The 57,177-nt window shown below is 68.3% G+C and carries 47 protein-coding genes (1 of these 47 cut by a window edge); 22 read left to right on the forward strand and 25 right to left on the reverse strand.

Features of this window, described 5'->3' with window-relative positions:
• Positions 1-326 precede the first annotated feature (326 nt).
• Positions 327-719 carry a hypothetical protein gene (locus tag ACZ7KI_RS17955; protein WP_470274230.1) on the reverse strand — a complete coding sequence of 131 codons (393 nt, stop codon included), beginning with the start codon at positions 717-719 and terminating at the stop codon, positions 327-329.
• Between the two features lie 198 nt (positions 720-917).
• Here ACZ7KI_RS17955 and ACZ7KI_RS17960 point away from each other — a divergent pair, with 198 nt between their 5' ends.
• Positions 918-1,859 (forward strand): glycoside hydrolase family 43 protein, encoded by a 942-nt coding sequence (locus ACZ7KI_RS17960; RefSeq protein WP_470274231.1) that lies wholly within the window; start codon positions 918-920, stop codon positions 1,857-1,859.
• 142 nt (positions 1,860-2,001) lie between these two features.
• A complete protein-coding gene (locus tag ACZ7KI_RS17965) occupies positions 2,002-3,060 on the forward strand; it encodes a fatty acid desaturase family protein (protein ID WP_470274232.1) in 1,059 nt (352 codons plus the stop codon).
• 3 nt (positions 3,061-3,063) lie between these two features.
• Here the strand turns inward: ACZ7KI_RS17965 and ACZ7KI_RS17970 are convergent, their stop codons facing one another.
• Genes ACZ7KI_RS17970 through ACZ7KI_RS17985 form a run of 4 tightly spaced genes read right to left on the reverse strand, consistent with a single transcriptional unit; the run spans position 3,064 to position 7,101 of the window.
• A complete protein-coding gene (locus tag ACZ7KI_RS17970; protein ID WP_470274233.1) occupies positions 3,064-4,362 on the reverse strand; it encodes an MFS transporter in 1,299 nt (432 codons plus the stop codon).
• A gap of 5 nt (positions 4,363-4,367) precedes the next feature.
• The gene (gene dgoD / locus ACZ7KI_RS17975) at positions 4,368-5,516 is read right to left on the reverse strand and encodes a galactonate dehydratase (protein ID WP_470274234.1); all 1,149 of its coding nucleotides are present in this window, start codon (positions 5,514-5,516) and stop codon (positions 4,368-4,370) included.
• An 8-nt stretch (positions 5,517-5,524) separates the two neighbouring features.
• Positions 5,525-6,121 (reverse strand): 2-dehydro-3-deoxy-6-phosphogalactonate aldolase, encoded by a 597-nt coding sequence (locus ACZ7KI_RS17980; RefSeq protein ID WP_470274235.1) that lies wholly within the window; start codon positions 6,119-6,121, stop codon positions 5,525-5,527.
• Entirely contained in the window at positions 6,118-7,101 is a 984-nt protein-coding gene (locus ACZ7KI_RS17985) for a 2-dehydro-3-deoxygalactonokinase (protein ID WP_470274236.1), read from the reverse strand. Before ACZ7KI_RS17985 ends, ACZ7KI_RS17980 begins: the two co-directional genes overlap by 4 nt.
• A gap of 65 nt (positions 7,102-7,166) precedes the next feature.
• Here ACZ7KI_RS17985 and ACZ7KI_RS17990 point away from each other — a divergent pair, with 65 nt between their 5' ends.
• From ACZ7KI_RS17990 to ACZ7KI_RS18000, 3 genes are all read left to right on the forward strand, one after another.
• A complete protein-coding gene (locus ACZ7KI_RS17990; RefSeq protein ID WP_470274237.1) occupies positions 7,167-7,928 on the forward strand; it encodes an IclR family transcriptional regulator in 762 nt (253 codons plus the stop codon).
• A gap of 69 nt (positions 7,929-7,997) precedes the next feature.
• Positions 7,998-8,633 (forward strand): GntR family transcriptional regulator, encoded by a 636-nt coding sequence (locus tag ACZ7KI_RS17995; protein ID WP_470274238.1) that lies wholly within the window; start codon positions 7,998-8,000, stop codon positions 8,631-8,633.
• On the forward strand, positions 8,630-9,091 hold the full coding sequence (locus tag ACZ7KI_RS18000) for an OsmC family protein (protein ID WP_470274239.1): 462 nt from the start codon (positions 8,630-8,632) through the stop codon (positions 9,089-9,091). Before ACZ7KI_RS17995 ends, ACZ7KI_RS18000 begins: the two co-directional genes overlap by 4 nt.
• Positions 9,092-9,144: 53 nt before the next feature.
• Here the strand turns inward: ACZ7KI_RS18000 and ACZ7KI_RS18005 are convergent, their stop codons facing one another.
• Entirely contained in the window at positions 9,145-9,633 is a 489-nt protein-coding gene (locus tag ACZ7KI_RS18005) for a hypothetical protein (protein WP_470274240.1), read from the reverse strand.
• A 319-nt stretch (positions 9,634-9,952) separates the two neighbouring features.
• Between ACZ7KI_RS18005 and ACZ7KI_RS18010 the strand changes: the two genes are divergently transcribed.
• From ACZ7KI_RS18010 to ligA, 3 genes are all read left to right on the forward strand, one after another.
• The gene (locus tag ACZ7KI_RS18010; protein WP_470274241.1) at positions 9,953-10,195 is read left to right on the forward strand and encodes a hypothetical protein; all 243 of its coding nucleotides are present in this window, start codon (positions 9,953-9,955) and stop codon (positions 10,193-10,195) included.
• A 435-nt stretch (positions 10,196-10,630) separates the two neighbouring features.
• A complete protein-coding gene (locus ACZ7KI_RS18015) occupies positions 10,631-11,728 on the forward strand; it encodes a calcium:cation antiporter (RefSeq protein ID WP_470274242.1) in 1,098 nt (365 codons plus the stop codon).
• A gap of 52 nt (positions 11,729-11,780) precedes the next feature.
• Positions 11,781-13,772, forward strand: coding sequence for an NAD-dependent DNA ligase LigA (gene ligA, locus ACZ7KI_RS18020; RefSeq protein WP_470274243.1), 1,992 nt, complete (start codon positions 11,781-11,783; stop codon positions 13,770-13,772).
• On the opposite strand, the gene ACZ7KI_RS18025 is transcribed toward ligA, so the two are convergent.
• The 4 genes from ACZ7KI_RS18025 to ACZ7KI_RS18040 are packed head-to-tail and all read right to left on the reverse strand — an operon-like array spanning position 13,769 to position 18,666.
• On the reverse strand, positions 13,769-14,908 hold the full coding sequence (locus ACZ7KI_RS18025; RefSeq protein WP_470274244.1) for a family 2 encapsulin nanocompartment cargo protein terpene cyclase: 1,140 nt from the start codon (positions 14,906-14,908) through the stop codon (positions 13,769-13,771). The two genes, ligA and ACZ7KI_RS18025, sit on opposite strands and share 4 nt — an antisense overlap.
• A gap of 34 nt (positions 14,909-14,942) precedes the next feature.
• Entirely contained in the window at positions 14,943-15,806 is an 864-nt protein-coding gene (locus ACZ7KI_RS18030) for a geranyl diphosphate 2-C-methyltransferase (protein ID WP_470274245.1), read from the reverse strand.
• Positions 15,807-15,859: 53 nt separating this feature from the next.
• Positions 15,860-17,248 carry a family 2B encapsulin nanocompartment shell protein gene (locus ACZ7KI_RS18035; RefSeq protein WP_470274246.1) on the reverse strand — a complete coding sequence of 463 codons (1,389 nt, stop codon included), beginning with the start codon at positions 17,246-17,248 and terminating at the stop codon, positions 15,860-15,862.
• Entirely contained in the window at positions 17,245-18,666 is a 1,422-nt protein-coding gene (locus tag ACZ7KI_RS18040; RefSeq protein WP_470274247.1) for a family 2B encapsulin nanocompartment shell protein, read from the reverse strand. The genes ACZ7KI_RS18035 and ACZ7KI_RS18040 overlap by 4 nt, the downstream gene beginning before the upstream one ends.
• A gap of 498 nt (positions 18,667-19,164) precedes the next feature.
• Between ACZ7KI_RS18040 and cmtR the strand changes: the two genes are divergently transcribed.
• The 3 genes from cmtR to ACZ7KI_RS18055 are packed head-to-tail and all read left to right on the forward strand — an operon-like array spanning position 19,165 to position 20,793.
• Positions 19,165-19,506: a Cd(II)/Pb(II)-sensing metalloregulatory transcriptional regulator CmtR gene (cmtR, locus tag ACZ7KI_RS18045; protein ID WP_465466105.1), complete on the forward strand. Its 342-nt coding sequence runs from the start codon at positions 19,165-19,167 to the stop codon at positions 19,504-19,506.
• The gene (locus ACZ7KI_RS18050; protein WP_470274248.1) at positions 19,503-20,171 is read left to right on the forward strand and encodes a cation efflux transmembrane domain-containing protein; all 669 of its coding nucleotides are present in this window, start codon (positions 19,503-19,505) and stop codon (positions 20,169-20,171) included. Before cmtR ends, ACZ7KI_RS18050 begins: the two co-directional genes overlap by 4 nt.
• A gap of 10 nt (positions 20,172-20,181) precedes the next feature.
• On the forward strand, positions 20,182-20,793 hold the full coding sequence (locus ACZ7KI_RS18055) for a class I SAM-dependent methyltransferase (RefSeq protein ID WP_470274249.1): 612 nt from the start codon (positions 20,182-20,184) through the stop codon (positions 20,791-20,793).
• 271 nt (positions 20,794-21,064) lie between these two features.
• Here the strand turns inward: ACZ7KI_RS18055 and ACZ7KI_RS18060 are convergent, their stop codons facing one another.
• A complete protein-coding gene (locus ACZ7KI_RS18060) occupies positions 21,065-22,081 on the reverse strand; it encodes an endo-1,4-beta-xylanase (RefSeq protein WP_470274250.1) in 1,017 nt (338 codons plus the stop codon).
• A gap of 38 nt (positions 22,082-22,119) precedes the next feature.
• On the opposite strand from ACZ7KI_RS18060, the gene ACZ7KI_RS18065 reads away from it, so the two are divergent.
• A complete protein-coding gene (locus tag ACZ7KI_RS18065; protein ID WP_470274251.1) occupies positions 22,120-23,169 on the forward strand; it encodes a LacI family DNA-binding transcriptional regulator in 1,050 nt (349 codons plus the stop codon).
• Here the strand turns inward: ACZ7KI_RS18065 and ACZ7KI_RS18070 are convergent.
• Genes ACZ7KI_RS18070 through ACZ7KI_RS18085 form a run of 4 tightly spaced genes read right to left on the reverse strand, consistent with a single transcriptional unit; the run spans position 23,130 to position 29,248 of the window.
• Positions 23,130-26,147: a glycosyl hydrolase 115 family protein gene (locus ACZ7KI_RS18070; protein WP_470274252.1), complete on the reverse strand. Its 3,018-nt coding sequence runs from the start codon at positions 26,145-26,147 to the stop codon at positions 23,130-23,132. The two genes, ACZ7KI_RS18065 and ACZ7KI_RS18070, sit on opposite strands and share 40 nt — an antisense overlap.
• A 28-nt stretch (positions 26,148-26,175) precedes the next feature.
• Positions 26,176-26,994 (reverse strand): carbohydrate ABC transporter permease, encoded by an 819-nt coding sequence (locus ACZ7KI_RS18075; protein WP_470274253.1) that lies wholly within the window; start codon positions 26,992-26,994, stop codon positions 26,176-26,178.
• Positions 26,994-27,959: a carbohydrate ABC transporter permease gene (locus tag ACZ7KI_RS18080; protein ID WP_470274254.1), complete on the reverse strand. Its 966-nt coding sequence runs from the start codon at positions 27,957-27,959 to the stop codon at positions 26,994-26,996. Before ACZ7KI_RS18080 ends, ACZ7KI_RS18075 begins: the two co-directional genes overlap by 1 nt.
• Entirely contained in the window at positions 27,956-29,248 is a 1,293-nt protein-coding gene (locus ACZ7KI_RS18085; RefSeq protein ID WP_470274255.1) for an ABC transporter substrate-binding protein, read from the reverse strand. Before ACZ7KI_RS18085 ends, ACZ7KI_RS18080 begins: the two co-directional genes overlap by 4 nt.
• A gap of 133 nt (positions 29,249-29,381) precedes the next feature.
• On the opposite strand from ACZ7KI_RS18085, the gene ACZ7KI_RS18090 reads away from it, so the two are divergent.
• The 3 genes from ACZ7KI_RS18090 to ACZ7KI_RS18100 are packed head-to-tail and all read left to right on the forward strand — an operon-like array spanning position 29,382 to position 33,960.
• The gene (locus ACZ7KI_RS18090; protein WP_470274256.1) at positions 29,382-30,416 is read left to right on the forward strand and encodes a LacI family DNA-binding transcriptional regulator; all 1,035 of its coding nucleotides are present in this window, start codon (positions 29,382-29,384) and stop codon (positions 30,414-30,416) included.
• Positions 30,413-32,707 (forward strand): beta-xylosidase/alpha-l-arabinosidase, encoded by a 2,295-nt coding sequence (locus tag ACZ7KI_RS18095; RefSeq protein WP_470274257.1) that lies wholly within the window; start codon positions 30,413-30,415, stop codon positions 32,705-32,707. Before ACZ7KI_RS18090 ends, ACZ7KI_RS18095 begins: the two co-directional genes overlap by 4 nt.
• Positions 32,704-33,960, forward strand: coding sequence for an SGNH/GDSL hydrolase family protein (locus ACZ7KI_RS18100; protein ID WP_470274258.1), 1,257 nt, complete (start codon positions 32,704-32,706; stop codon positions 33,958-33,960). The genes ACZ7KI_RS18095 and ACZ7KI_RS18100 overlap by 4 nt, the downstream gene beginning before the upstream one ends.
• On the opposite strand, the gene rraA is transcribed toward ACZ7KI_RS18100, so the two are convergent.
• Positions 33,950-34,435 (reverse strand): ribonuclease E activity regulator RraA, encoded by a 486-nt coding sequence (rraA, locus tag ACZ7KI_RS18105; protein WP_470274259.1) that lies wholly within the window; start codon positions 34,433-34,435, stop codon positions 33,950-33,952. The two genes, ACZ7KI_RS18100 and rraA, sit on opposite strands and share 11 nt — an antisense overlap.
• A 47-nt stretch (positions 34,436-34,482) precedes the next feature.
• Positions 34,483-35,082, reverse strand: coding sequence for a TetR/AcrR family transcriptional regulator (locus ACZ7KI_RS18110; protein ID WP_470274260.1), 600 nt, complete (start codon positions 35,080-35,082; stop codon positions 34,483-34,485).
• Between the two features lie 61 nt (positions 35,083-35,143).
• On the opposite strand from ACZ7KI_RS18110, the gene ACZ7KI_RS18115 reads away from it, so the two are divergent.
• The gene (locus ACZ7KI_RS18115; RefSeq protein ID WP_470274261.1) at positions 35,144-35,392 is read left to right on the forward strand and encodes a hypothetical protein; all 249 of its coding nucleotides are present in this window, start codon (positions 35,144-35,146) and stop codon (positions 35,390-35,392) included.
• Between the two features lies 1 nt (position 35,393).
• Here ACZ7KI_RS18115 and ACZ7KI_RS18120 read toward each other — a convergent pair whose 3' ends face one another.
• Genes ACZ7KI_RS18120 through ACZ7KI_RS18130 form a run of 3 tightly spaced genes read right to left on the reverse strand, consistent with a single transcriptional unit; the run spans position 35,394 to position 37,504 of the window.
• A complete protein-coding gene (locus tag ACZ7KI_RS18120) occupies positions 35,394-35,930 on the reverse strand; it encodes a hypothetical protein (RefSeq protein WP_470274262.1) in 537 nt (178 codons plus the stop codon).
• 54 nt (positions 35,931-35,984) lie between these two features.
• On the reverse strand, positions 35,985-36,605 hold the full coding sequence (locus ACZ7KI_RS18125) for an NAD(P)-dependent oxidoreductase (RefSeq protein ID WP_470274263.1): 621 nt from the start codon (positions 36,603-36,605) through the stop codon (positions 35,985-35,987).
• Positions 36,602-37,504: an EamA family transporter gene (locus ACZ7KI_RS18130; RefSeq protein ID WP_470274264.1), complete on the reverse strand. Its 903-nt coding sequence runs from the start codon at positions 37,502-37,504 to the stop codon at positions 36,602-36,604. The genes ACZ7KI_RS18125 and ACZ7KI_RS18130 overlap by 4 nt, the downstream gene beginning before the upstream one ends.
• 79 nt (positions 37,505-37,583) lie before the next feature.
• Here ACZ7KI_RS18130 and ACZ7KI_RS18135 point away from each other — a divergent pair, with 79 nt between their 5' ends.
• On the forward strand, positions 37,584-38,468 hold the full coding sequence (locus ACZ7KI_RS18135; protein ID WP_470274265.1) for a LysR family transcriptional regulator: 885 nt from the start codon (positions 37,584-37,586) through the stop codon (positions 38,466-38,468).
• A 165-nt stretch (positions 38,469-38,633) separates the two neighbouring features.
• Here the strand turns inward: ACZ7KI_RS18135 and ACZ7KI_RS18140 are convergent, their stop codons facing one another.
• Together ACZ7KI_RS18140 and ACZ7KI_RS18145 are read right to left on the reverse strand one after the other, a co-directional pair.
• The gene (locus tag ACZ7KI_RS18140) at positions 38,634-39,488 is read right to left on the reverse strand and encodes an NAD(P)-dependent oxidoreductase (RefSeq protein ID WP_470274266.1); all 855 of its coding nucleotides are present in this window, start codon (positions 39,486-39,488) and stop codon (positions 38,634-38,636) included.
• A gap of 10 nt (positions 39,489-39,498) precedes the next feature.
• Positions 39,499-40,374 (reverse strand): NAD(P)-dependent oxidoreductase, encoded by an 876-nt coding sequence (locus ACZ7KI_RS18145; protein WP_470274267.1) that lies wholly within the window; start codon positions 40,372-40,374, stop codon positions 39,499-39,501.
• A 93-nt stretch (positions 40,375-40,467) separates the two neighbouring features.
• On the opposite strand from ACZ7KI_RS18145, the gene ACZ7KI_RS18150 reads away from it, so the two are divergent.
• The 4 genes from ACZ7KI_RS18150 to ACZ7KI_RS18165 all read left to right on the forward strand — a co-directional run bounded on the left by ACZ7KI_RS18150 (position 40,468) and on the right by ACZ7KI_RS18165 (position 47,725).
• On the forward strand, positions 40,468-43,656 hold the full coding sequence (locus tag ACZ7KI_RS18150; RefSeq protein ID WP_470274268.1) for an AfsR/SARP family transcriptional regulator: 3,189 nt from the start codon (positions 40,468-40,470) through the stop codon (positions 43,654-43,656).
• A 148-nt stretch (positions 43,657-43,804) separates the two neighbouring features.
• Positions 43,805-46,378 (forward strand): ABC transporter permease, encoded by a 2,574-nt coding sequence (locus ACZ7KI_RS18155; protein ID WP_470274292.1) that lies wholly within the window; start codon positions 43,805-43,807, stop codon positions 46,376-46,378.
• Entirely contained in the window at positions 46,371-47,063 is a 693-nt protein-coding gene (locus ACZ7KI_RS18160; protein ID WP_470274269.1) for an ABC transporter ATP-binding protein, read from the forward strand. The genes ACZ7KI_RS18155 and ACZ7KI_RS18160 overlap by 8 nt, the downstream gene beginning before the upstream one ends.
• Positions 47,060-47,725, forward strand: a complete 666-nt coding sequence (locus ACZ7KI_RS18165; RefSeq protein ID WP_465506852.1) for an ABC transporter ATP-binding protein — start codon at positions 47,060-47,062, stop codon at positions 47,723-47,725. The genes ACZ7KI_RS18160 and ACZ7KI_RS18165 overlap by 4 nt, the downstream gene beginning before the upstream one ends.
• Before the next feature lie 28 nt (positions 47,726-47,753).
• Here the strand turns inward: ACZ7KI_RS18165 and ACZ7KI_RS18170 are convergent, their stop codons facing one another.
• Positions 47,754-49,397 carry a tannase/feruloyl esterase family alpha/beta hydrolase gene (locus ACZ7KI_RS18170; protein ID WP_470274270.1) on the reverse strand — a complete coding sequence of 548 codons (1,644 nt, stop codon included), beginning with the start codon at positions 49,395-49,397 and terminating at the stop codon, positions 47,754-47,756.
• Between the two features lie 228 nt (positions 49,398-49,625).
• On the opposite strand from ACZ7KI_RS18170, the gene ACZ7KI_RS18175 reads away from it, so the two are divergent.
• Positions 49,626-53,918, forward strand: a complete 4,293-nt coding sequence (locus tag ACZ7KI_RS18175) for a GH92 family glycosyl hydrolase (protein WP_470274271.1) — start codon at positions 49,626-49,628, stop codon at positions 53,916-53,918.
• A 636-nt stretch (positions 53,919-54,554) separates the two neighbouring features.
• Here the strand turns inward: ACZ7KI_RS18175 and ACZ7KI_RS18180 are convergent.
• The gene (locus tag ACZ7KI_RS18180; RefSeq protein WP_470274293.1) at positions 54,555-56,120 is read right to left on the reverse strand and encodes a pentapeptide repeat-containing protein; all 1,566 of its coding nucleotides are present in this window, start codon (positions 56,118-56,120) and stop codon (positions 54,555-54,557) included.
• 146 nt (positions 56,121-56,266) lie between these two features.
• A protein-coding gene (locus ACZ7KI_RS18185; protein ID WP_470274272.1) for an MFS transporter crosses the window boundary here: on the reverse strand, positions 56,267-57,177 show its 3' portion. Its footprint extends 496 nt past the window's final position; only the last 911 of its 1,407 coding nucleotides appear in the window; its start codon lies beyond the right edge, outside the window — the gene reads right to left on this strand; its stop codon occupies positions 56,267-56,269.

The following is a 57,177-nucleotide window of genomic DNA, read 5'->3' on the forward strand; positions in this document are numbered from 1 at the left end:
AAAAAAACAGCGAGGACAACGAGGAGGGGGGGAGAGGATATCGGGGGGGGGGGGGGGGTTGTGGGGGGGGAAAAAAAAAAAAAAACCCCCCACGACCCCCACGCAGACCCGTACATATCGACATCAATCGGACACTCGGCCGCCAGGAAGTGTCCCCTGTGGACGCTCAGAACCCGATCGGTGCGCGCCTACCTGCCGCGGTCACCCGCACGAAGATCGACGAGTGCCGAAATCACCACTTGCAACCCACCCGGCCGGCGATTATGCGACTTTGCCGGGGGCCCTGACTCTCAAGGTAGGGAAGGAGGCCTTCGCGGAATCGCATCTCAAGTTCCAGGGACATCCCGCAACCAACCCTCCGCCCTTCGCCAGATGACCCCCAGATCGGCATCGGCAGTGCTCCAGGTGGTGGCGAGTGTGGTGCCGAGGTCGCGATACTTCCGCATGATCGCCACATGGGCGGGCAGCCCGACGAAACCACGCAGGCCATCGCGATCGCGCCACACCGAGACCGATCCCAGTCGCCGTCGCAGCGGTTCGGCCCACAGCCACTGGCCGATCGCCCCGGGCAGCCGAGGCCACTCGCGACCGAGCAGGTAACCGGCCCGATAGGCGCCTGGCGTGCTTCCAAAGCTGTCGAGCGTCAACGCGGTGACGCTGACCAGCACGTCTCCGGAATGATCCGCGGCCTGACCGATGATCCACTTGCTTTTGATCATGCTCGCTCCTCGCCTCAGCCCCAGATGACTGCACCTCGCTTATGATACGCGCATGCTTATAGTTAGGAGTGCGTGCCGCCTACCCCGTTGGCGCGCGGATGAATCCAACGGGACCGGGTGAACGACCAAGTGCATGCTTCCCGGTGACACCGCCCCGGTGAGGCTGCCGACCACGTCATCGTGTCGAGAAAATCGGGCATGAAGATCAAGTACCGCCTGCTGGCGCTCGCCGCGGTCATCGCCACGACCCTCACGACCGCTCCCCCGGCCTCCGCCATCGGCAGTCCTCGGCTCCTTCTCGGACAGGACTTTCCGGATCCCGACATCGTCAAGACCGACTCCGGCTACTTGGCCTTCTCCACGAGCACCGGCGCGGTGAAAGTGCCGTACGCGAGCGCTCCCGGGCCGGAAGGTCCTTGGCGGGTGGCCGGTGACGCTCTGGCAGCGGTTCCGAAGTGGGCCAAACCGGACGGCGGGTTCTGGGCTCCCGATGTCACCCGGCTTTCCGACGGCACGTTCCTGCTCTACTTCTCGGCGGCGGTGGCCACTGGAGGGGAAATGTGCATTGGGGTCGCGACGGCGGCGAAAGCCGAAGGGCCGTACACGCCCGCCGGGGAAAGTCCGCTGATCTGCGTACCCGGCGACGGCGGTGACATCGACCCCCAGACCTTTGTGGACTCCGACGGTTCGCGGTACCTGCTCTACAAAAGTGACGGCGCGGCGGTCGGCCCTCCCGCGGCGATCTGGTCGCAGAAGCTGCTCGCCGACGGACGGACCCCGACCGGCCCGCGTATCGAACTCCTCCGGGCGGATCTCAGCTCCGAAAAGGCGGTCGTCGAGGCACCGGCGGTGGTGAAGACCGCGAGCCGGTACCTGTTGTTCTACTCGGCCGACACCTTCCAGAGCTCCGGCTACCACACCGGATATGCCTCGGCACCCACATTGAACGGACCGTTCGTGAAAGCCGACGCACAGTTCCTGTCCACCGATCTGCTCGGCGGCAAGGTCGACGCACCAGGTGGGGCGGACGTCGTCGACGGTCATATCTACTTCCACGGCTGGCTCGGCGGCGGCCGCACGGCGCGTGGACTGTTCCAGCTGCCCATCGCGTTTCCGAACGATCTTCCCCAGCTCGGCTGAGCGCGCGTCCGTCTGGTGGGCCACGAACCACCCACGTGGCCGAACACCGCGCCGACCGGCCCGCCCTACGCTGAGGAGGCGTGCCCTGGACCGCGGCCGAACCAGCGAAGGTGAATCCGGCCGTGCCACAGGAGATCGATCGATGACCACCACCAAGGAACTCGACCCCACCCGGATCGACCAGATCGGCGAGGACCTGGACACGCTTCGCCGTCGCGTCGTCGACGACCTCGGCGCGGCCGACGCCGACTACATCCGTACCGTCGTCGCGGTACAACGGCTCTGCGAGTTGTCAGGGCGGACGCTGCTGTTCGCCGGCTGGTTCCCGCCTGCCTGGATCGCCGGCGTCGGCGCGCTGGCGCTGTCGAAGATCCTCGACAACATGGAGATCGGCCACAACGTCCTGCACGGGCAGTACGACTGGATGAAGGATCCCACCCTCAATTCGCGGACCTTCGAATGGGACATGGTCTGCCCGAGCGGGCAGTGGCGCCGCTCGCACAACTTCATGCACCACACCTACACCAACATCCTCGACAAGGACCGCGACGTCGGCTACGGCATCCTGCGGATCACCGAGGACCAGAAATGGCATCCCTACTACCTCGGCAATCCCCTCTACGCGGCCGCGCAGGCGCTGTTCTTCGAGTACGGCATCATGCTGCACGACCTCGAGGCGGACAGGATCGTGCAAGGACGCCGGAGCTGGTCGGACGTCCGGCCGCTGCTCGGTCCGATGCTCCGCAAACTCGCCCGGCAGACGGGAAAGGACTACCTGGTCTTCCCGTTGCTCACCGGCCCCTTGGCGCCGCTCACCCTGACCGCGAACGCCACCGCCAACCTGACGCGGAACCTCTGGGCGTTCGCGATCATCTTCTGCGGGCATTTCCCCGACGGCGCCGAGGTCTTCACCGAAGAGGAGAGCGAGAACGAGAGCCGCGGGCAGTGGTACCTGCGCCAGATGCTCGGTTCGGCGAACATCTCCGGCAGCCCGCTGTTCCATCTGCTGTCCGGCAATCTCAGCCACCAGATCGAGCACCACCTGTTCCCGGACATCCCCTCCCGCCGCTATCCGCAGATCGCCGCCGAGGTGCGGGAAATCTGCGAGAAGCACGGCCTGCCCTACAACACCGGCTCCCTTTCGCGGCAGCTCGGCTCAGTCGTCCGGAAGATCTTCCGGCTGGCTCTGCCGGGCAGGTGAAGGTCATCGTTCGGCGACGCGTTCCACCTTTCCGACCAGGAAGACGTAGGACAGGATCCCGGCGATCGTGATCACGGTCATGTAGGCGAAACCGGGCGCGAAACTGTCGTCGGTGACGATCAGCCCGATCACGATCGGCGTCGCGATCGACGACAGATTCCCGATGAAGTTGAACATCCCGCCGGTGAGCCCGAGCAGCCGCTGCGGAGCCAGCGCCGACACCAGCGACCAGGTGATCGACGCGAGTCCGTTCCCGAAGAATGCCACCGACAGGATCACGATGACCATCGCGGTCGAATCGGTGAAACTCGCGGTCACCATCACCGTGCTCAGCAGCAGTCCGGCGATGATCGGCCCCTTGCGCGCCACACCGAGCGAAGCACCGCGCCGCACCAGGAAGTCCGACAGGACACCGGAAGTCAGCACCCCCGCCAGCGCGGCGATGAACGGCAGGGACGCCAGGAAGCCGGACTTGATGTAGTCCATCTCCCGGTACTCCACGAGATAGGTCGGGAACCAGGTGAGGAAGAACCAGAGCGTCGAAGTCAGGCAGAACTGGCCGAAATAGATGCCCCACAGCTTACGTCGGCTCAGCACGGTCACGAGATCCGACTTCGAGATCCGTGTCCGCTCCCGGGGCAGGTCCACCAGTCCGCCGCCGGACCGGATCAGCTCGACCTCGGCGTCGTTGGCCCGCGAATCCCGCGGCTCCCGGTACCCGGCGTACCAGAGCACCGCCCACAGGATCCCGACCAGCCCGGTCGCGACGAACACCCAGTGCCACGAGAGCATCGTCTGCAGCCACGACAGCACCGGGGTGAGCAGCGCGAGACCGATGAACTGGCCCGAGGTGTAGAAGCCGATCGCGGTGGCCCGCTCGCGTTCCGGAAACCAGACGGTCGCGATCTTGCTGTTGATGGGATAGGCGGGTGCTTCGAAGGCGCCCACCATGAGCCGCAGCACGATCAGCGCCACGAAACCACCGATGATCCCCATGAAGAACGTCGCGAGCGACCACAGGACGAGGCAGACCGGGTACAGCAGCCGCGGCGGCATCCGGTCGACCAGCCAGCCGCCGGGCAGCTGCAGCGCGGCATAGGTCCAGCCGAAGGCCGACAGGAGCAGACCCTGCTCGGCCTTGGTCAGCTCGAGTTCACCGGCGATCGCGGGCATCGCGATCGACAGGTTCGACCGATCGAGATAGTTGATCACCACGGTGACGAACAGCATCAGCGCCACCAGCACCCGGAACCGGGACGGACGAGTGGCGAGAGCGGGACCGGCGGGCGAGGTCCGGGTCATGGCGCTCACCACTCCGCGAACGAGCCGTCGGCGTGCCGCCACACCGGGTTTCGCCAGCGATGTCCCTCGGCGGCTCGTTCGGCGACGTACTCCTCGTTGATCTCGATGCCGAGTCCCGGTCCGCGAGGGATGGCGACCTGGCCGTCGTCGTAGGTGAACACCGCCGGATCCGCCAGGTAGTCGAGCAGATCGTTGCCGGTGTTGTAGTGGATGCCGAGGCTCTGTTCCTGGATCGTCGCGTTGTAGCACCCCGCGTCGATCTGCAGGCAGGCCGCCAGCGCGATCGGCCCGAGCGGGCAGTGCAGGGCAAGCCCGACGTCGTAGGCCTCGGCCATATGCGCGATCTTGCGTGCCTCGGTGATCCCGCCGCAGTGCGACGGGTCTGGCTGGATGATGTCCACCGCCCCGGACGCGAGCACCGCTTTGAAGTCCCATCGGGAGTACAGCCGCTCGCCGAGCGCGATCGGGATCGGCGAGGAGCGCAGGACGTCGGCGAATCCGTCGACGTGCTCGGACAGCACGGGCTCCTCGACGAACATCAACCGGTACGGCTCCAGTTCACGCAGCAGGACCTTCGCCATCGGCTTGTGCACGCGGCCGTGGAAGTCCACCCCGATCCCGACGTTCGGGCCGACGGCCTGGCGTACGGCGTCCACATTGGCCACACACCGGTCGACCTTGTCCCAGGTGTCCAGATAGGACAGTTCCTCGGTGCCGTTCATCTTGACCGCGGTGAAACCCCTGTCCACCACCTCGCGCGCGGCGCGGGCCGTCTCCGCGGGACGGTCGCCGCCGATCCACGAGTAGACCTTGATCCGGTCGCGCACCCTGCCGCCGAGCAGTTCGTGCACCGGCACGCCGAGCGCCTTGCCCTTGATGTCCCACAGTGCCTGGTCGATACCCGCCAGCGCGCTCATGTGGATGCCGCCGCCCCGGTAGAACCCGCCGCGGTAGAGCACCGTCCACAGATCCTCGATCTGGGTGGGATCCCGGCCGATGAGGTAGTCGGAAAGCTCGGCCACCGTGGCGGCCACCGAGGCGGCGCGGCCCTCCAGGACCGGTTCTCCCCAGCCGGTGACGCCTTCGTCGGTTTCGATCTTCAGGAACGACCAGCGAGGCGGTACCTGAAATGTCGTCATTGACGTGATCTTCATGGTTTTCCCTACTCCTGATGCCAAATCCGGGAGAGTGCGGCCGCGCGGACACCGACTTCCCCGGCGGTGTCCCCCGGCCGGTAGAGGCAGGTGCCCAGTCCGGCCCCTGCCGCCCCGGCCGCGGCCCAGGCCGCCAGGTTGGTCTCGTCGATCCCGCCGACCGGCAGGAGCCCGACGTCGGGCGGCAGTACCGCGCGCCAGGCCTTCATCCCCCCGATGCCGACCGCGTCGGAGGGGAAGAGTTTCAGGTTCCGCGCTCCCGCGGCGAGCGCCGCGAAGGCCTCGGTCGGCGTCGCCACGCCCGGGTACGGCGTCAGACCGGCGTCGACGGCGGCGCAGATCACCGCCGGATCGCAGTTCGGGGCGACGATCAGCCGAGCGCCGGCGTCCCTTGCGCGGACGACGTCGTCGGTGGAGAGCACGGTGCCCGCGCCGATCGAGCACCGGTCGCCGAGCGCGTCGGCGAGCAGCCGCACGCTCGCGAACGGCTCGGGCGAGTTCAACGGCACCTCGATGGCGGGGAACCCCGCGTCGGCGAGCGCGCGGCCGATGCCGACGACTTCGCCCGGGGTGACGCCGCGCAGGATCGCGATCAAGCCGGTCACGGTTTCACTGTCCTTTCGAGACGGTCTTGGTTTTTGCCGGACACCAGCCCGGCGGCCGAAGCGATCCGCCACAGTCCCCGGGCGGTGCACTCCTCGGTCAGCACCGTGGCGTCCACGCCCCTGTCGGCGAGCGCGAGCGCGTAGCGGCGGCACAGCTCGCCGGCCCCGCACAACACCAGATGCGGATCCGAATCCGGGAGCAGATGGGAGACCTCGTCGGCGATGAGCACCCCCGACAGGTAGTCGGCCACCGAAGCGGGCTCCAGGATGCCGTCGAGGACGAGGGGGCGGGCGCCGAACGCCTCGGTGGCGAGACCTCGTGACCGCCGCCCCGCGGCCAATCCGCGAGCGAACGCCGCGTCGTCGCGAACGGGCTCGGCCGCCGTGCGGGCGAGAATGCCGTGGGCGGTCAGCAGGCCGTAGAGCTCCCCCGTCATCGCGGTGGCGAACCCCGTCACGGTGCCGCCGTCGACGCGGACCCATTTGCTGTGGGTCCCCGGCAGCACCACGGTGACCGGCCCGCCGGTTTCGCCGAGCAGGTCCAGCACCCCGACGAGCTGGGTCTCCTCCCCGCGGATCACGTCACCCGGCGTTTCACCCGAAGCGATCCGCAGGCCGGGGACGAGATGGACCATCCCGTCGCGATGAGCGACCGGCACGAGCTCGGTGAAGTCCAGAAGGGTGGGCACGGTGCGATAACCGGTGTCGGCCCAGCCCTGCGCGCTGCCCACCATGCCGCAGGCGATGACCGGCACCCCGGGGAACGCGCCGAGCCAGTCGCCGCAGACGTCCCGGAACGCCGCTTCGTAGGCGGCCGCCCTGGCACGCGGATCGTCGAGCTCGACGTCGGCGGTCGTGACGATCAGCCCGCGCGCCGAGCGGCGGGCGTCCAGGATCTCCCCGTCGGCGCCGAGAAGCCAAGCCCGCTGACCGGTGGTTCCCCAGTCGAGGGCGACCAGGCCGGGCTCCGTCTCCGTCATGGGACGACACTGTGCGGTCCGATTCCCGATAATGCGAACGGCGTCCCTATATGTAGGATCGCGCCGTGGCCGAAACAGCACCGCCCGGAACCCAGACCCTCGCCCGCGGCCTCGCGGTGATCCGCGCCGTCGCCGAGGGCGCGACCGATCTGCGTTCCCTCGTCGACCGCACCGGACTCGGGCGCAGTACCGCGCACCGGCTGGTCCAGCTGCTGGTCAGCGAGGGCTACCTGCGTGGCGGGCGCGACGGCTACACCCTCGGCCCCACGCTGATCGAACTGGGCTTCCAGGCGTTGCACGGCAATCCGTTGCCGGTGGTGGCCAGGCCGGTGCTGGAGGAGCTGTCCGCCCAGCTGCGCGACACGGTGCACCTCGCGGTCCGGGACGGGGATTCCGTGCTGTACCTGGACAAACTGCCGGGCTCACGGGGTGCGGAGATGCGCTCGCGGATCGGGCACCGGATGCCGCTGACCCGCACCGGCGTCGGCATGGCACTGCTGCTGGACTCGGCGCCGGAATGGCGGACGCGATACGAGGCGGAGGCGCCCGCGGAACCCGACCAGGTCCGACCCAAGGACCTCGAAGCGTTCCTCGAACGCATGCGGGAGTACGCCGAGGCCGGGGTGGCGCTCGATCTCGAAGACAACGAACCGGGGATCCGCTGCGTGGCGGCGCCGATCCGGGACGCGACCGGCGAGATCGCGGGCGCCGTCAGCGTGTCCGCGACCCGGCCGTACATGCCCACCGCCCGGATGCGGGGCCTGACCGGGGTGGTCGGCCGAGCCGCACAACAGGTTTCGGCGGGATTGGGCTACCGCGGACACTGAGTTTCCCCGGAACGCGAATCGCAGGGTGCCCCCTTCCGCTCGGCGTCTCCTTTGTATACATTGCATGCAATGGATGTCTATCAGGAGGTCCGCGGTCTGATCGTGCTTGGCACGTATCCCGCCGGCCGGCCGGTCACCGAACTGGAGCTGTGCGAACGGCTCGGCGTCAGCCGCACGCCGGTGCGGGAAGCGTTGCGACGGCTGGAGAGTGACGGCCTGGTACGTCCGGCGAGGCGCGGCGTGACCGTGGTCGAGCTGGACACCAAAGCACTGCGGGACGTCTACCTCATGCGCGCCTCCCTGGAGGCGTTGACCGCCGAGCTGGCCGCACGACGACAGCGGGACGGCGAGCTGTCACCGGCGAGCCTCACCCGGCTCGCCGAACACGCCGATCTGGCCGATCAGGCCACGCGGCGAGGGGATCTCGTCGCGGGTGTCCGGCACAACCGGGAGTTCCACCGGTACGTCGCCACGCTCGCGGACAACCAGGCGGTACTGGAGGTGCTGGACCGGATCTGGGACCAGATCACCGTCTCCACGAGGGCCTCGTTGTCCGTGCCCGCCCGGCCGATCCTGGTGGACGGCGAGCACCGGCGGTTGATCGAAGCCATCACCGGCGGCGATCCGGCGGAGGCCGCCGCCCACGCGCGCGAGCACGTACTGGCCACGATGTCCGTCCTCACCGAACAAGGAGAAGAAACGTGAACAGGCAGCACGACTATCGGGTCACGGTGCGCTGGAGCGGCGACACAGGAGCCGGCTACCGAGGCTACGGCCGGGACCATGACGTGCTCGTCGACGGCAAGCCGCCGCTGAAGGGCAGCGCCGACCCCGCCTTCCGCGGCACCCCCGAGCGGTGGAACCCGGAGGAGTTGCTGGTCGCCTCCCTGTCGGAGTGCCACATGCTCACCTTCCTGTCGCTGTGCGCGCGGGAGGGAGTCGTGGTCACCGGCTACGTGGACGCCGCCAGCGGTGTCATGCGGGAAGAGCCGGGCGACAGCGGCCGGTTCACCGAGGTCGTGCTGCGGCCGGAGGTGACCGTCGCCGACCCGGCCGCGATCGAGCGGGTCGAGGCACTGCACAAGCAGGCGCATGACAAATGCTTCATCGCCAACTCGGTGAACTTCCCCGTCCGGCACGAGCCGGTCACCGCCGGTTCGTGACCGCGGCGCGGTAGCGGGTGCCGGGCGAAATCCCACCCGGCACCCGCACCTCGTCAAGACCGGCCAGGTGCGAGCAGCGGTCCTTCGTACCGCAACGTATCGCCCTCGCCGTACACCCGGACCGTCAGCTCGGGTGGCTCCCACGGCGCGAAGACCTCGTCGACCGTCCGGGGTGCCGGCCCCAGATCCACCTCGACGGCGAAGGTGTGGGCCACGATTTCGGCCGGGACGACGACGCCGTCCGCGTCGGCCACCTCCAGTCTGCGCACCCCGGCGTCGACCGCCCCGAGCACACCAGGCCGCGAACTCCACACCGCGAAGCCTCGCTCGGTGGTGTCGTTGCCGTATCCACCGCTCATGATGTTGAACAGGGTGCGCTCCCCCTCCCGGAAAACGCACTCCGCCTCGGGACCCGAGTCGTGGTAAGCCAGCAACCGCCCGTTCCCCGTGCTCGTCCCGATCCGTGCGCCGGTATGCCACCCTTCGTGCGACACCGCCTCCACCGAACCCGCTGCCTCCGCCGCCCGGTAAAGCTCGGTCAAGACCGTCAACTCCGCGGTCCACCTCGCGGTTTCTTCATCCCTTGGTGGGGTCACTACGCGTGTACTCTCCTCTCGGCACTGTCCACAATGGTCACTATCGAGGCTGACACAGGTCGATGTCGATCACATCGGGGTTTTCCCGGAGATCGCCCGGTGCCGCTACACGATTCCGTGCAAACGTCGGCGCCTGGGTCCGACCGAACCAGCCCGTTGGGCCGAGCGGTGCAATCTCCCGGGTTCTCCGTCATGAGGTTCGTCATGGCGAGTCGCACCGTCGCCGGGGTAACCGGCGACACATCGACTCGGAGAGGTCAGGCTGATGACCGCGCAATGCACGGACGAGATCGGCGAAATCGGTGTCTGGCTGATGGGCGAGTTCGGCGGTCGCCTGCCCGCCGCGGTGATCAGCCGGGTGCTCAACGCGAGCAGGCGTGACCTCGAAGGGCGGATCGACCCCGAGGAGCTGGGCGAAATGTTCCACAGCCTCTGCCGCTTCCGGCTGCAGCGGATCGTGGCGTCCGACCGGTGGATCACGGTCAAGGTCCCCGGCAAAGTCGCATAACCACTGGTCGACCCCACCTCTATGGCGGGACAAGGGGAAGGTTTCGTGGCAGACCCGGCGGGAGCGGGCTCACACAAGGGGCCTCGCCGGGCCCTAGGCTGTCCACAAGGGACACCTTTCGAAACGCGCGGAAACGTGCATAGCGTCATCAATCGGACACTTAATCGCCCGGCGATGTCCTTTGTGGACACTGAAGCCCCGCCGGTGTCCGGAATCAGGCCTGCCCACCTCGACTTTGCCGGGCTCCTGGCATCTAGGCGCAAGGAAGGGGACCATCACCTACTCGCCACGAGCAAAGAGCTCCGGAACCGCCGGAGGTCCCGGCATCAGGAAGATGCCACCCACGCCACGAGTAGGTGGGCGAGCCAGAACCGGCATTACCACTCACGAGTCCGCTGGACGGCGATGTCACGCAGGGTGTGCGAAGGTGACGTCATGGCCACCACCAGCAGCCGATTCCCCGTGTCCTGGACCACCGTCACGCCGGTCCTCGCCATAGTGGTGCTGGCGCTGAGCTGGGGCCGCGATCTGGGCGCGGTTCCGGTGGCCATCGTCGCGATCGCCCTCGGCGCGACCGTGCTGGCCGCGGTCCACCACGCCGAAGTGGTCGCGCATCGCGTCGGGGAACCTTTCGGTTCGCTGGTGCTGGCGATCGCGGTCACGGTCATCGAGGTCGCGCTGATCGTCGCGATGATGTCCTCCGGTGGCCCCGAGGCCGGGACGCTGGCCCGCGACACGGTGTTCGCCGCGGTGATGATCACCACGAACGGCATCGTGGGCATCTCGCTCATGGTCGGCGCCCGCCGCTACGGCGAAACGCACTTCAACCCCGAAGGCAGCGGCAGCGCCCTCGCCACCGTCGCCACGCTCGCGTCGGTCACCCTCGTGCTGCCGACGTTCACCTTCAGCACGCCCGGCCCGGCCTTCAGCGGTACGCAGCTCACCTTCGCCGCGATCGCCTCCCTGCTGCTCTACGGCCTCTTCGTGCTCACTCAGACGGTGCGCCACCGCGACTTCTTCCTGCCGGTGGACACCGACGGCTCCATCAAGGAGGAAGAGCACGCCGAGCCGCCGACCAACAAGGCCGCGCTGGCCAGCCTCGGGCTTCTCCTCGTCGCGCTGGTCGCCGTGGTCGGACTGGCGAAGGTCGAATCGCCCGCGATCGAGGCGGGGGTCCGCGCGGCCGGTTTCCCGCAGTCGTTCGTCGGTGTCGTGATCGCCCTGCTGGTGCTCCTGCCCGAGACACTCGCCGCGACGCGGGCCGCGCGGCGCGACCGGATGCAGACCAGCCTCAACCTCGCATACGGGTCGGCGATCGCGAGCATCGGGCTCACCATCCCGACCATCGCGCTGGCGTCGATCTGGCTGGACGGACCGCTCCTGCTGGGCCTGGGTGCGACCCATATCGTGCTGCTCGCGCTGACGATCGCGGTCAGCGTGCTCACCGTGGTCCCCGGGCGCGCCACCCGCCTGCAGGGTGGCGTGCACCTGGTGCTGCTGGCCTCGTTCCTCGTGCTTGCCATCAACCCGTGACACGTCCTCTTCGGACGCTCTTCTGTCGGAGGTCACGGGTAATCTCTGCCCCGTGAACGCTCGGGACCGCATCCAGGAACTCGCCGATCAGATCGTCGTCCTTCGCGACGCCTACTACCGGGGCTCGCCGAAGGTGGCCGACGCCGACTACGACGCGATCGAGGACGAATTGCGGGGGCTCATCGAGGCCAACCCCGAGCTGACCCCGGATCCGAACCCACTCGACCAGGTCGGCGCGCCCGCCGTGCTGCACGCGCCCATCCGGCACTCGCGTCCGATGCTGTCGCTGGAGAAGGCGACCAAACCCGAGCAGGTCGCCGCGTTCTTCGCCCGCTTCCCCGGCCAGTCCGTGGTGGTCATGCCGAAACTGGACGGACTGTCGTTGGCCTTGGTCTACGAGAACGGACGGCTCGCGCGAGCGGTGACCCGTGGTGACGGGACCACCGGCGACGACGTGACCAAGCTGGTGCGGGCGCTGACCGACGGCGTCCCGGACAAGGTCGACGCGCCTGGGCGGGTCGAAGTCCGTGGCGAGGCGGTCATGTTGCGCTCCACCTTCGCCGCCTACAACAAGGCGCATCCGGACAAGCCGCTGATCAACCCGCGCAACGCCGCCGCGGGCACATTGCGTGCCAAGGACCCGGCCACCGTCGCCGAACGACGGCTGCGGTTCTTCGCCTTCGATCTGACCACCGAACCCGACAGTGCGGAAACCGATCTGGACGGCGCGCTGCGGACACTCGGGTTCACCGCCGCCGACATGCGCCGCTGCGACGACGCCGAGGCGGCGCAAGCCGTCATCACGACCATCGAGCAGCAGCGCAACGAGCTCGACTACGACCTCGACGGTGCCGTGCTGCGCCTGGCGGATCGCGACGCCTACGCCGCCGCCGGAACCCGGTCGAGCTCACCCCGTGGCGCGATGGCCTTCAAATTCGCCGCCGAGGAGAAGACGACCATGCTCACCGATGTCGTCTGGGATGTCGGCAAGACCGGCAAAATCGCTCCCGTGGCGTGGCTGGAGCCGGTGTTCGTCGGCGGGGGCACCGTCACCCGCGCGACGTTGGCCAATCAGGAGGTCATCCGCGCCCGCGGGATCAAGATCGGCGACACCGTGCTGGTTCGCCGCGCCGGCGACGTCATCCCGTTCGTCGCGGGTGTCCTGGACGCCGCCAAGCGCACCGGCGAGGAGCGCGAGATTGTGCCGCCGTCGGTGTGCCCTTCCTGCGCAGAGCCGTTGACCGAACAAGGCAACAGCCGGGAATTGTTCTGCACCAACCTCGCCTGCCCAGCCCAGACCGTGCGGCGGCTGATCCACTGGTCCTCGCGGGCCGCGGCCGATATCGACGCGATCGGCGGAGTCTGGATCGAGCGGCTCGCGGAGGCCGGCATCCTCGAACACCCGTCGGACTTCTACCGGCTCACGAAAGAGCGGCTCCTGGAGTTCGACCGCATCGGCGAAATCTCCGCCACCCGCATGATCGAGTCGATCGACGCGAGCCGGGCCGTCGGCCTGCGCCGGGCGCTGATCGGGCTGGCGATCCCGATGGCCTCCGAGGGTACGGCCGCACGGCTGTGCCGTGCCGGTTTCGGTTCGTTGGAAGCGGTCGTCGAGGCAGGCGAGGAAGGGCTCGTGGCCGTCGAGGACATCGGGCCCAAGGTGGCCGCCTCGCTGATCGAGCACCTCACCCGGCTGCGTCCCGAACTCGAACGGCTGCGGGAAGTCGGTGTCTCGCTGGACGTACGCGAAGAGGACCTTCCGCCGGTCGTCGTGGCCGGTGCGCCGTTGGAGGGCAAGACCGTCGTGGTCACCGGGTCGATCAGCGACCCCCGCTCCGGCGAAAAGGTGCCGCGCCCGACCTTTCAGCGGTTGTGCGAGAAGGCGGGCGCGACCACCGCGTCGTCGGTTTCGGCGAATACGGACATGCTCATCACCGGCGCCGACGTCGGGGCGAGCAAGATCACCAAGGCCGAGAAGCTCGAAGTCGAGGTCGTGGACCAGGGTGTGATCTGGCAGCAGCTGATCGCGGCAGGCGTCGTCTAGCTGCGTTTGGTCCGGTACCGAGGGCTCGTCGAGTGCCATTCGAACCCGCCGCCCATCCACCCCCGCAGCCCACGCAGAAACCGTTGCAATTCAACGGAAGGAACCCCGCTCAACCGCTCGTGCGCCGCCTGGAAGTCGCGGACGACGTCGTTGTGCAGCTCGACGGTGATCGCGGTGGCCTCCTCGATCGAGCATTTCCGGTCTCCGGCGATCAACAGGACCGCGTTGCAGGGCGGCGACTCGTCCTCCAGATCCTTGGCGACCGAGTGCACGTCGTTGACGAGCACGGACGCCGTGCCCGCCTGGATCGCCGCCTCGCGGACCCGCGGGTCGTAGTAGAGGTTCGACGTCAGTTCGTAGCCGCCGAGGACGTCGATCAGCGTCATCGACGTGTAGAAGCTGTCGTGCTGCCGCGCCGCGAGGTACTCCCACGCCGGCGGGTATTTCCCACTGTGGCGCCATGCCGCGTAGGCGGTCCAGCTCACGAACATCGCGAAGGTCGAATAGCAGACGCGCTGAACCTGGGCGGCCGTCCCGGCTCGCCGCAGGAAGTCCGTCCCCGAGTTCAGTGCCACCAGAACCCGGTCGTTCCGCAGCGTTTCGTCGAGGTCGCGGCTGAATTCGCCCAGCGACGGCACCGGGTCCATGGCGGCCATCGCCAGCGCGAGCTTCGGCGGCAGTTCCGCCGGAACCGCGCCGAGCGAGGTGTCGTCGGCGTACAGATCGTCCGCCGCCCACCAGGCCGCGTTGAGCCGCGCGGAGATCAGCAGCCGGTCGGGATCCTCGCAGTCCGGGTGGGCGAGCATGACCAGCCTGCCGAAGCCCGCCTTCCCGATCTGCTCACACTCCTCCTCGTCGAATCCGCACTCCCCCGCCCACGCGACCAGCCGCCGGTCGACCTCCTCGGCGAGCGGATCGTTGATCCGTTCGGTGACGGGGCAGTAGAGCGGCGGCGCCGACCCGTCACCCCACGGCCGGTACGCGTACCCGGGGTCGAGCTCGGTTTCGGGCCCCGGCGGCAGCGGGGTCTCCGCCGCCGCCGGGGCAGGTGCGAGCCGAGCGGCCAGGCGCGCGGCGGACGTTCCCAGTCCACTCGGCCCGGCCAGAAGCGTGGCCAGAGCGCCATGTTCCGTCATCGCGGTCACTCCGATGGTCTCGGTGGTTGCGGGATCAGACGCGGTCCGCGGCGATGAGCAGGTAGTGGAAACTCCCTTCGCGGTAGGCGTCGAGGAACGGTCCCTCGATCCCGGTCGCCACCGACGACTTCGCCCGCAGCTCCCAGTACGGGATCGTGTCCGCGGTCAGGTCCACCACCGAGATCGGTACCAGGTCGTTCGCCGTCATCGCCTTGAAGTACTGGCTGCGCGGATGGATGTTGCAGGTGTAGTGCTGGTCGATCTGCGCGACGGCCTTGGACCGCCCACCGGTCACGTCGTTGTAGCACCCGGTGATGGTGACGTAGCGCCCGCCGAACTCCAGCTGCCGCGCGTGTTCGGCGAAGAGGTCGTGGAGGTCCACGTACATGGTGCTTTCGTTGTTCCAGATCGCCTTGCGCGAGCCGGTTTCGAAGCCGGTGTCGAGCATGTTGCGGAAGTGGTAGCGCACCTTGTCGGCGACCCCGCGGATCTCCGCCTGGTGATTGGCGAACTCGACCTGCTTCTCCGAGATCGAGATCCCGTCGACGTGGCAGCCGAACCGCACGTTGGCCATGATGCTGGACCCGCCGCGGCCGCAGCCGGCGTCGAGGAGCCGGTCGTCCGGTTTGACGTCACCGAGGTGATCGAGCAGGACTTCCGCCTGCGCGGTCTCCAGCCGGTGCATCTCGGCGATGATCCGCTCGTCGCGGGTGCTCTCCGGCCCCTCCAGTACCGACCAGTCGACCTCGCCCACCCCGTAGTGGTGGTGATAGAGCCCGTCCACGTCGCCCAGCCGCAGGTTGACCGGGTCCTTCTCCTTGTTCCAGTACGACGCCACCGACTTCTGGTATTCGGTGCGCAGAACCTTGGCGGGAGCGGGGGTACGAGCGACTGTCACGTGTGTGGTCCTTTCTCGGGCGTTCAAGTTCGGTGTCGACGTGGCTCGCGGGGTCACCGCGCGACCTCGACGTTCTCCAGGACGCCGAGCGCGTCGGGCACGAGCACGGCGGCGGAATAGTAGGTACTGACCAGATAGGTGGCCACGGCCTGCTCGGTGATTCCGTCGAACCGCACGTTCAGGCCCGGCTCGTACTCGTCGGGCAGGCCGGTCTGGCGCAGCCCGATCACGCCGTTGTCCTCCATGCCGGTCCGCATGGCGAGGATCGACGAAGTACCCGCGTCGGTGATCGGGATCTTGTCGCAGGGCAGCAGCGGCACCCCGCGCCATGCGGCGACCACCTTGCCGTCGACCGTGGTGCCCTCGGGGTACAGGCTGCGGCGCGTGCATTCCCGGCCGAACGCGGCGATCGCGCGCGGATGGGCGAGGAAGAACTTCGTCTTGCGGCGGCGGCTGACGAGTTCGTCCATGTCGTCGGGTGTCGGCGGACCCGACCGGGTCTGGAACCGCGACTTGAGGTCGGCGTTGTGCAGCAGCCCGAACTCGCGGTTGTTGATCAGGTCGTACTCCTGCCGCTCCCGCAGCGCCTCCACGGTCAACCGGAGTTGCTCGTCGAACTGGTCCATCGGCCCGTTGTAGAGATCGGTGACCCGCGTGTGCACGCGCAGCGACGTCTGCGCGACGGCCAGGTCGTATTCGCGCGGCGAGATCTCGTAGTCGACGAACGTGCCCGGCAGCGGTGGCTCGCCGTCGTGCCCGGACGACAGCCCGATCTCCGCCTCACCCCTGGCGTTCTGGGGTTTGGTGCCCTGCGCCAGCATGTCCTGCACATGGCGGCGCATCGCCTCGGACCGGCCGTTGAGGTCGGCGAAGTCCTCGGCGCGCAGGGTCAGCACGATCACCGGGGTGATGGCCTTGACCGTGTACGGCCAGTTCCGGTCGATCCCGGCGAGCATTTCCTCACCGAAGTGATCACCGTCGGCCATGCTGCCGATGGTCGCCTCGCCGCCGTACTCACCCGGCGCCACCTTGGCGACCTTGCCGTGCGCGACCAGCACGACCTCGTCGAGCGGGGTACCGTGGCCGACGATCGTGTCACCGGGCCGGTACTCGTGCTGCACGAAGCGGTCGGCGAGCGCGGTGAGCGTGTCCTCGTCGTCGAAACCCCGCAGCAGCGCCAGTTCCGACAGCTCCTGGGGGACGACCCGCACCTGGGTGCCGACGTTGGTGAAGCTCACCCGCCCGTCACCGATGGCGTAGGTCAGCCGCCGGTTGACCCGGAAGGTGCCACCACTCGCCTCGACCCAGGGCAGCATCTTCAACAGCCAGCGCGGCGTGATGCTCTGCATCTGCGGCCGCGTCTTGGTGGTCGTCGCCAGGTTCCGCGCGGCCGCGGGGCCGAGACTCAGCCGCCGGTCGGTCTCCGGCGTCGTGGCGGTCATCCTTCGCGACCGAGTTCGGCGGCTTCGAGCACGGCCAGCGCGTCCGGCACGAGCACGGCGGCGGAGTAGTACGTGCTGACGAGGTAGGAGATGATCGCCTGCTCCGAGATTCCCATGAAACGGACGTTCAGCCCCGGCTCGTACTCGTCGGGCAGGCCGATCTGGCGCAGGCCGACCACGCCCTGGTTCTTCTCGCCGGTGCGCATCAGCAGTACGGAGCTGGTGTTGCTCTGGCTCACCGGGATCTTGTTGCACGGCAGGATCGGGACCCCGCGCCAGGACGGCACCTTGTGCCCGCCGAGGTCGGCGCCGGTGGGGTAGATACCGCGTTTGCTGCACTCGCGGCTGAACGCGGCGATCGTGCGCGGATGCGCGAGGAAGAAGCCGGGTTCCTTCCACACCAGCGCGAGCAGGTCGTCGAAGTCGTCCGGAGTCGGCGGGCCGGTGCGCGTCGCGATCCGCTGGGCGAAGTCGGCGTTGTGGAGCAGACCGAAGTCCGAGTTGTTGATCATCTCGTGTTCTTGCCGCTCACGCAGCGCCTCGATGGTCAGGCGGAGCTGTTGCTCGGTCTGGTCCATCGGCTGGTTGTAGAGGTCGGAGACACGGCTGTGCACCCGCAGCACGGTCTGGGCGACGCTCAGCTCGTATTCCCGCGGTGAGGTCTCGTAGTCGACGAAGGTGCCGGGCAGCAGCGGCTCGCCGTCGTGGCCGGAGGAGATGTCGATCTCGGCCTCGCCGAAGTCGTTGGCGCGCCCGGTGTCCTGCGTTGCCTGCTCGATCTGTGCCTGCAGTGATTCGGACTGCTCCAGGATCCGTTCGAAGGCCTGGCGGGTCAGCGTCAGCACGGTGCAGGCCGTGGCCGCCTTGGCGGTGAACTCCCAGATGCCGTCGTCGGCGACGAGTGCCTGCGCGCCGAAGTAGTCGCCGTCCTTGACCACGCCGAGCGCGGTCTCGTCGCCGTAGGGGCCAGGGCCGGTCTTGGTGATCTTGCCGTGCGCGATGAGGTAGACCCGGTCGGCGCGGTGACCGAACTCGACGAGCACGTCGCCGGCGGCCACCTCCTGCTGTTCGAAGCGGCGGGCGAGCTCGGCGAGAACCTCTTCGTCGTCGTAACCCTTGAGCGGCTTCAGTTCCCCGAGTTCCGCCGGGATGACGCTCACTTCGGATCCGGTCTTCGAGAACGTGACCCGTCCGTCGCCGACCGCGTAATTGAGCCGCCGGTTGACCCGATAAGCGCCACCGTTGACCTGAACCCATTCGAGCATCTTCAGCAGCCACCGGGACGAAATGCCCTGCATCTGCGGGACGGATTTGGTCGTGGTCGCCAGGTTGCGCGCGGCGGCCCGGCCCAAACTCAGCTGCGGATTTCCCGGCCCCTGGACACCTTCGGCGGAAGTGTCCGATTCGGTCACGGTCACAGCAAGGTCCACCCTTCGATAGTCATGCGAACAAACAAGATCCACAAATCGCGGAGTGCCGGTATTCCCCGAGGTGACGGCCCCGCAGGGATCAACATAGCAAGGTGTTTTGCCCGCACAAGCGCACTTTCGGGTAATGAAAAAAGGCCACCCGAATGCCGATTTCGACGTTGCCGAAGAAAGCTTTTGTCAACGTCACTCGGCAAATGAAAGGGCTCACGCAATCGGTCCAGTACTTGTTCTGAGGTGTTATGCGAAGCCGCCGCGAAACTCCCTGCGGTACCGGTGATACGGCCGTTGGAGTGGGCGGGACGATCTCTTCCGGGTCGCCTCTCCGTGCATGTTCGACGGCGACTTGACAGACAGCGACGAAACAGAGGGTCGCGTTCGGACACTCCGTCGGGTCAGTCCACTCCCGAGCGACCACCGGCTCCTTGTACGCACGGGTCATAGTTCAGCCCTTGCTGATATATCAGCCGTGGCTGTACAGTCCTGGCCGTGCTGACGTGTGAAACCCACGGTGCCGCGCTCGCCCGGCTGGGCCGTGCCCTCGCCGACCCGAACCGGTGCAAGATCCTGGTCGCCCTGCTCGACGGCGTGAGCTACCCCGGTCAGCTGGCCGGACAACTCGGCCTGAGCCGGTCCAATGTGTCGAACCACCTCGCTTGCCTGCGGGGCTGCGGACTGGTCGTGGCCACCTACGAAGGCCGGCAAGTCCGCTACGCACTGGCCGACGAGCATCTCGCCCGCGCACTCCGTGAACTGGTGCAGGTCGTGCTCGCCGTCGACACGGCCGAGCCCTGCGTCGACGACGACACCAGCCTCCGGGTGCTCCGATGACCGAGCGCGCTCTTCCCCTCGAGACCGGTGGCTGCACGGATGGCTGCTGCACCACGACGTCCACGGTGGACCCGGATCGACGCGCGCTGCTTTCGCGCCGGGTGCGACTCCTGGTCGCGGCGACGATCACCTACAACGTCATCGAGGCCGTCGTCGCCATCTCGGCAGGCACCATGGCCTCCTCGACCGCGCTGATCGGCTTCGGTCTGGACTCCGTCATCGAAGTCGCCTCCGCGACGGCGGTCGCCTGGCAGTTCTCGGGCGCGGACCCCGAAGCCCATGAACGCACCGCGCTCAAGGTCATCGCGGTGTCCTTCTTCGCGTTGGCCGCCTACGTCACGGTCGACTCTGTACGCGCCCTGTTCGGCGCAGACCAGGCCGAGCACTCCACCGTCGGCATCGTGCTGGCGGCGATCTCGCTGCTCGTGATGCCGTTCCTGTCCCTCGCTCAGCGCCGCGCCGGGCGCGAACTCGGCTCCGCGAGTGCCGTCGCCGACTCGAAACAGACCTTGCTCTGCACCTATCTTTCCGGTGTGCTGCTCGTCGGGTTGCTGCTCAACAGCCTCCTCGGCTGGTACTGGGCGGATCCGCTGGTCGCGCTCGTCATCGCCGCCGTCGCGATCAAGGAAGGCCGCGAAGCCTGGCGTGGCGAGCACTGCTGCTGAGAGGAACGCCATGACCCGGCCCGCGCGCTGGAACCGCTACTGGGACGGCAAGTCCCGGAACTACGACCGGGAAATGCAGTTCTTCGACCAAAAGTTGTTCGGGGATTCCCGGGCATGGGCCTGCGGCCAGGCCACCGGTGACGTCCTCGAGGTCGCCGTCGGGACAGGACTGAACCTGCCGCTCTATCCCGACGGCGTCACCCTCACCGGCATCGACCTCAGCGACGGCATGCTCGCCATCGCCCGCGGCCGCGCCGAACGCCTCGGCCACCCGGTGACGCTACGGCGGGCCGACGCCCACGACCTGCCCTTCGAGGCCGGTTCGTTCGACACCGTGGTCTGCACGCTCGGGCTCTGCGCCATCCCCGACCACGACAAGGCGCTGCGGGAAATGGCCCGCGTCCTCCGGCCCGGTGGACGGCTCATCCTGCTCGACCACATCGCGAGTTCGTCGCGTGCGATCCGCGGCCTGCAATGGCTCACCGAGAAGATCACCGTGCCGATGGCGGGAGAGCACTTCCTTCGCCGCCCGGCGGAGAAGCTCGGCGCACTCGGCCTGACCGTCGAGAAACGGGAACGGTTCAAACTCGGGCTGGTGGAACGGCTCGTCGCCCGCAAGTGAACGGCTGTCATGGGAATTTCGTCCGCACCTCCGATCCTGGTGAGGTGACTTACAGTGGGTGGTTTCGCGTGGCTGGATGGAGGGCGCGTGTGATCCGACGGAGGGCACGTGTGACTGGATGGATGACACGCGGAAGCAGCAGGTCCCGCCGCGAGTCATCCGGCTGGACACACGCGCCCTCCGTTCAATCACGCGTGCCGCCCGATGTAGGTACCTAAGACACCTTTGGCCTTGGCCCGAGTCGCCACTCACGACCGCCGTGCGGGCACGCTCAGGGGTTGATGCGGGTGTAAGCCGGTTTCGGCCGCAGGTTCGTGTCGAACAGGCACGCCGCGCCCTCTCCGGGGAAAGTGTCCGGCACCCACGAGTGGCGGTCGGTGAAGCCCCAGGTCGTGAACTCCACGCACCGCGCCACGGCGTGGCAGCCGTCCCAAAGCTGCTTGAAGTAGCTCGCCTGCGTGTTCAGCTTGGTGCTGTCGGCCGGCAGCGGGATGCGGACGTCGGCCTCGGTGATGGCGACGTCGACACCCAGCGCGGCGAACCGGGCGAGGTTCGCCTGGTAACCGCCGGGGAAACCGTACTGAATGGCCAAATGTGCCTGGAAGCCGACGCCGTCGATCGGCACGCCTTGCTGTTTCAGTGTCCGCACCAGGTTGTACAGGGCGTCGCTCTTCGCGTTGAGCCCTTCGGTGTTGTAGTCGTTGATGTACAGCTTCGCCGCCGGATCCGCCGCGCGGGCCCAGCGGAACGCGTCGGCGACGTAGCCGTCACCGAGTTTCTGCTGAAACACCGACGACCGGCGGGTGCCGTCGTCATTGAACATCTCATTGACCACGTCCCAAGCCCGGATCTTGCCCTTGTACCGGCCCATCTCCGTGGTGATGTGCCGCCGCACCACCGACCGCAGCTCACCGGCCCCGAGGGTGCTCACCCAGTCGGGAAGCTGGCTGTGCCAGACGAGCGTGTGCCCGCGGACCGACTTGCCGTTCCGCCGGGCGTAGTCGACGATCGCGTCCGCGCCGGACCAGTCGTACTGGCCCCGGTTCGCCTCGACGACACCCCATTTCATCTCGTTCTCCGGGGTGACGTTGTCGAATTCGCGGGTGAGCACGGAACGGTAATCGGCTTCATTGGCGAGGTGATTGGCCGCGACGGCGCTGCCGACGTAGCGATTCGTGATGTGCTTCAGCGGACCGGCGGCCGAAGCCGGGATCGAGTTCCACACCGAAATACCCGCGACGGCGACCAAAAGAGCGACCGCTCGTCTTGCCAGGATCGTGTTCTTCATGGGTCTCCTTTTCGTTGATCGGACGTAGAATCACTGACATGTCAACGGAACCTCGGATCACCATCAGCCGGATAGCCGCCGAAGCCGGGGTATCCGTGCCGACCGTTTCCAAGGTCGTCAACGGCCACTCCGACGTCGCCGACGAAACCAGGGCGAGGGTGGAGGAATTGATCCGGAAATACGGCTATCGGCGACGCGCCGACCAAAGATCGCAGCGGTCACGACTGCTTGAACTGATGTTCCACGAAATCGAAAGCACCTGGGCGCTGGAAATCATTCGCGGTGTGGAGAGCGTCGCCCGCGAGAACGGGATGTCGGTCGTCCTCGCGGAGTCGTCGGGCCGCCACACCCCCGCGCACGACTGGCTGGAAAGCGTGCTCACCCGCCGCCCGGTCGGCATCGTCTCGGTCTGTTCCGACCTCACCGCCGGTCAGCTGGCGAAACTGCGATCCCGTGACATCCCGCTGGTGGTGATCGACCCCGCCGGGCAGCCCGGACCCGAGACGCCTTCGGTCGGCGCCACCAACCGGCAGGGCGGGCTGACCGCCACCCGCCATCTGCTCGACCTCGGGCACCGGCGGATCGCGGTGATCGGCGGCCCCGACGGGGTTCTGTGCAGCCGCGCCAGGATGGACGGCTACCGCGCCGCGCTGGAGGCCGCCGGTCAGGCCTTCGACCCGGCCCTGGTGCGCCGCGGCGATTTCCATCCGCGCTCCGGCTACCGGCAGCTGACCTCATTGCTCGCCCTGCCCGACCGGCCGACCGCCGTCTTCGCCGGCAGCGACCTGCAGGCGCTCGGCGTCTACGAAGCCGCGCGCGACGCCGGCCTGCGCATTCCGCACGACCTGAGCGTCATCGGTTTCGACGACCTGCCGCTCGCCTGCTGGCTGACCCCGGAACTGACCACGATCCGCCAGCCGTTGCGGCAGATGGCCGCCGCCGGCGCCCGGCTCGCCATCTCGCTGGCGAGGGGCCGCGTACCGGAGAGCCACCGCATCGAACTCGCCACCTGCCTCGTCGTCCGCGACAGCACCGCGCCTCCGGCCGGTCACGTGCCCAGCCGGAGGCTCTCCGGCGGCCCGAGGTAACTGTGCCTCAGCCCGCCGGTGTCGACCACCAGTTTCTGCACCACGACCGTCGGGTCCACCATCCAGAACTTCAGCACACGCGGCCCCGGCGAGCCGATCACGTGCCGGGTCGAAGTCAGGTTCACGTTGTCCGACGTGGTCCATTCCCACTGCCGGTTCATGGTCATGTCGTCGGCGCCGGTCGCCTTGGTGATGTTCACGACCTCCGGATCCGCGTCGTCGAACGACACCGCGTACCGAAGCCCGTCGCCGGAGAGAACGTTGCTTCGCGGCGACAGGAAAGCCCAGACGGTCACGGTCCCCGGGGTGAACAGCGTCATCCGGTATTCCAGACGCGGACCCCCGCCGGGCGCCTGGCTCGGAGCCGTCACCGGGAACGGCGTCATCCCACCGCCGGTACGGCCGATGTCCGGGATATGCCGCCATGACACCCCGGCCGTCCCGATGTTCGCCGTGTGGTGCTCGGCCTCCATCGACACGTATCCCCCGGCCTCGATGAATCCGCGCCGCCACGAGCCGGGCAGTTCCGGATTACGGACGACCGCCTCGACCCGCAGTTGCCGACCCGCGCCGGACACGGTGAGCGGGACCGTGGTGGTCCCTCGTGGCGCACGGGTCCAGTCGACGCTCACGGCGATCCGGAGTTCCTTGTCCACGCGGCCTCCGCGCGGTTCGGTCCGCACCCAGGGGACGTCGGCGGTCACGGTGCAGCGGAACGGCGTCCGCCCCCGGTTGAACACGTCGATGTACTGGCCCGGCGCGCTCTGGAACGGGCTGAACTCGGGCAGCCGCGGGGTGCCGGACGCGGCGGGCCACCACTGCTCGGAGCCGTCGACGGCGACGCCGAGTTCGGCGGCCTCCGGCAGGTCGATCCGCCGCACGGCGGGGAAGATCTCGTCCGGCAGGGCGACGTTGTTCTTTTCGGGCTGCTGCCAGGGCGCGTTCGGGCCGTAGCGGGCGACGTCGCCGTACCCGATATGCGGCTGGGTCTGGAAGCCGCGCCATTTCCCGCCCGCGATCCCGGTGTTGAACTTCTCCGCCAGCGCCAGGTCGTCGGCGAACCGGGCTTCGGTGACCGCGGCGAGGTCGTTGGCCGAGGCCCTTCCCTGCGCCGCGTACAGCAGATTGGTGAACTCGGCGCGCCGCAGCGCGTAGAGGTTGGCCGACGCCTTCACCGCGTAGAGCACGAGTTCGTAGTAGGCGTCTCGGTAGGCGGCGGGCAGCCGGGCGGAGATCTTCTCGGCCTTCGCGCTGAGCTTCTGCCATTCCTCGGTGACGAGATCCAGCTCGCGGTAGTTCACGAGGCTGAACGGTGTCGCCTGATCGTCGTACACGATCGGCGTTCCCGGCGTGATCCGGCGGTTGAGCAATTCGGGTTTGCGGCGGGACTGCAGCCGCCCGTAGGTGTGCAGTACCTCGGCGATCGCCGCCGCCGTACCCGGCCCGAAGTTCGTCTCGGCGAACCCGCGCTCCCAAGTGGACAGTCGTTCCAGCGGCAAGGCCCGCGGATCCCAGGCATAGTCGAGGAAGAACTGCAGCGGTAGCTCGTTGCCCTTCATGTCCCCGGCGTTGACCACCCACAACCGGTCGGTCCCGTAGGCAACGGCCTGGTGCAGCTGCTCCCAGACGTTCGGCAAGAGATTCGTGTCGACCCACTTGTAGTTCCGGCCGCCGCCGACGTAGTCGAAATGGTAGTAGAGCCCGTATCCGCCCGGATGCCGTGGCAGTGCCTGGTCGGGATGCTTGCGGATGTTGCCCCAGTTGTCGTCGGTGAACACGACGATGACGTCGTCCGGCGGCCGCAGTCCCTTCTCCCAATACCGCTGGACCTCCTTGTAGAGCGTCCAGACCTGCGGCAACGTCGTCAGGTCGCGGCCGGTTTCGCGGGCGAGGATCTCCCGTTCGGCCGCCAGGATCTCCCGCATCAGCTCGATCCCGTCGCCGTCGGGCAGGCTGACGTCGCCGTTGCCGCGCATCCCGAGTGTGACCACGCCTTCGAAGTCCTCGCGGACCATGCGCCGGATACCGTCGGCCCAGTAGGCCTTGACCGCTTCGGCGTTGCGGCGGAAGCTCCACTCCCCCGTGCCGCCGTACGGGTCATGACCCGCGGACGCGTGCCGGTTCCATTCCTCGATCCCGCGCATCATCGGCGCCTCGTGCGACGTGCCCATGACCACGCCGTACTCCTTGGCCGTGGCGTGGTTGAGCGGATCGTCCTCGGCGAAGGCGCGGCCCCATACCGCCGGCCACAGGTAATTTCCCTTGAGCCGCAGCAAGGTCTCGAACACCTTCGCGTAGAAGGCGCTGTTGAACCCGTTGGGGAAGCCGGGCGCGTGACCCGGTCCGAAATGGGACGGAGCCCAGGTGCCCAGTGCAGGGTTCTCGTCGTTGATGAAGAACCCGCGGTACTTCACGTGCGGTGTCCCGAGGCTGAACCGCGCCCCGGACACGGACAACTCGTCGGAACGCGGCACCGGCACGTCGTCCCACCAGTACCAGGGCGAGACACCGATCCTCCGGGACACCTCGTAGACGCCGTAGATCACGCCGCGCTGGTCACTGCCGGTGAGGACGAGCCTGCCGTCGACGACCTGGCTCAGCGACGTCTCCCACTTCCCCGCGATCCCGGTGACGTCCAGCTTCCGCGCGGCCACGAGGTCGTCGACCAGCGGACTGTGTCCGAGCGTGCCGATCAGCACGACGGGCCCGGACTCCGGCGGCCGGTCGAACACCAGCTCCGGCCGGATGCCGGTGACTCGTTCGATGTCGTCCCGGAGATCACCGGCCACCCGGCGTACCCCCGGTTTGTCGCGGGAGCTCACCACCAGTGTCGCGGCCTTGCCCCGCGCGACCAGCGGGAATCCGCCCTTCCCCGGGGCCGCCTCGGCGACTCCCGGAGTGAACGCGGTACCTGCGCCCAGCACGGCGAGCAGCCGCAGGAAATCCCTGCGGTGCACGGCTTGCTCGTCGGACGTCATCTTCGACCTCCTGGAAACTAGTGGGAAACTAGCCCTTCACGGATCCGGTCAGTCCGCCGACGATGCGGCGTTCGGCGAGCACGAAGAACGCGAGCGCGGGGATCATCGACAGCGCGGTGAACGCGAGCACGCGTGCGGTGTCTTGCGAGTACTGGGATTGGAACGTCGCCACCCCGAGCGGCAGCGTGAAGTTCGCGGAATCGTTGAACACCAGCAACGGCAGCAGGTAGAAGTTCCAGCTGGTCACGAAGGCGAGGACGGCGACGGTGGTGAGCGCGGGCGCGGACAGCGGCAGCAGGATCCGCCAGAAGAAGCCGAGCCTGCTCGCTCCGTCGAGTACGGCGGCGTCCTCGATCTCGCCGGGGATCGCCCGCATGAACGGCCGCAGGATCACGATGGTGACCGGCAGCGAGAACGCGGCTTCGGGGATCGCTACGCCCCAGAAACTCTCCAGCATCCCCAGCTGACGCAGCCACAGGTACAGCGGCAGGGTCGCCACCCCGAGCGGGAACAGCAGGCCGAGGGTGAACAGCGTGTAGAAACCCTCGCGGCCCTTGAAGTCGTACCGCGACAGCGCGTACCCCGCCATCGACCCCAGCACGACGGTCAACGTCGTCGCGATGACCGCGATCAGCGCGCTGTTGCCCAGGAACGTCCAGAACGCCGACGAGCCGAGGATCGCCGCGTAGTTGTCCCAGACCCACGGCCCCGGCAAGCCGGCGGGCGAGGCGTTGATCTGCGCGGTGGTGCGAAACCCGCCCAGCACCACGAAAAGCAGCGGCACCACGGTGGTCCCGAGGACGGCGATCGCGGCGACGTATCCGATCGGCGTCCCGGCGCGGCGCATCAGCCCACCATCCTGGTCAGCGCGCCGTCGGTGTCGCGGCGCAGGGCGAAACGCTGGTACAGCAGCGCGAAGACGAAACAGACCACGAACAGGATCACCGCGACGGCACTGCCGAACCCGAACTCGTACCGTTTGAACCCGTGGTCGACCAGATAGGTCGCCATGGTCGCCGACGCGTTCGCCGGTCCGCCGAGGGTCATGATCCATACCAGGTCGAACAGCTGCAGCGAACCGATCACCGACAGGAACACCCAGATCCGGATGGTCGGCCCGAGCAGCGGCAGCACCACGTGCCGGGTGGTCTGCCAGGCCGACGCGCCGTCGAGCGCGGCGGCTTCCCGCAGTTCGGCGGGCACGCCCTGGAGCCCGGCCAGCAGCAGGATGATGCCGAAGCCGATGTACTTCCAGGTGATCACCGCGAACAGGGTGTAGAGGACGATCCCCGGGTCGGCGAGCCAGTGCTGGACCAGCCCGCCGAGGCCGATTCCGCGCAACATCTGGTCCACGAAGCCGTCCGGCTGCAGCATCAGCAGCCAGATGACCGCGGTGATCGCCTCCGACAGCACGTACGGCGCGAACACGAGGGCGCGGAGAACGGCGCGGCCGCGTAGTTTGCGGTTGAGCAGCAACGCGAGCCCGATGGACAAGGGCAGCTGGACCACCAGGGACAGTCCCGCGATGATCAGGTTGTGCCCGATCGCGCCCTGGAACACCGACCCGGACAGGGCGTCGGTGTAGTTGTCGAGACCGACGAAGTCGTCGAGCGGACCGAAACCGTTCCACTCGTAGAGGCTGTAGAACGCCGCGATCCCGATCGGGACCAGCACGAACCCGACGAACAGCACCAGCGCGGGCCCGAGCAGGAACGCCAGTTCCAGCTTCTTGCGCAGGCCTGGTCGTCGCGTCCGGACCGCGGGTGCGGGCGGCCGCGCCGCCGCCCGCACCCGCGTGTCCGTCGCCGTCACTTGTCGCCCGCCGCGGCCTTGTTCACCGCTTCGACGATGCCTTCCGGGGTGCCCTGTCCGGCGAAGAAGTCCGCGACGGCGTCGTTGAGCGCGGCTCCCACCGCGGTCGGGAACGCCTTGTCGAAGTACATCTGCAGGTACGGCGCCTTCTGCCCGTAGTCGAAGACGGTCTTCAGCGACTCGGTCTTGAGGGACTTGGCCGCCGACGCGGTCATCGGCAGTCCGGCGCCCTTCGCCGCGAGCTGGTTCTGCACCGGCTCACTGCCGAGGTACTGCAGGAAGTCCGCGCAGGCCTTGGCCGCGCGGGTGGTGCAGGAGAAACCGTCGCCGCCGCCGAGCACCGCGGCGGGATCACCGGCTCCGCCCGGTACCGACGGGAACGGGAACCAGCCCACCTTCGAGTCGAGGTCCTTGTCCTCGGTGAGCGAGGACATCGTGCCGGGCTCCCAGTCGCCCTGCAGTTCCATCGCCGCCTTGCCGTTGGCCACCAGCCCCGCCGAACTGCCGGCGCCCTGCTGGGCGGGGGTGCCGGTGAACCCGGGCTGGAACGGCTGGGTGGCCAGGAACGCCTGGAGGTCGCGTCCGGCCTTGGTCCAGCACGGATCCTCGAGTTTCACCGCCTTGACCGACTGTTTCAGCGTGTCGGCCGAGCAGGCCCGCAGCGCGAAGTAGTTCCAGTAGAAGGCGTCCGGCCAGCGGTCCTTGCCGCCGACCGCGATCGGCGTGATGCCCGCCTGCTTGAGCTTGGCGACGGCGGCGTTGAACTCGTCCATTGTGGACGGCGGAGTGGTGACCCCGGCTTGCGCGAAAAGGTCCTTGCGGTACCAAAAACCGACGAAGTGCTGCTCCCACGGAACTCCGTACTGCTTGCCGTCGACCTGCCAGCTCTCGGCGAGTTTGCCCACCGAACCGAGCCAGCCCTTCGCCGCGTCGGTCAGGTCCGCGACCTTGCCCGAGGTGGCCTGCGAGGCCAGTTCGCCGCCGCCCCAGGACTGGTAGACGTCCGGTGGCTCGTTCGACTGCAGTGCGAGCGGGACCTTGGTGGTGAACTCCTCGTTCTGCAGCGGCTGTCCCTTGATCGTCACTTCGGGATGCGCCTTCTGGTAGTCGGCGACGACCTGGGCCCAGATCGTTTTGATCGGGTCGGTGGTGCCGTTGTGCCACCAGGTGAGGGTGACCGGCCCGCTGGGCTCGGCCGCGGTCTCGGTGCCCCCAGAGCAGCCGGCGAGCGCGAGCGGGACGGCTGCCGCGAGCGCGGCGGCGGCGAGGATTCGGCGGTTCGAAAACATGGTGAGTCCACTCCTGACGACTTCGGCCGAGTAGGACGGGGCGTGACTGCGCCCGGACTGGCGATGAGTTTGCGCGCCTCGAATTCCTATGTCAATCGTTGTCGATAACGTTTTACATGGCTAGTCTGAGCGCATGCAGCCCAGTTCGAGGGTCACGATCCGTGACGTCGCGGCTCGTGCCGGCGTCTCCGTGGCCACGGTGTCCAAAGTGATCAACGACCGCTACGGCGTCGCCGCCGCGACCCTGGCCAAGGTCCGTGCGGTGATCGACGAACTCGGCTACGAGGCGAGCCTGGTCGCCCAAAGCCTGCGCAACCACAAGACGAACGTGATCGGGATCCTGGTCGCCGACCTCGAACCGTTCTCCACCGAATTGCTCAAGGGCGCGGCGGACGCCATCCGGGGCACCGGCTACGAACTGGTCGTGTACTCGGCGGGCGGCCGCACCGGTGATCTTTCGGGCTGGGAAAAGCGTTACCTGTCAAGGCTTTCCGGTACGCTGGTCGACGGCGCGGTACTGGTCACGCCGGTGGCCTCGCTGGAGGCCGTCCCCGGTACCCCGGTGGTCGCCGTCGATCCGCACACCGGGCCCTCCACGGTGCCCACCATCGATTCCGACAACCTGCGCGGCGCGCAGCTGGCGACGCAGCATCTGCTGGATCTCGGCCACCGACGGATCGGTTTCCTCGCCGGACGGCCGGATCTCGAATCGGCCGAACTGCGCAAGACCGGGTACCTGCGGGCGCTCACCGCGGCGGGTGTGCCGATCGACGAGGACCTGATCAGGCTCGGGGCCTACGATCCGGAGGTCTCCGCCCGGTCCGCGCACGAACTGCTGACCAGCGAAGATCGGCCGACGGCGGTGTTCGCCGCCAACGACATCTCGGCGATCGCGACCGTCGGGGCCGCCGCGGAACTCGGCTTGTCCGTACCGGACGACCTGTCGGTGGTCGGCTTCGACAACGTCCCCGAGTCCGCGCTGTGCAGCCCGCCACTGACCACAGTGGACCAGCCCATCCGCGAGATGGGCCACCGCGCCATCACCCTGTTGATCTCGCTGATCAGCGGGGAACCAGAGGAACAAACCCACATCACTCTCTCCACCGGTCTCGTGGTGCGCCGTTCGACGCGTGCCCTCGACACTCAGACGAAGGGCGGACGGCCTTGACCACGCAGCCCAGCGCGTCACCCCGGCCATGGCACGACACGACCGCGGATCCCGCGGACCGGGTCCGTGCACTGCTGGACCGGATGACCTTGCGGGAGAAGCTCGCTCAGCTCTACGGCGTCTGGGTCGGCATCGACTCCGGCGGCGAGATGGCCCCGCACCAGCACGACTTCGCCGAGGCGGCGCTGGACTGGGACGGCCTCGTGCAGCACGGTATCGGTCAGCTGACCAGGGTGTACGGCACCCGGCCGGTCGATCCGGTGATCGGCGCGCGCAGCCTGGCCCGCACCCAGCGCGAGATCGTTTCGAGCAGCCGGTTCGGCATCCCGGCGCTGGTCCACGAGGAGACGCTCACCGGTGTCGCCGCCTGGCAGGCCACGATCTACCCGTCACCGCTGTGCTGGGGAGCGAGTTTCGACCCGGATCTCGTGTATCGGATGGGGGCACGGATCGGCGAAACGATGCGCCGTCTGGGTGCCCACCAAGGGCTCGCACCGGTCCTCGACGTGGCACGTGACCTGCGCTGGGGACGTGTCGAGGAGACCATCGGCGAGGATCCGCATCTGGTCGGCACGATCGGCGCCGCTTATGTGGCCGGGCTCGAATCCGCCGGAGTGATCGCGACGCTCAAGCATTTCGTCGGCTACTCGGCTTCGCGCGCCGGTCGCAACCTCGCGCCGGTGTCGGTCGGGCCGAGGGAACTGGCCGACGTGCTGCTGCCGCCGTTCGAGATGGCGCTGCGCGCGGGCGCCCGGTCGGTGATGAACGCCTACATCGACAACGACGGCGTCCCTTCCGCCGCGGACACCGCCTTGCTCACCGATCTGCTGCGCGACACCTACGGATTCGCGGGAACCGTGGTCGCGGACTACTTCTCCGTCTCGTTCCTGTACAAGCTGCACGGTGTAGCGGCCGATCGCGGCGATGCCGCCCGGCAGGCGCTGGACGCCGGGATCGACGTGGAACTGCCCACTGTGGACTGCTACGGCGAGCCACTGCTCGCCGCGGTGGAGCGGGGCGCGGTCGACGCCGCCGTCGTCGACCGCGCCCTGGAGCGGGTCCTGCTGCAGAAGTGCGAACTCGGCCTGCTGGACGAGGACTGGGCGCCGGAGGTCCCGGAGGAGATCGACCTCGACGATCCAGAATCCCGCGCGCTGGCGAGGGAGATCGCCGAACGTTCGATCGTGCTGCTGCGGAACGACGGCATCCTTCCCGTCGCACCCGGCCGCCGGATCGCGGTGGTCGGCCCACGGGCCCACGAGCCCGGCGCGATGCTCGGCTGCTACTCGTTCCCGATGCACGTCGGCGTGCACCATCCGGAGGTCCCGTTCGGGGTACCGGTTCCGACCGTGCTCGACGCGCTCGGCGAGGACCACGAAGTCACCTACGCCCTCGGCTGCCCGGTGCTCGGCGGCGAGGACGAGGACATCGCGGCCGCCGTCGCAGCGGCCAAGGAGGCGGAAATCTGCGTCGCGGTGCTGGGCGATCGCGCGGGCCTGTTCGGCGGCGGCACCTCGGGTGAGGGGTGCGACGCTTCGGACCTCAAACTGCCTGGACGACAGGAAGAACTGCTCGAAGCCCTTCTCGCGACCGGGACACCGGTGGTCTTGCTGCTCCTTTGTGGACGGCCGTACGAGCTTTCGCGGCAGGCCGATCGCCTCGCCGCGATCGTGTGCGGCTTCTACCCCGGCGAAGAGGGCGCGGTCGCGCTGGCGGATGTCCTCAGTGGACGGATCAATCCGTCCGGCAGGCTCCCGGTCGGGTTTCCCGGCGAGGAGGCGTCCCAGCCGTCGACCTACCTCACGGCGCCGCTCGGGCTGCGCAGTGAGGTCAGCACGGTCGACCCGACCCCGTTGTTCCCGTTCGGGCACGGGCTTTCCTACGCCGACGTCAGCTGGGACGACGTCACCGTGTCGGATCCGTCGTGGCCGACGGACGGCAGCTGCCGGGTCCGGGTGACCCTGAGCAACGAATCCGGCAGGCCCACGACCGAAGTCGTCCAGATCTACCTGCATGACCCGGTGGCGGAGGTGGCTCGTCCGGTCCAGCAGCTGATCGCGGCGAAGCGGGTCGATCTGGCCCCTGGCGTGACCGAGGTCGTCGAGATCGGGCTACACGCCGATCTGACGTCCTACACCGGACGTGCGGGCAAGCGGATCGTCGAACCCGGCGACGTCGAGCTGCGGGTCGGGACGTCGAGTGCGCGGATCGTCGAGGCCATCCCCTGCACGTTGACCGGTCCGCGCCGCGAGGTCGGCTTCGACCGGGTCCTGTCACCGGATTTCGCATGAGACGCAACTGGCTCGTCAGCCTGCTCGCGGTACTGGCGGTGGTGACCGCCAGTGCTCCCGCGTCCGGTCAGCAGTCCACTCAGCAGTCCATTGGTGCCGCGCGGCACTGGGTGCACACCTGGACCGCGATGCCGCAGCTCACCGAACCCGGCAACATGCCGCCCGCGGAGTTCGTCCGGGACGGTGTCGTGCTGCCGGACACGACCCTTCGGCAGACCGTGCGCTTTTCGGTGGGCGGTGACCGGATCCGGTTGCGCTTCTCCAACGTCTTCGGGGGTGCGCCGCTGCCGATCACCTCGGTGTCGGTCGCCGCACCGCTCGGTGGAAAGGCTGGTGCCGCGGGGATCGAACCGGGCACAGCGCGGCCGGTGACCTTCCGGGGCAAGCCCGGTGCCGTCGTCCCGGCCGGCGCCTTGGTCGTCTCCGATCCGCTGGACTTCTCCGTCCGCGCTCAGGAGAACGTGACGGTGACGACCTACTTCGCCCGAGGGCAGGCATCGACGGCGATCACCTCGCATCCCGGCTCTCGCACGACGTCGCATCTGCTTGCGGGCGATCACGTGTCGGACGCGGTGCTGCCCGGCGCGACGCCGGTCGATCATTGGTACTTCCTCAGCGGCGCCGAGGTGTTCGGTCCGAAGAGGACGGAGGCGGCGGCCATCGTCGGCGACTCGCTGACCGACGGGCGCGGGTCGACCACCAACGGCAACGACCGGTGGCCGGATCGGCTGGGGTTGCCCGGGGTCGCCGTGCTGAACCAGGCAGCCGGTGGCAATCGGGTGCTCGCGGACGGCCTCGGCCCGAATCTGCTGTCGCGCCTGGACCGGGATGTCCTGGCACAGAGCGGGGTTTCGTGGCTGGTGGTGTTCGAGGGTGTCAACGACATCGGCACCGCGGCCGCGACCCCGGAAGCGCAACGGCAGGTCGCCGCCGATCTGATCGACGCCTACGACCAGATCGTGGTCCGGGCGCAAGCGCACGGGATCCGCGTCTACGGCGCGACTTTGACGCCGTTCGGCGGCAACACCGGTTACGACGCCCCGGCTCGCGAAGCCACGCGGCAGACGGTCAACACCTGGATCCGCACGAGCGGCCGGTTCGAGGCGGTACTGGATTTCGACCGGGTCGCCCGGGATCCGCAGGTTCCGTCCCGGCTGCTGCCCGCCTATGACGTCGGCGACCACCTGCATCTGAGCCCGGCCGGATACCGGGCGCTGGCGGACAGCGTTCCGGCGAGCCTGTTCAGGCGGTGATCGCGGGGAGGATCACGACGCCGTCGTCGTCGGAGTAGAGCGTGTCGCCGGGGGTGAAGGTCACTCCCCCGAAGCCGACCGGGACGTCGACGGCGCCGGCGCCCGCCTTGGAACTCTTGCGGGGGTTGGTGCCGAGGGCCTTCACTCCGAGCGGGAGTTCGGCCAGTTCGGCGCTGTCGCGGACCGCGCCGTTGACGATCACGCCCGCCCAGCCGTTGTCGACGGCGGACTTCGCGATCATGTCGCCGGTGAGCGCGCTGTGCAGGGAACCGCCGCCGTCGACAACCAGGACGCAGCCCTCGCCAGGGGTGGCCAGCAGCTTCTTGACCAGGCCGTTGTCCTCGTGGCAGGAGATCGTCCGGATCGGGCCGGAGAACTTCCGGTGCCCGCCGAACTGGCGGAACTGGGTGTCGCAGACGCGCAGCCGGTCGCCGTGCTCGTCGACGAGGTCGGCGGTGGTGAAGGAATCGATCACGGCGCCTGAGTGTAGGTGTATCCGGCCGTCCTGCGCCGTGTGCGCGGTCACGTGGACGGCGGCGGGAACACCGTGTCCAGCACGTGGCTGAGGATGGCGGCGGGGTCGGCCGCCGGAGCGACGGTCTGGCGCAGGGCGAGACCGATGCCCAGGGCGCCCAGCATGACGACCGCCTGGTGCAGCGGCATCGCGGGTTCGAGGCGCAGACGTTTAGAATGCTCCTCGAGCAGGGCGACGACCTCGTCGTCGTGACGCCGTTGGATGGCGGCGATCATGGTGGCGTTCTCGGGTTGCTGCGCCGTCGCGGCGAGCACCTCCGCGGCCGCCGCGCTCCATTTGGCCGCGTCCTTGTCCGCGACGTCGACCGGCGCCAGCGCAGCGATCACCTCGTCGCGGGTGGTGGCCTTGGCGAGGGCATCCCGCAGTCCTTGGAGATGGGTTTCGGCGTTGGCTTCGATGATCGCCAGCCACAACCCTTCCTTGCCGCCGAAATGTTTGTAGACGGCGCCGCGGGTGTAGCCGGCGTCGGCCGCGATCTCCTCGACTGTCGCCGCCAGGAAACCACGGCGCAGGAACACCTGTCGTCCGGCGTCCAACAGGTGTTCGTGGGTGCGTCGCTGCTGCTCGGCCCGGGTCAGCCTGGTCATCGTCCACCAATTCAGTAACACTACGTTTCTAGAAACATGATGTTACTGTAGCGTGGGAGCCATGGAGCTCTTGGCCCCCTTGGCCGCGTTTCTCAGCCTGCCGCTCTTCCTGGCCGGATTCGCGTGGTACGCCGCACGTGCCCGCCGGGCAGGGGTCAGTCAGTCCTTGCTGGCGCCGATCGAGGAGATCTGGGACCCGATCGCGCACAAGACCAACATCGAGATCCAGATCGAGGCCGAACGGAGTCCCGAGACGCCCTCACCCGGCGACCCGCCGAAGCTGCGGTGGCGAGACGGTCGCGGCGGCTGAGTCACGCGGCGACCAGCTGTGCCCGCGCGTTGACGATCAGCTCGGCGACTCGCTGGGCGTCGGCGATCTGGTAGAACTCCGGAACCGGGGGTACCCACGCGCCACGGAGTTCGTTCTCGCGGGACCGCCAACGGCTCCAGCTGCTTCCGAACAGGATCGTGCCGACGCCACTCTCATCGGCACGCACTCGAGGTTCCGACGGGAGCCAGTTGAGCCCGATCCACCGGTACTCCGAGCCGTTCGGCCAGTTCACGGCGAAGATGATCCTCTGATTCGTGACCACGTACGTCATGGCCCGTGCCCGGGAACGCCGGTCGACCAGTCGCTGGTATCCCACGGAAAAGAACGCGGCCAGCAGTCCGGTGTACATCGGCACCATCGCGGAGTTTTTGAAGAGGACCAGCTGCAAGACGACGGCCAGGGGGAAGAGCAGGACCAGCAACACCAGGCCCGTGTGCTCATGAAACCACTTCTGCCGCCGCTGGGACGAACCGTTCCACAACACGTGTTCGTTTTCTCGCAATGGATACTGCTGCATCGAATCTCCCCAAGTCGTCACGGAGAGCACGCTCGATGCCGCGGTCAGGTTGCCTCAGTAGCCGACAGTAAAGTGTCTTTCGTTTCGCGGCTGCTCCAGCTCGTCCACGACGGCGATCGCGAGGTCTTCGGCGGAGATCCGGGACGAGCCGTCGGCCGCGGTCAGAATCGTGGTCGTCCCCCGGCGATAGGAACCGGTCCGGCTCCCGGGTTCGAGTATCGCGGGCGGACTGAGGTACACCCAGTCCCCCGCGTGCGCCTCGCATGCCTGCAGCTGAGCAGTGCTGGCCGAGGCGATGGTCCGCCACTCCGGCGGCACGTAGGCAGGGTCGTCGATGACAAGTCCGCCGGCGGGCGAGCGCAGCGGTCCGGCGCCGCCGACGACCAGCACGCGGGTGCCCGCCGCGGCGTCGAGCAGGGCTGTAATGGTCGCGGCGACGGTGTCTTCCGCGCCGGGAGCGGGTCTTGTCGCGCTCACGATGGCGTCGACGCCGGCGAAGACGCCGCTCATGCGGTCGATGTCGGTGGCGTCGCCGCGCACGACCTCGACGCCCGGGTGGGGAAATTCGGGTGGGGTACCGCGGAACACGGCCGTGACGTGGTGACCGCGAGCGACGGCCTCGGCGACGACGCGGGAACCCACCATGCCCGACGCTCCGACGACGGCGATCTTCATCGGACGACACCTTCCCGCTTGGTCTTCGGGGTGATCTGGCCTGCGACGATCGACGCCAGCGCGAGAGCGAAGCCGACGAGCTGGACGGGGCCGAGCGACTGGCCCAGCAGCGCGGCGCCGAGTACCGCGGCGACCATCGGCGAGAGCAGGCCCAGGACGGCGACCGAGGTGACCGGCAGCGAGGTGATGCCCCGGAACCACAGGACGTAGGCGAGCAGGCCGCCGATCAGGCCGAGCCAGAGGTAACCGAGTCCCGCGTTCAGGTCGATGGCGGGCGGCGCGCCTTCGATCAGGAAGGTCACCGGCACCAGGAACAGTCCGCCAGCGGTGAGCTGCCACGCGGCGAACGCCGTCGGGCCGACGTCCGACGGGCGTCCCCACCGTTTGGTGAGCGTGACGCCGAGCGCCATGGTCGCGGCGCCACCGAGTCCGGCGAGGACCCCGACGATGTCGAAGCCCGCCGCGGGGCCGATCACGACCAGTCCGACGCCCACGATCCCGACGATTCCCCAGGCGAACCGCCACGCGGACGGACTCTGCCTCAGAACGGCGACGGCGAGGGCGGCGACGAGGAGCGGCTGAGCCGCGCCGAGGGTGGCGGCGACACCGCCGGGTAGCCGCTCGGCGGCGAGGAACAGCAGAGGGAAGAACATCCCGATGTTGAGGACACCGAGTGCGGCGGCCTTCAGCCACCAGGTGCCGCGCGGCAAGGTGCGCGTGATGGCCAGCGCGATCAAGCCCGCGGGCAGAGCGCGCATGAGACCGGCGAACAGCGGGTGCCCCGGCGGGAGGAGTTCAGTGGTGACCACGTAGGTCGTTCCCCAGACCACGGGAGCGAAGGCGGTCATCGCGGTGCCGGTGAGTCCGGCGGCGAGCGGGGTGGTCGTCAGCGTTTTCACGCTTTTCAGCTTCGTCGCCGAGCATCAATGAGTCCAACACATGTTTGTCACTTGATCCATCGTGATTCAAGATAGATCCATGGAGCTTCAGCAGATGCGCTACGTCGTGGCGGTGGCGGAGACCAACAGCTTCACGCGCGCCGCCGAACGGTGCCTCGTGGTGCAATCGGCGTTGAGCCACCAGATCGCCCGGCTGGAACGGGAGCTCGGCGCGCGGCTGTTCGAGCGCACCAGCCGCCGGGTGCGGCTCACCGCCGCGGGCGAGGCGTTCCTGCCCGCCGCCCGCCAATGCCTCGACGCCGCCGAGCGGGCGGGAGCGGAGGTCGCCGCCGCCGTCGGCGAGGTCCGGGGACGGCTGACCGTCGGCGTCATCCCGACCGTCGCGGCGGTCGACGTGCCTGCCGCGCTGCAGACGTTCCACCGGCGTTATCCGCAGGTCCGGATCGGCCTGCGGGTCGGCGCGAGCGGACACCTGGTGGAGCAGGTCAAGGACAACGCGATCGAGGTCGCTTTCCTCGGCCTCCCGGTGTCGGATCGGCCGGAAGGCGTCGGCACCTGCGAACTGGCCCACGACGAGCTGGTCGCCGTGGTGGCGCCCGGTCATCCTCTCGCGAATGAGTCCGAAGTGGACTTGAACCGGCTTTCGTCGGAAGTGTTCGTGGACTTCCCGACCGGGTCGGCCGGGCGAGCACAGACCGATCAGGCCTTCGCCGCCGCGGGGGTTACCCGGGAGGTCGCCTTCGAGGTGACCGCCGCCGATTTCATGGCGCGGCTCATCCACCAAGGGCTCGGTGTCGCGCTGCTGCCGTCGAACTACGTGCCGAACCTGACCGGTGTGGTGATCGTCCCGGTGACGGACGCGCCCGCGCGGATCGAGCATCTCGTCTGGAACCGGCACACGGTCACTCCCGCGGCGAAGGCGTTTCTGGAGGTGCTGGGTGTCGTGATCGGCTCGCTGCCGTGAAGGTCCCCTTCCCTACCCTCAAGGTAGGTAAGGAGGCCTTCACTACCTTGAGGGTAGGCAGGGGGCGGTCCATGCTTGTCCACAAAGGACGATTACGGAGACTCAACCTGTCTTAGGCACCGACGTGGGCGCCGGTGGAGCCGACCTGCTAAATCAGCCGAAGCGTCAGCCTTCCTTGATGACCTCGTAAAGGCTGGTCCATGAGCTACGTCCATGCCCCGCGGCGATCGCCCGGTCGTAGTGCGACTTGACCGCCTCGGGCAGAACGACGTCGATCCCGGCGTCCCGGCTCGCCTGGACGATGTGGTCGGCGGTCGCGCCCATCATCGTCACGTTGGCCTCGTCACCGGGGTGCTCGCCCTCCTCGACCTGCTTGGCGGCGTCCTCCAGGTAGTAGGCCATCATCGCGAAGTTGTCCTTGGCGTACGGGACGAACTTCTGGACGGGCACCCCGGCCGAGCGGATCAACGCGCTCGCGTGCAGGAACACCGAGAGCGAGGTCAGGAAGATGTCCAGCTGTGCCTGGTAGAACAGCTGGGCCAGCCGGACGTCCTCGCCGAGGAAGTCCGCCCGCCCGATCAGCGCGAGGGTGTCGCGGTGCTTCTCGAACACCTCGGACGGGCCGCTGTAGAAGACGTACGCCTCCTCCTTGCCCACCAACGGGGCGGGCACCATCACGCCACCCGCGATGAACTGCCCGCCGCGGGCCTTGACCCAGTCGGCGGCCTCGCGGGTCTTCTCCGGGGTATCCGAGCTGAGGTTGACGATCACCTTGCCCGTCAACGCATCTTCGGCTTTGCCGAGGATGTCGTACATCGCCGCGTAGTCGGTGAGGCTGAGCAGCACCAGCTCTGACGCCGCCACCGCGTCGGCAGGTGTCTCGGCACGCACGGCACCGGCAGCGACGACGCCGTCCGCGCGGCCGGCGGTGCGGTTCCAGACGGTCACGCCGTGCCCGTTCTCCAGGAGAACCCGGACCATGGCCTGTCCCATCGGGCCGAGCCCGATCAGTGTGATCACTGTTCTTTCCTTACTTCTTCAGTAGTTCGATGACGCCGATCAGGTCTTCGGCGCCGTGTCCGGCCGCGACCCGCTTATCCATCAGCGACTGGAGTGGTGTGAGCAACTCGGCGCTGACGCCCTGTTCCTCGGCGGCCTTCGCCAGGTTCGGGTATGCCCCGGCCTGCATCGCGATGTTCGACACGACATCGGTCACGTAGTCGCCGTCGTCGATCTGTTCGGCCGAGCGCTCAAGGAAGCCGCTCATCGCGTCGATCCAGCCGCGAAGCAGCGGAGCGAATTCCCTCGCTTTCACTCCGGCGGAGCCGACCAGCGCGAAGGCCTGGATGACGCCGACGAAGTAGCCGTACATCCCGCTGAGGAGCGCGATGTCGTGCAGAGGCGCCAGTCCGGGGTCGGCCCCGAGGTAGTTGACGCCGCCGAAGGTGTCGAGCGCGGTACGGGCCTGGCCGAAGACGGAGCCCGAGCCGCTGTAGAAGATGAACGCCGCGGGCGTGCCGATCATCGGCGGGACGGCCATGATCCCGCCGTCCAGGTACTCCGCGCCCAGTTCCGCGGCCCACGCGCTCATCTCGCGCGCCTGGCCTGGGGTGCCGTTGGTCAGGTTGATCAGCTGCCGTCCTTCGAGTCCGGCCGCGACCGGGTCGAGGACCTCGTGCACCGAGTCGTAGTCGAGCAGGCACGCGATCACGATCTTGTTCGCCGCGAGAGCCTCGGAGACGGTCGAAGCGACCGAAGCTCCCTTCGCCGCCACGCCCTCGGCGCGGCCGGGGGTTCGGTTCCACGCGGTGACCGGATGTCCCGCGGCCAGCAGTGCCTCTACGAGCGCGGTTCCCATCGCGCCCAGCCCCAGTACGGTCACCGGGGTCTTTCCGTGTTCGGTCATGGGTCCACCGTGACGCCGCCCGCGCACGGATCGCTGTGGGTTCACGCACGGCCTCGCACGGACTTGTCGGTGGTCCGCGCTAACGTCGGTTTCGTGCGTTTCGGAGTGCTGGGACCACTCGCCGTGTGGACGACCGCGGGCGAGCCCGTCGTCGTGCCCGAGGCCAAGGTCCGCCTGTTGCTCGCCGCGCTGCTGAGCCGCGGCGGCCGGGCGGCGTCGGTCTCGTCGCTGACCGACGATCTGTGGGGCGAGCATCCGCCTGGCAACCCAGGCAACACCTTGCAGACCAAGGTCTCCCAGCTGCGCCGCACCCTCGAACGAGCCGAGCCGGGCGCCCGCGAACTCGTCACCCACCAACCCGCCGGATACGTCCTCGCCCTTGAGGACGGCGACCTGGATGTCCACCGGTTCCGCGTCCTCACCGCCCGCGCCCGCGACACCGTCGATCCTCGCGCCCGTGCCGCGCTGCTGGCGGACGCGCTGGCCTTGTGGCGAGGGCCCGCGTACGCCGGGTTCGAGGACGAACCGTTCGCGGTGGCCGCGGCGCGGCGGCTGGAGGAGGAACGGCTGCTCGCCGAAGAGGATCGAGCCGAAGCCAGGCTCGCGCTCGGCGAACACGGCGTCCTCACCGGGGAACTGACCGGTCTTGTCGCACGGCATCCGCTCCGTGAACGTCTGCGCGGCCTGCTGATGCGCGCGCTGTACGCCGCCGGGCGGCACAGTGAGGCGCTCGAGACCTACGCAGAACTGCGCGCCCGCTTACGTGACGAGTCCGGTCTCGAGCCAGGGCCGGAGCTCGCGGCCCTGCACCAGGCGATCCTCACCCGGAGCCCGGATCTCGAAGACGTCCGGGCCGCCGAGCCGGTGCGCGGGAACCTGCCGGAGCCGCTGACCGAGCTGATCGGCCGGACGACGGCGGTCAAGGAGGTCGGCGCGCTGGTCACCGACACGCGGCTGGTCACCCTCACCGGGCCGGGAGGGGTCGGGAAGACCCGGCTCGCCGTCGAGGCCGCGTCGACGCTCACGATGGCCGACGGTGTCTGGCTGGTCGAGCTGGCCGGTCTGGACAACGTCGAGTGCCCGACGTGCCCGCCGGAAGACCTCGTCGCCGTCGTGCTGACAGCTGTGCTGGATCTCCGCGAGGAAGCCACCTCGGCGAAAACCCTCACGCGGTCGCTGGCCGATGCCTTGCGCGAGAAGGAGATCCTGCTCGTCCTGGACAACTGCGAGCAGGTCGTCGAGCCGGTCGCGGCGCTGGTGGAGCGGCTGCTGGCGGCGGCGCCCCGCCTCCGCGTGCTCGCCACCAGCCAGGAACCCCTGGGGCTCTCTGGCGAAACCGTGTGGGCGGTTCCTCCGCTCGATCTGCCCGAGCAGGCCGATTTCGCCGCGGTCCGGGAATCGAGTGCCGTCCGGCTGTTCGCCGCCCGTGCCGCGGCGGCCGCGCCGGGGTTCGCGCTCGACGCGGAGAACGCCTCGGTGGTCGCCCGGATCTGCCGCACGCTGGACGGGATCCCGCTGGCCTTGGAACTCGCCGCCACCCGGGTCCGGACCCTCGGCGTGCACGAACTCCTCGCCCGCCTCGACGACCGGTTCGGTCTGCTGTCCTCGGGCAGGCGGGGCGGGCCGCGCCGTCAGCAGACGCTGCGCGCGATGATCGACTGGAGCTGGAGCCTGCTGAGCGAGCCCGAGCAGATCGTGCTGCGCAGGCTCGCCGTCCACGCCGAAGGCTGCGGTCTCGATGCCGCCGAGTCCGTCTGTGCTGACGGTGACATCGCCTCCGGTGACGTACTGGACCTGCTGTCCCGGCTCGTCGACCGATCGTTGGTGGTCAGCAGGCCGGGCAGGCGCGGCGAACCGCGGTACCGGTTGCTGGAGTCGGTCTCGGCCTACGCCTTGGAACACGCCAAGGAGGCGGGCGAGCTCGACGATCTGTCCTTGCGCCACGCCCGTTTCCACGTCGAGCTGGCCGAGCGTGGCGACGCAGGATTGCGAGGCAAGGAACAGCGGCGCTGGCTCGACAGGCTCGACGCCGAGGGCGCCAACACCCGGCGCGCGCTGGAAACCCTGCTGCGGCAAGGCGAACACCGGCTCGCGCTGCGGCTGGTGAACGCGATGACGTGGTTCTGGTTCCTCCGGGGACGGCTGACGGAGGCCCGGCGGTCCCTGAACCTGGTGCTCGGCACGGACATCGAGACCGGTGACGAACGCGCGCAGGCGCTGGGCTGGTGCGCCGGCATCGCGATTCTCGACGGCACCTGCACCGAGGGCGCGGCGGAGGAAGCGGTGTGGGGCATCGTCGATCCCGTAGCGCGGGCCCGGACACTGTGGTTCCTCGGCTATGCCTGGTCCACGGTCGGTGATCTGTGCCGGGCGGAGAAGCTCACGCTCGGCGCGCTGGAAACGGCCCGAGAGGTCGGTGACGACTGGAGTGCCGCGGCCGCGCTGAGCGACAGGGCGAGCCACCTGATCGCCGGCGGCGACCTCACCGGCGGAGGCCGGATCGCCGCGCAGAGCACCGGGATCTTCGACGACCTTGGCGAACGCTGGGGCTGGCTGCAGGCGTCGTTCGTCATCGGCATGCTCGCCGCGATCGCCGGGGACTACGACCACGCCGCCCGTGTCCACCGGGAAAGCCTTCGCCGCGCGGAGGAATTGGAGTTGTGGCCGGAGGTCGCCTACAAGCTGTCGTGGCTCGGCCGGACGGCGCTGCTCACCGGCGATTTCGAGGGTGGGAAGGAGTTCCACGAGCGGGCCAGGGCTTTGGCCGTCGAGCACAGCTTCAAGCCCGCAGAGGTCTATGCCGAGACAGGGCTCGCGCTCGGCGCGCGACGTCAGGGGCTGTTCGACGAGGCCGAGCGGCGGCTGCTGTCCATTCTGGACTGGCATCGCCGGGTCGAGTCCGAAGCGGGCAGCACGCTGGTCCTGGCCGAACTCGGGTTCATCGCCGAGCAGCGCGGTGACGCGGTGCGGGCGAAGCGGCTCCAGCTGGACGGGCTGGCGATCGCCCGGCACAGCGAGGATCCGCGCGCGATCGCGCTCGGTTTGGAAGGGCTTGCCGGGGCGGAGGCCGCCGCGGGCGAATACCACCGGGCGGCACGGCTCTTGGGCGCCGCCGCGGTCTCCCGGGAATCGGCGGGTGCTCCCCTGGCGAAGGGCGAACGCGGAGACGTCGACAGGATCACCGGCGTCCTCCTCACAGCCCTCGGAGAAAACGCATTCTCCGCCGAAGTCGCGCTCGGCGCGGAGACCTCGATCGACCGATTGGTGACAGACAGTCAATAGTCCTTTACCCATATCACCGCAATGGCCCAAGGATTTACTTCACGCCCGCAACAAAGGGTGATTTCTTTCTGTTGCCCGGCCTCCGTGACCGGTAGCGTGCCTAACCATGCGGGTGAGGTGGGGGGCTCCCGGCGGGCCCAGAGTGACGATGCCGTGGCGAGCGGCTCCACGGGCGGCATTGACCAGTCCCCTGACGTTGATCATCGCGGCGGTGACCGCCCTGCTCGCGTGTTTCCTGGGTACCGCCGCGGTGCTGCAGGCCTCCGCCGCGGGCAGCGCGGCCGTCACGTACCAGTCCGGGATCGCCTGCCCGGACAGCTACGGCCCGGTCTTCAGCAAGGGAAACGTCCCCGTCGGCGACGCCCCTGAGGTGATCTCCGCCGTCCAGCGTCACGCTCCCGCTCACGGTTTCGGCGCCCCGGTCACTTCGCGATATACGGACGTGGTCCGCGGCACGGAATTCAATGGTGATTCGAACTACAAGGTCACGCTGGGTTATCGGGATCAGGCCGGTTTGGACCAGCTGGATCTGGCAGGCGGGTCGCGCGACGCGGGTCTGTGGCTCGGCACCGTCGTCGCCGGTGCGGAAAAGATCGGCGTCGGCACCACACCGAAGTACCGAGGTGCCGCGCTGCCGCCGGTGACCGGGCTGTACCGCGACCTGCTCGACCCGGCACCCCGCTGGTGGTGTTCACAGCAACGGAACGCCGTGGTGGACCGGCTGGCCAACGACCCGATCGACTCGGTCATGTTCGCCACCGACGCCAAGACCTTCGACGACGCGGTCCGCACGGTGGGCCTGCCGGTGATCAAGACCCTCTACCTGTCGTTCTACGAGGCGCCGCCGAAGACGATCAGCGATGCCGAAGACCTGCTCGAACGGTCCAAGGCGCTGATCGCGGACGTGCGGGCGGATCTGGGTGCCCGCGGTCTCGGTGACGCGATCGTCGGGTCGCTGCCGTTCGAGCGGTCGGTGGTGATCGGCAACCAGGCCGAGTCGAACGTCCTCGTCTCGATCCTGCCGCTGGCGGCGATCAGTGTCCTGGTCGGCTGCGCCGGGATCGGCACGGTCGCACTGCAGTGGCACCAGCGACGGCACGCGCAGCTCAGGCTGCTCTCGGCCCGTGGCAGCGGACCGGCGGCGCTGGGCCTGCTCGCGGTCGCCGAACTCGGGCTGCCGATCCTCGTCGGAGGGGTGGCGGGGGCGGTACTCGCGCGGCTGCTCCTCGGCGTTTACGGGCCACCGGGCGAACCGGACGGCGGAGCGCAGCTGGTCGGTTCCCTTGTCGCGGCGGCGATCCTGCTCGCGTCGCTCGCGCTGCTGGCAGGCGTGATCGCCGTCCGTACGCATCGGGAGTTCGAACTGGGCCGGATCCGGTCCGGACGCCGCAAGGGCGTGAAGCTCCTGGTGGTCTTCCCGTGGGAACTGCTCACCGCCGGGGTCGCGCTGCTGGGCTGGAACCGGCTCGTCGACTACGGGAAGGGGTCCCGGGTCGGCAACCCGCTCCCCCAGGTCGACCCGCTCGCGCTCACCTACCCGGTGTTCGTCGTGCTCACCGTCGGCCTGCTCGCCGCCCGCCTGGCCTGGCTCGCGCTGCACGCCTCGCATCGCGCGCGGCTGTGGTCGCGGCCGGCGCTGCAACTGGCGATCCGGCGGCTCGCCAGTGCCCGCGCCCCGGTCACCGGTGTGCTCGTGATCGGCACGCTGGCCATCGGCACGCTGGCGACCGGGATCGGGATCGCCCGCGGCCAGGAGGAGGCGCTGCACACCAAGTCGGCGATCTTCGTCGGCGCCGAAACCCGGGTGGACACCGAAAGCGTCGTCGGCACCGGCAAGACACCGCTGCCGTCGGAGATCAGCGGCAGCAGCACGGTGGTCGGCGAGCTGACCGGCACGGGCAGTGTGGTCCTGGTCGTGGATCCGCGGACCTTCCGGCAGGGTGCGGCGCTCGGCCCACTCTCCGCCGACGAGGTCGACACCCTCCTGGGTCGGCTGTCGACACCGGGCGCGGGCGTCCCGGCGATCCGGATCGGTGACGACGCCGTGCAGAAAGCGGCGTTGCCCGCCGGGCTCGGCGACGCCAGGACGGTCGGCGAGCTGCCGATGTTCCCGATCATCGGCACCAAGGCCGGATATGTGATCTCGCGGGAATCGCTCAGCCCGGCGCAACTGACCGCGGTGCCGAAGTGGAGCCTGTTGTCCGCCTCGCCGGTGGCGAAGCTGACCGAGGCGCTGACCGCGGCCGGTCTCACGCAGCCCAACCGCATCACCCGCGAATCGGCACTCGACGCGCTCCCGTTCTACGTCGTGTCGTGGACGTTCTCGTTCATGGCGTTGCTCGGCGCCGTGCTCGGGGTGGTGGCGGTGCTGTCGCTGCTGGTCGCGGTCGAGGTCCGCAGACGCCAGAACGCACTGGCCGGGGCGCTGGTCCTGCGGATGGGCATGCGGCCGCGCGCCCTGCTGGCGAGTCATCTGATGGAACTGGGTGCGCTGAGCGGGCTCGCCGTGGTCATCGGTGTCGCCTGCGGGATCTCGGTCGCCGGTCTTTCGGTGCCACGCTTCGATCCGGCGACGTTCCTCGCGCCGAGGTCGGCGCTGCCCAACCCGACCCCGTTCGCACTGACCGTGCTGGCCGTCGGTGTGCTCGTCGTGGCGCTGGCGGGCTGGATCGCGATGCGCTCGGTGCGCACCGCCCGGACCGCGGAGTTGATCCGTGCCTGAGAAACCGATCTTCCGGCTGAGCGGCATCGGCGTCGACTACCCGACGCCGGCGGGCACCGTCACCGGTGTCGACGACGTCACCATCGACATCCCCGCGCGCGGGATCACCGTGCTGGCCGGGCCGTCCGGTTCCGGCAAGTCGACCCTGCTGCGGACGCTCGGCCTGTTCGAACAGCCCGCGCGGGGCACGATCTCCTTCCAGGGAACCGAAACCGGCAAGCTGCGGCACCGCGACCGGCGCGCCCTGCGGAGAAATCACCTCGGCCTGGTGTTCCAGAACCCGACCGACAACCTGCTCGCGTATCTGAGCGTCGCCGACAATCTCCGCGCGGCGGCGGAGTCGGCCGGAACGGAATGCCTGCCGGACGACATCCTCGAACAGCTGGGGCTGGGCGGCACCGGCGGCTGGCGGATCTCGGCGCTGTCGGGCGGGCAGCAGCAGCGGCTCGCGTTCGGCTGCACACTGGCACGGCGCTCAACCGTCGTCCTCGCCGACGAACCGACGTCCCAGCTGGACGAGGGATCGGCGGACCTGGTGCTCGACACGCTGAAATACCTGGCGGATCAGGATTTCGCCGTCATCGTCGCCTCGCACGACGACCGGCTCATCGCACTCGGCAGCCGGGTCGCGCGGATGCACAAGGGCACCCTTCAGGGAGTCGAAGAACCGGAGGTCATGCCGTGACGGTGGAACCCGCCATCGAGGCCGTCGGGTTGCGCCGCCGGTTCCCCCATCCCAGCGGGGACGTCGAAGTCCTGCGCGGGCTCGAACTGAGTGTGGCCGCGGGCGAACTGGTCACCGTCTCCGGCCGGTCCGGTTCCGGCAAGAGCGCGCTGCTGGCGTTGTTGTGCGGCTTCGACTCACCCGATTCCGGCAGCGTCTCGCTGGACGGCGTCCCGATAGCGGGCGCGCCGCCATGGCACACCTGCGCCGTCCTGCCCCAGGCACTCGGCCTCGCGAACGAACTGACGATCGCGGAGAACGTGGCGCTGCCCTTGCGGCTCCGGTCCGACATTCCCAAACCCAGCGCGAAGGACATCCACGCGCGGGTTTCGGAACTGCTCGAGGAACTCGGGATCGGCGAACTCGGCGACCGCTATCCGCTGGAAGTCTCGTTCGGGCAGCAGCAGCGGGTCGCGCTCGCCAGGGCGGTCAGCGGGCGGCCGCGGGTCCTGCTGACCGACGAACCGACGGCGCACCTGGACGCCGGGAGCACGCCGCGGGTGCTGCGGTTGCTGCGGCGCTGTGCCGAGGAGGGTGCCGCGGTCATCGTGGCGACGCACGACGACGACGTGCACCGGATCGCGGACCGGCGGGTGCGGCTGTTGGACGGCGTCCTCTCGTAGGGCCCCTTCATCGCGGTCGAGAACCGCGTCAAGGAGCGACCGGACCCGCTTTCCCGTAGAGATCGTTCCCAGCCCAGTTCACGATGTCCTGCGAAGGCCGCGAGGGCGGGACGGGCACGAAGTTCGCGGCGTCGTCGACGCTTCCGGTGCCGTCGTATTTGGCCTGCAGCGGGTACGGGAACACCGGCCGGGTGCGGAAGACCTTGCCGTCGGCGTCGCGGCCGGTGGCGATGGTCCGGTCCGGTGCCGTGCCGCGTTCGACCCAGGAGACCAGTTCCTTCAGCGGGTCGTACTCGGTGAGCTTGTCGCCGAGCGCGCAGTGGTAGAGGCCGGGCACCATGAACAGGCGCGCCCAGTTCTGCGTCGCGACGAGGCCGCCGTTGGCGCGGGCGAGCCGCTGGTAGTAGTCGACGCTCCCGGCCGCGGGGATCGCCTGGTCCGCCCAGCCGTGCCAGATCACGAGTTTCCCGCCGGAGCGCCGGAACTCGCCGAGGTCGGTCGACATCGCGTTGGAGCGGACGCCTTCCGGGGTCAGCCGGTCGAATTCGCGGGCGGTGAAGGCGAACTTCTCGACCGACGAATGCGGTGTCCCGATCGGGTAGGCCATGTACTTCAGGTAGTTGTCGGCGAGTGCCTGTGCGAAGGGGACGCCGCCGGTTTCCGGCGAAGGGATGATCCAGCCGTACCAGGAGAGTTCGGAGCCGACGGTCTGGCCGCCGGGGTACAGCTTGCGGCCGCGTTCGTCGGTCGGCGGCGCGTAGATCTTCTTGGTGGCCTCGACCTGCGCCGCGGTGAGACAGCCGGCGTTGTCGGTGCCCGGCGGGCAGGCGATGGTGGCCGGGTCGAAGCGGCAGGTCCGCGGGTCGTCGATGGCGCCGTCACCGAGTCCGTCGGACTTGTCGCACGAGGACAGTGCGGCCGCGTGCAGCGCCGGGAGTTTGTCGGCGGTCAGGACCGGTTTGCCGTCGGCGCCGGTGTTCACCTTGGCCAGCCACGTCTGGTAGACGCCGAGGAGCGGGCCCCAGTATCCGGCCGGTGCGCCGGCGATGATGCCGTCGAAGTCGTGCGGATAGCGCTGTGCCAGCAGAAGCGCTTCCCGTCCGCCGTCGGAACAGCCGCTGAAGTAGGACTTCTTCGGCGGGGCGCCGTAGAACGCCGCGATGAGTCGCTTGGACGCCTTCGACACCACATGCGGTGCCCGGAAGGCGAAGTCGTCGCGAGCGGCCTGGTCGTTCTCGGCCCATTTGCCGTCGTCGACCACCGAAGGGGTCTTGCCGACGTGACCGTCGTCGGTGGCGGCGACCGCGACGTCGCCACCGTGCGGGAGGCCGCAGTCGGCGAACGGCGGGGTGTTGACCATGCCGCAGAATCCGCCGCAGCCGAACTGCAGGTAGCGTCCCGCGTAGGTCTTGGTCGGCAACCGTAGCTGGAACCGCACCGCCGGTTCGACGTAGCCGCGGACGTCGCAGTTCTCCGGTTCGGTCGCCGTCGCGGGCACCACGGTCGCGGTCTCCACGTGGGTGACCGCGCCGGGAACGTCGTAGGTCCGCACCAGATCGCCGCAGGTGCGGACCGGGCGGAAAGTCGTTTCACCGGCGGTGGCCGCCGGAGCCGTGAAGATCGAGCCTGCCGTGATGAGCGCTGCCACGCCGAGCATGGACAACCGCCGCATGTCCCACCCCAAGTTTCCCGGATCGGCTTCAGTTGTGTCCTTCACACTGGCCGGGCCTCGGCGGGTTGTCCACCGGGTTTCGCCGACATCGGAGGTTGTCCAGTTCGGGTCAGGTTTGTCCGGGTGTCTTGACATCGATGTCACACGCGAGCTTTTCTCTCTTGGCGCCACCGGTCCCCCGCCTGTGCGGCGCCCCGCATGCCCCCGCGAGAAAGCATTGGTGCAACGATGCCCCGAAGCGTCAGACCTTGGGTCTGCAGCCTTCTGAGTGCCACGGTCGTGGCGTCCGGGCTGGTAGCCCTGCCCGCCACCGCCGCGGCCGAAGACCTCCCAGCGGACTTCTACTCCTCGTTCGAGCCGGGCGAACCGGAGCCGACGTGGAGCGACACCGTCGACATCGACCCGTCGGGCAAGCCGAAGGCGTTCGGCGTCGACGGCGCGAATGCCACCACCATCCCCGGTGACGTCCGTGGCAAGGTCACCGAGACCTCCGCCAACAGCGAGAACACCCCGAACGAGGGGGTGTCGAACCTGGTGGACGGCTCGACCGACACCAAATGGCTGGCCTGGACGCCGACCGGCTGGGCGAAGGTCACGCTGTCCGAGCCGACGTCGATCACGCGGTACGCGCTGTCCTCGGCCAACGACTTCGACAACCGCAACCCGCAGGACTGGACGCTGCAGGGTTCCGCCGATGGCCAGACCTGGACGGACCTGGACAAGCAGACGGGGCAGAAGTTCAGCGAGCCGTTCCAGACGAAGGAGTACCGCCTCACGGCCGCGAGCGCCGCGTACAAGTACTTCCGGCTCGAGGTCACCAAGAACAACGGCGGCCCGATCCTGCAGCTCTCGGAGCTGCTGCTGGCCAACGAGGATCCGGCGCCGCCGGCGCTGCCGAACATGCGCAGCTTCGCCGACAGCGGCCCGGGCAGCGGCTACACCAGCAAGAACCGGGTCGGGTTCACCGGCCTGCGCGCGTTCCGCTACTCCGGCAGCCACAAGGCGCAGGGGCACGGCTGGTCGTACAACAAGATCTTCGACGTCGACATCCCGGTGGCCGCGACCTCGGAGCTGTCGTACAAGGTGCAGCCGGAGTTCATCCGCGGCGACCTGAAGTACCCGAGCACGAACGTCGCGGTGGACCTGGCGTTCACCGACGGCACCTACCTGAGCCAGCTCGGCGCGGTCGACCAGTACGGTTTCGGGCTTTCGCCGCAGGGGCAGGGTGCGAGCAAGGTGCTCTACACCAACCAGTGGAACCTGGTGCGCTCGCAGATCGGCGTGGTCGCGAAGGGCAAGACGGTCGACCGGATCCTGGTCGGCTACGACAACGCCGACGGCCCGGGTTCGCTGCAGGGCTGGCTGGACGACATCAAGGTCTCGGCGACACCGACGCCGCCGGCGAGCCTGCGCCCGTCCGACAACGTGCTCACCACGCGCGGTTCGCTGTCGAACGGGTCGTTCTCACGGGGCAACAACATGCCCGCGACCGCGGTGCCGCACGGGTTCAACTTCTGGATCCCGACGACCGACGCGGGCACGTTGAGCTGGATGTACTCCTACCACTCGCGCAACAACGAGCAGAACCTCCCGGCGCTGCAGGCGTTCTCCGCGAGCCACGCGCCGAGCCCGTGGATGGCCGACCGGCAGACCTTCCAGTTCCTGCCCTCGACCGCGGCGGGTGTGCCGAATCCCGACCGTGAAGCGCGGAAACTGCCGTTCAAGCACTCGAACGAGACGGCGCGGGCGCATTACTACGGCGTCGACTTCGAGAACGGGATCAAGACCGAGGTCGCGCCGACCGATCACGCGGCGCTGTACCGCTTCAAGTTCCCTGGCGTGGACTCGAACCTGATCTTCGACAACGTCAACAACAACGGCGGGCTCACCCTCGACCCCGCGGGCCGGGCCATCACCGGATACAGCGACGTCAAGAGCGGGCTGTCGGCCGGTGCGACCCGGATGTTCGTCTACGCCACCTTCGACAAGCCGGTGACCGCCGGTTCGAAGCTGTCGACCGGTTCCGGTGACCAGAAGCGGGACAACGTCCTCGGCTACCTCAAGTTCGACGCGGGCGCCGACAAGACGGTGAACATGCGGATCGCGACCTCGCTGATCAGCGTCGATCAGGCGAAGAAGAACATGGAGCAGGAGCTCGCCCCGAACGCGACGCTCGAATCGGTCGCCGACACCGCGCAGCAGGCGTGGGACGAGAAGCTCAAGGTCATCGAGGTCGAGGGCGCGTCGAAGGATCAGCTGATCACGCTGTATTCCAACCTGTATCGGCTCTTCCTGTACCCGAACTCGGGCTTCGAGAACGTCGGCACGGTCGAGAAGCCGGTGAAGAAGTACGCGAGCCCGGTGTCACCGAAGACCGGGCAGGACACCCCGACCCAGACCGGCGCGAAACTGGCCGACGGCGAGTTCTTCGTCAACAACGGGTTCTGGGACACCTATCGCACGGTGTGGTCGGCGTACTCGCTGCTCAGCCCGGACACCACCGGGAAACTGGTCGACGGTTTCGTGCAGCAGTACCGTGACGGCGGCTGGATCTCGCGCTGGTCCTCCCCCGGTTACGCGGATCTGATGACCGGAACCAGTTCGGACGCCGCGTTCGCCGACGCCTATCTCAAGGGGGTCAAGGGATTCGACGTCCAGTCGGCCTACGACTCGGCGATCAAGAACGCGACGGTGACCCCGCCCAACGGCGCTGTCGGCCGCAAGGGCATCGACGAGGGCACCTTCCTCGGCTACGCGCCGAACACCGCGGACCACGGTTTCTCGTGGGCGATCGAGGGCTACGTCAACGACAACGCCATCGCGAACATGTCGAAGAAGCTCTACGACGAGGCTCCGGCGGACGATCCGCGTAAGCAGGAGTACCTGGACAACTACGGGTACTTCACCGAGCGGGCCACGCAGTACGTGAACGTGTTCGACCCGAGTGTCGGTTTCTTCCAGGGCCGGGACGCGGCGGGCAAGTTCACCCGGAGCAAGGAGCAGTTCGACCCGGAGGTCTGGGGGATCGACTACACCGAGACCAACGCGTACGGCATGCGGTTCTCCGTTCCGCAGGACGGTCAGGGCCTGGCGAACCTCTACGGCGGCAAGGCGGGGCTGGCGTCCAAATTGGATGAGTTCTTCGCCAAACCCGAGCAGGGGCTCAAGTTCGGCACCTACCCCGGGGTCATCCACGAGATGACCGAGGCGCGGGACGTGCGGATGGGCATGTACGCGCACTCGAACCAGGCCGCGCACCACACGCTCTACATGTACGACTACGCGGGTCAGCCGTCGAAGACGCAGGCGAAGGTCCGCGAGGCGCTGTCGCGGTTGTACGTCGGCAGTGAGCTGGGCCAGGGCTACGGCGGTGACGAGGACAACGGTGAGCAGTCTGCGTGGTGGCTGTTCGGCATGCTGGGCTTCTACCCGTTGCAGGTCGGCAGTGCGGACTACGCGATCGGTTCGCCGCTGTTCACCAAGGCGACCGTGAACCTGCCTGGTGGCAAGAAGATCGTGGTCAACGCGCCGAAGAACAGTGCGAAGAACGTCTACGTGCAGGGTCTGAAAGTGAACGGCAAGGCGCAGACCTCGACGTCGCTGGCGCATGCGGCGATCGCCAATGGCGGGACACTCGACTTCGACATGGGCCCGAACCCGTCGTCGTGGGGCACCGGCCAGGACGACGCGCCGAAGTCGATCACCAAGGGGGACGCGGTGCCGACGCCGATGCACGACCTGACCAAGCCGGTCTCCGGCGCGGACGCGGCGTTCTTCGACAACACGTCGCGGACCGAGGCGAAGGTCACGGCGCCGATCCAGTACCAGGTGCCTTCGACGAAGGAGGCGGGTTCCTACTACACGCTGACGTCCGGGAAGGGCGCGGGCGACGCGAAGAGCTGGGTGCTGAAGGGTTCCTACGACGGGAAGACGTGGGCGGTCGCGGATCAGCGGACCGAGCAGAAGTTCGCGTGGCGGCAGCAGACGAAGGCGTTCAAGATCGCGAATCCGGCGCATTTCGCCTACTACCGGCTCGAGGTCACCGCGACCACGGGCGGGGAGGCGTCGCTGTCGGAGTTCGAGGTGCTGGGCAAGCCCGACGCGGCGTGCACGCAGACGATCACGGGCGAGCGCAAGGGCCCGCTGACCGTGCAGAACGGGGTGACCTGTGTGGACGGTGCGACGGTGTCGGGTCCGGTGTCGGTGGCGCCGGGCGCGAGCCTGATCGTCCGTGGCGGGACGATCTCCGGGCCGCTGACCGCGAACGGTGCGGCGAGGATCGTGCTCGACCGGACGAAGGTGAACGGTCCGGTGGCGATCACCGGGGCGACCGGACCGGTGTCGATCGAACTGACCGAGATCGGCGGGCCGGTGGCGTTGACGGGCAACAAGGGGCCGGTGCTGACCTCGAGCACGATCGGCGGACCTCTGGCGTGCGCGGCCAACTCCCCCGCTCCGACGGACTACGACCTGCAGAACACCGTCCGCGGCCCGGCCGCCGGGCAGTGCGCGAAGCTGTAGTCCTCCGGTAGGTCCGTGAAGGCACCTGCTTTTGTCAGCGGCGGTCCGTGAAGGCCTCCTTCCCTACCTTGAGAGTAGGGTTCCGGCAAAGTCGAGGTAGAGCTTGATCAACGGAAGATCGGGGACACTCAATGTCCCTGATCTTCCGTTGATCAAGGGTGAGCCGAGGTAGGGCAGGCTTGATTTTGGATGCCGCGGGGCTCCAGGTGCGGTTTCGGGGGAATGGTGTGAGTGGCGGTTCGGGTGAGGGCCCCTTGTGTCTTAGGTACCTGCCATCGGGCGATACGCGTGATCCGACGGAGGGTACGCGTGAGTGAACGGAGAACACCCGACGAAACCTGCCGCTTCCGCCGTGTCATCCATCCAGTCACACGTGTCCTCCGTCTGATCACACGCGCCATCCATCCAGCCACGCGAAACCATGCAAGATGCCCAAATCGGGCATTTTTGTCTCGAACAGTGTCCCTTATGGACAGTCCGGACCCGGGTGAGGCCCCTTGTGTGGGCCCGCTCCCGCCGTGTCCACCACGACACGTTCGTCTTGTCCCGCTATAGAGGTGCAGCCGACCAGCAACTCTGCGACTTTGCCGCAACCCTGACGCTCAAGGTAGGGAAGGAGGCCTTCACGGACTTCGGTCAGCCCAACGGGTCCGCCGGAGATGCCTGGTCCTCGCGGTTGGGTTCGTCCCGTTCGAAACGATGCCAAGTCAAGTCATCGACGGTGACCTGCTCATCCGAGAGATGCCATCCCGGCGGGCCGAAGGACGGCGGCGCAGACTGAAGCCGCTCGGCACGCTCAATGAACCTTGAATACCCAGGAGAGACCGAGGTTTCGACCAAAGCGTTGGAAAATCGGACATCCTTGCCGAAGGCCACTCTGTCGAACAAGATCACATCCATAAACCGCGCTTCCTCGAAATCAACCACGGATTCCAACGTAGCCTCCGCGAAAGAACCGAAACCTTCGAACTTCGCTCTCTTGAACGATAAGTATGCGCCGGAAGCGTTGACCCGCATGAATCGCGCAGCCGAAAAAGTGCATTCATCAAAACCTGCCACCGTTGTGAAGCTAGTTTCAAAAAAGTTTGCGGTATTCGCGAATGTCGTTCCCCTAAAGCGGGCAATCCCAGGAAAGTCTGCATAGTCGAAGGATACTGGTCCTTGAAACGTCGCCTTCTCAAAGCTTGCAACCGCGACACTTTTCGGATCTCGACTGAGCCCGGTACGGTCAGACCGAGAGAACCTCGTCTTTTTAAACTCGACAGGACCCGCGAAAGACGTTCCGTCGAAGTGAACAGCCCCAGCAAAAACCGCCTCCGTAAACACGGCGAATCCCCGAAAAGCCGTTCCGGCGAAGCTGGTTGTTCCGATAAATTTGGCATTCTCGGCTAGAAGCGTTCGAACGGTGCAACCGTTGAGCGTGAAATCGATAAGGGTGGCACCGGAAAGGTCCAGGTCAATGTGGGGCCAGAAGGTCTTCGCGGGATGAAGTTGGCCGTCACTCATATAGTGAGATACCAGATGGGTGGCGAGCAGACGCTGGGCGGTGAGCCGCACCTCGCGCTCTTGCGCAAGTGCCTGGCCGACCACGGGTGACGCCGGCGAGTTCGTCGCGGGACGGCCTCGATTCGGCCGAAGTGGCGCGCGGAGCCCACCGATCCGCCGGACGGCGGGTTCGCGCGGGAGCGCGGCATGGGGCATACGCAGGTAGGCACAGAGCACGTTGACCACGGTTTGCTGGTGCTCGGAGTTCTCGTCGGCCAAACGAGCGAGGGCGTACATCCCACCCAGCCGTACGGCGGCATGATCCGAGCCCAACTGCCCGACCGAAGTGCTGTACAGCTCGGTCACACGACGAGCGGAGGCATCCAGCTCTGTGTTCCGTGCGACCTGCACGGCGTGCACACGAGTATCTTCCGCGACCTGCACGGTATGAGCCTGGACGCGGTCGCGCTGATCGAGTTCAGCCTGCCGATGGCGCAGTTCCTCATGGCGGGCTTCCAGCTCCAACTCCTGGGTCCGCTGCCGTCGCACTGCGAGATACAGGGCGAACAAACCGCCGCCGGCCACCACGACCGACGCGGCGATCTTCACCACGTCCAGCTGCGCTGCGGCTTTCTTCTCTGGGTCGACCAGAGCCAAAGCGTCGACCCATCGCCACAACAGCCATCCCGCCACTCCCGCAGCCGACAGCACGATCACGGCGCCCAACGGCACTATCCACCGCGGCAAGGGCGGCCGGGATACAGACGGAGGTAATGACGAGGGCCGCGCTCTGGAATCATCGATCACCCTCAGATCATCGCGTGAAAACCCCGCGTCCGCGTCGCTCAAGAGGGCCTTCACGGCTATTCGGTGCGCCGGCCGCGGACGATGCCGAAGCCGACAAGAGCCGCGGACAGCAGGGTCAGGGCGAGACCCGCGCAGGTGGTCGCCCTCAGGAAGTCGGCCGAATCCCGGGCGGCGGTCAGCGCGCCGGGGAAGACCAGCGCCAGGATGGTGCCGCTCAGCGCGATGCCGATTCCGGTGGTGACCTCGCCGGCGGTGTCGGCGAGCGCGGCGCCGATGGTGGTCCGGTCCGACGGCAGGCCGCGCATCACGTTGGTGCCCGCCACGACACCGACCACGCGCATACCTGCCGCGACCAGGACGAGCGCGAGGGCGATCCAGAGGTAGCCGAGCCCGCTGAACGCGGTGTAGACGGCGAGTCCGCACACGACCGCGGTGGCGCTGAGCCAGGCGGCCTTGGTGAGGCCGACGCGGGTGATCAAGGGGCCGATGAGCGCACCGCCGGCGATCAGGACGACGACCTGCGGCAGCATCCCGATGGCCGCTTGAGCGGGCGCCCAGCCCAGCCCGAGCTGAAGATGCAGCGTCACCAGGTAGCCGAGTCCGGCGGTGGCCAGCGCGGCGGCGCCTTTGAGTGCCAGGCCACTGGACACCAGGGGGCGGGCGAGGAGTTCGAGGTCGAGCAGCGGATGCCGGGCCGTCTTCTCGCGGAGGACGAAGCAGGTTCCGGCGAGGAGCGCGGCCGCGGTGGCGATCCAGGGCAGGGCCGAGGCGGCGCCTGCTTCGACGAAGAGCGTGGGTGCGACGAGCGCGAGGACGATGGTCACGGTTCCCAGGGCGGCGCCCGCGACGTCGATCGGATCGCGGTGCAGGCCGGCGGGATCGTCGGCGGGGATACCGGCGCGGATGCCGAGGAACGCGAACGCGGCGACCGGCACGTTCACCAGCAGCAGTGCCTGCCACGGCGCGA

It is taken from the genome of Amycolatopsis sp. NPDC039088 (assembly GCF_055598845.1).

What these genes read in the sequence shown, in the direction of transcription:
- ACZ7KI_RS18090 (WP_470274256.1), top strand. Translation starts at nt 29,382, where the DNA reads ATGCAGCCCAGTTCGAGGGTCACGATCCGTGACGTCGCGGCTCGTGCC.
- ACZ7KI_RS18115 (WP_470274261.1), top strand. Translation starts at nt 35,144, where the DNA reads ATGGAGCTCTTGGCCCCCTTGGCCGCGTTTCTCAGCCTGCCGCTCTTC.
- ACZ7KI_RS18155 (WP_470274292.1), top strand. Translation starts at nt 43,805, where the DNA reads ATGCCGTGGCGAGCGGCTCCACGGGCGGCATTGACCAGTCCCCTGACG.
- ACZ7KI_RS18015 (WP_470274242.1), top strand. Translation starts at nt 10,631, where the DNA reads ATGGCCACCACCAGCAGCCGATTCCCCGTGTCCTGGACCACCGTCACG.
- ACZ7KI_RS17965 (WP_470274232.1), top strand. Translation starts at nt 2,002, where the DNA reads ATGACCACCACCAAGGAACTCGACCCCACCCGGATCGACCAGATCGGC.
- ACZ7KI_RS18060 (WP_470274250.1), bottom strand. Translation starts at nt 22,081, where the DNA reads ATGAAGAACACGATCCTGGCAAGACGAGCGGTCGCTCTTTTGGTCGCC.
- ACZ7KI_RS17995 (WP_470274238.1), top strand. Translation starts at nt 7,998, where the DNA reads ATGGATGTCTATCAGGAGGTCCGCGGTCTGATCGTGCTTGGCACGTAT.
- dgoD (WP_470274234.1), bottom strand. Translation starts at nt 5,516, where the DNA reads ATGAAGATCACGTCAATGACGACATTTCAGGTACCGCCTCGCTGGTCG.
- ACZ7KI_RS17985 (WP_470274236.1), bottom strand. Translation starts at nt 7,101, where the DNA reads ATGACGGAGACGGAGCCCGGCCTGGTCGCCCTCGACTGGGGAACCACC.
- ACZ7KI_RS18120 (WP_470274262.1), bottom strand. Translation starts at nt 35,930, where the DNA reads ATGCAGCAGTATCCATTGCGAGAAAACGAACACGTGTTGTGGAACGGT.
- ACZ7KI_RS18125 (WP_470274263.1), bottom strand. Translation starts at nt 36,605, where the DNA reads ATGAAGATCGCCGTCGTCGGAGCGTCGGGCATGGTGGGTTCCCGCGTC.
- ACZ7KI_RS17960 (WP_470274231.1), top strand. Translation starts at nt 918, where the DNA reads ATGAAGATCAAGTACCGCCTGCTGGCGCTCGCCGCGGTCATCGCCACG.
- ACZ7KI_RS18025 (WP_470274244.1), bottom strand. Translation starts at nt 14,908, where the DNA reads ATGACGGAACATGGCGCTCTGGCCACGCTTCTGGCCGGGCCGAGTGGA.
- ACZ7KI_RS18110 (WP_470274260.1), bottom strand. Translation starts at nt 35,082, where the DNA reads ATGACCAGGCTGACCCGGGCCGAGCAGCAGCGACGCACCCACGAACAC.
- ACZ7KI_RS18075 (WP_470274253.1), bottom strand. Translation starts at nt 26,994, where the DNA reads ATGCGCCGCGCCGGGACGCCGATCGGATACGTCGCCGCGATCGCCGTC.
- ACZ7KI_RS18170 (WP_470274270.1), bottom strand. Translation starts at nt 49,397, where the DNA reads ATGCGGCGGTTGTCCATGCTCGGCGTGGCAGCGCTCATCACGGCAGGC.
- ACZ7KI_RS18035 (WP_470274246.1), bottom strand. Translation starts at nt 17,248, where the DNA reads ATGACCGCCACGACGCCGGAGACCGACCGGCGGCTGAGTCTCGGCCCC.
- ACZ7KI_RS18175 (WP_470274271.1), top strand. Translation starts at nt 49,626, where the DNA reads ATGCCCCGAAGCGTCAGACCTTGGGTCTGCAGCCTTCTGAGTGCCACG.
- ACZ7KI_RS18135 (WP_470274265.1), top strand. Translation starts at nt 37,584, where the DNA reads ATGGAGCTTCAGCAGATGCGCTACGTCGTGGCGGTGGCGGAGACCAAC.
- ACZ7KI_RS18055 (WP_470274249.1), top strand. Translation starts at nt 20,182, where the DNA reads ATGACCCGGCCCGCGCGCTGGAACCGCTACTGGGACGGCAAGTCCCGG.
- ACZ7KI_RS17955 (WP_470274230.1), bottom strand. Translation starts at nt 719, where the DNA reads ATGATCAAAAGCAAGTGGATCATCGGTCAGGCCGCGGATCATTCCGGA.
- ACZ7KI_RS18010 (WP_470274241.1), top strand. Translation starts at nt 9,953, where the DNA reads ATGACCGCGCAATGCACGGACGAGATCGGCGAAATCGGTGTCTGGCTG.
- ACZ7KI_RS18145 (WP_470274267.1), bottom strand. Translation starts at nt 40,374, where the DNA reads ATGACCGAACACGGAAAGACCCCGGTGACCGTACTGGGGCTGGGCGCG.
- ACZ7KI_RS18100 (WP_470274258.1), top strand. Translation starts at nt 32,704, where the DNA reads ATGAGACGCAACTGGCTCGTCAGCCTGCTCGCGGTACTGGCGGTGGTG.
- ACZ7KI_RS17970 (WP_470274233.1), bottom strand. Translation starts at nt 4,362, where the DNA reads ATGACCCGGACCTCGCCCGCCGGTCCCGCTCTCGCCACTCGTCCGTCC.
- ACZ7KI_RS18085 (WP_470274255.1), bottom strand. Translation starts at nt 29,248, where the DNA reads ATGTTTTCGAACCGCCGAATCCTCGCCGCCGCCGCGCTCGCGGCAGCC.
- ACZ7KI_RS18065 (WP_470274251.1), top strand. Translation starts at nt 22,120, where the DNA reads ATGTCAACGGAACCTCGGATCACCATCAGCCGGATAGCCGCCGAAGCC.
- ACZ7KI_RS18050 (WP_470274248.1), top strand. Translation starts at nt 19,503, where the DNA reads ATGACCGAGCGCGCTCTTCCCCTCGAGACCGGTGGCTGCACGGATGGC.
- ACZ7KI_RS18070 (WP_470274252.1), bottom strand. Translation starts at nt 26,147, where the DNA reads ATGACGTCCGACGAGCAAGCCGTGCACCGCAGGGATTTCCTGCGGCTG.